Source organism: Streptomyces sp. NPDC110618 (assembly GCF_055657065.1).
In genome coordinates, this window is sequence record NZ_JBVKBN010000005.1 from 284461 (window position 1) to 338956 (window position 54496).

The window sequence follows — 54496 nt, forward strand, 5'->3', positions numbered from 1 at the left end:
CCGGGCGGGACGCGATCTTCCTGATCGTGGTGGCGTTGCTGGTGGTGCCGGTGCAGGTGGGTCTGCTGCCGGTGGCCAAACTCTTCGGTCAGCTGGGGCTGTTCGGGACGATTCCGGGTGTCGTGCTCTTCCATGTCGCCTACGGGCTGCCCTTCGCGGTGTTCCTGTTGCGGAACTACTTCGCGGAGATGCCGAAGGAGATGCTGGAGGCGGCGCGGATGGACGGGGGTGGGGAGTGGCGGATCTTCACGCGGCTGGTGTTGCCGGTGGGGCGTCCTGCGATCGCGAGCCTCGCCATCTTCCAGTTCCTGTGGGTGTGGAACGACATGCTGGTCGCGCTGCTGTTCGCCGACAGCTCGTCGCAGCCGCTGACCGTTGAACTCCAGTCCCAGATCCGGCAGTTCGGTAGCAACATCGATGTTCTGGCGCCGGGGGCGTTCCTGTCGCTGGTGGTGCCGGTCGTCGTGTTCTTCGCCTTCCAGAAGCACTTCGTGCAGGGGGTGATGGCGGGTTCGGTGAAGTAGGGGGTGCGGTGCGCGGGGGTGTTTTCCTCGCCCCCGCCGCCCCTACCCGTCCCATCCCCAGGGGCTTCGCCCCTTCGACCCCGAGGGGTTGTTCTTCGGGTGCGGGTGGGTGGGGGCTGGTCGCGCAGTTCCCCGCGCCCCTTGGGGACGACCGGTTGTTCTTCGGATGCGGGCCGGTGGGGGCTGGTCGCGCAGTTCCCCGCGCCCCTTTTGCGGGGGCTTCGCCCCCGCTTGCAGCCCGTCCGGCGTTTGAGGACGAGGCCGTTCAGGCCGATCGGGGGTCTGGGGGCGGAGCCCCCAGGGGACGGGAAGGGGAAGGGGCGGCGGGGGCGAGAACAATCGCCTCCCGCCGCCCCCTTCCGTCACGGTGACGCCGGTGGGTACAGCGTTCGCGGTAGCTGGGACGCTGCCGCCGCGTCCAGGAGCCACAGGGTGCGTTGGCGGCCGCGCGCCCCGGCCGCCGGGGCCTGGATCTCGCCGGCGCCCGACAACGCGATCGCCGCCGCCTGGGCCTTGTCCTCGCCCGCCGCCAGCAGCCAGACCTCGCGGGCCGCCCGGATCGCCGGGAGGGTCAGGGAGATCCGAGTCGGCGGCGGCTTCGGGGCGCCGTGCACGCCCACCACCATCCGCTCCGTCTCGCGGACCGCGGGCAGCTCCGGGAACAGCGACGCCACATGCGTATCCGGGCCCACGCCCAGCATCAGGACGTCGAACACGGGGACCGTCCCGTGGTTCTCGGGGCCCGCCGCCCGCGCCAACTCCTCCGCGTACCCGGCCGCCGCCGCGTCCGCGTCCGGGCCGTACGGACCGTCCGACGCGGGCATGGCGTGCACGCGCTTCGGGTCCAGCGGCACGGAGTCCAGCAGGGCCTCCCGCGCCTGGGTGACATTGCGGTCCGGATCGCCCTCCGGCAGGAACCGCTCGTCACCCCACCACAGGTCCAGCCGCCCCCAGTCGATGGCGTCCCGCGCCGGCGCGGCGGCCAGCGCGGCCAGCAGGCCGTTGCCGTTGCGCCCACCCGTGAGGACCACCGACGCGCTGCCGCGTGACGCCTGGGCGTCCACGATCCGCGTGATGAGGCGAGCCGCGGCGGCCTGCGCCATCAGCTCCTTGTCGCGGTGCACGACCAGCTGCGGAGTACTCACTGCGCCGCCGCCTTCTTCGCAGGGCCCTTCTTCGCCGCCAGCGCGGCAGGCGACGCCTCCGCGACAGGCTTCGGCCCGGGTTCGGGCTCCACCGACGGCGCCGGCTCGTCCGCCGCCGTCTTCAGCCGCGACACCCCGTACCGCAGCGCCGACGCGTACGTGTCGTCCGGGTCCAGCCGCCGCAGCTCCTCCGCGATCAGCTCGGCCGTGTCCCGCCGCTTGAGCGCCACGGCACGGTCCGGCTGGCCCTGGATGGACAGCGTCGCCAGCGAGCCGTCCGCCCGGTCCAGCACGATCGGACCGCAGTCGGTGGCCATCCGTACCGCCGTCAGACCGGGGCCCGACGACAGCGACCGCTTCACGGGCACGTCCAGCCGGTCCGCGAGCCACATCGCCAGCAGCTCACAGCTCGGGTTGAACTCCTCGCCCTCCACCTCGACGGCCTTGACCTGGCACACGACCTGGTCGAGGGCCGCCGCCAGCATCGAACGCCACGGCGTGATGCGGGTCCACGACAGGTCCGTGTCCCCGGGGGTGTAGGCACCGGCCCGCGCCTCCAGCTCGCGCACCGGCTGCTCGCAGGCGTAGGTGTCGGTGACCCGGCGCTGGGCCAGGGCGCCCAGCGGGTCGCTGGCCGGGTCCAGCGGCGCGTTCACCGGCCACCAGACCACGACCGGCGCGTCCGGCAGCAGCAGCGGCAGCACCACCGACTGGGCGTGGTCCACCACCTCGCCGTACAGGCGCAGCACGATCGTCTCGCCGGTGCCCGCGTCCGCGCCCACCCGCACCTCGGCGTCCAGGCGGGACTGCGTACGGTCGCGGGGCGAGCGCGAGACGCGCTTGATGACCACCAGCGTGCGCGAGGGATGCTCGCGCGAGGCGTCACCGGCGGCCTTGAGCGCGTCGTACGCGTTCTCCTCGTCCGTCACGATGACCAGCGTCAGCACCATGCCGACGGCAGGGGTGCCGATGGCGCGGCGGCCCTTCACGAGGGCCTTGTTTATCTTGCTGGCCGTGGTGTCCGTCAGATCGATCTTCATGGCCGGCGCCAGCTCCGTCCGTCTCGCTCCAGCATCTCGTCCGCCTCGACGGGACCCCAGGTGCCGGCCGGGTACTGGGCCGGCCTGCCGTGCTGGTCCCAGTACTCCTCGATCGGGTCGAGGATCTTCCAGGACAGCTCGACCTCCTCGGTGCGCGGGAACAGGTTGGCGTCGCCGAGCAGGACGTCCAGGATGAGACGCTCGTACGCCTCGGGGCTGGACTCGGTGAAGGACTCGCCGTAGGCGAAGTCCATGGACACGTCCCGGATCTCCATCGAGGTGCCGGGCACCTTGGACCCGAACCGGACCGTGACGCCCTCGTCCGGCTGGACGCGGATCACGATCGCGTTCTTGCCCAGCTCCTCCGTCGCCGTGTGGTCGAAGGGGGAGTGCGGCGCCCGCTGCAGTACGACCGCGATCTCGGTGACCCGGCGACCGAGGCGCTTTCCGGTGCGCAGATAGAAGGGGACGCCCGCCCAGCGGCGGTTGTCCACCTCCAGCTTGATCGCGGCGTAGGTGTCGGTCTTCGACTGCGGGTCGATGCCCTCCTCCTGGAGGTAGCCGACCGCCTTCTCGCCACCCTGCCAGCCGGCCGCGTACTGCCCGAACACGGTGTCCCGGCCCAGGTCCTTCGGCAGCCGGACGGCACCGAGCACCTTGGTCTTCTCCGCGGCCAGCGCGTCCGCGTCGAAGGACGCGGGCTCCTCCATGGCGGTGAGCGCCATCAGCTGCAGGAGGTGGTTCTGGATGACGTCACGGGCGGCGCCGATGCCGTCGTAGTAGCCGGCGCGGCCGCCGATGCCGATGTCCTCGGCCATGGTGATCTGGACGTGGTCCACGAAGGACCGGTTCCAGATCGGTTCGAACATGGTGTTGGCGAACCGCAGCGCCAGGATGTTCTGGACGGTCTCCTTGCCCAGGTAGTGGTCGATCCGGAAGACCTGCTCCGGGGAGAAGACCTCGTGGACGACCTTGTTCAGCTCCTCGGCGGACTTCAGGTCGTGGCCGAAGGGCTTCTCGATGACCGCGCGGCGCCAGGACCCGCCCGTCTGGTCGGCGAGGCCGTGCTTCTTCAGCTGCTGGATGACCACCGGGAAGGAGCGCGGCGGCACGGACAGGTAGAAGGCGAAGTTGCCGCCGGTGCCCTGCTGCTTGTCCAGCTCCTGGATGGTGTCGCGCAGCCTCTCGAACGCCTCGTCGTCGTCGAAGGTGCCCTGCACGAACCGCATGCCCTGGATGAGCTGGTGCCAGACCTCCTCACGGAAAGGGGTGCGGGCGTGCTCCTTGACCGCGTCGTGGACCTCCTGTGCGAAGTCCTCGTGCTGCCATTCCCGCCGGGCGAAGCCGACCAGCGAGAAGCCCGGCGGCAGCAGGCCCCGGTTCGCCAGGTCGTACACGGCGGGCATGAGCTTCTTTCGTGACAAATCGCCCGTGACGCCGAAGATCACCAGGCCCGACGGCCCCGCGATACGCGGGAGCCGTCGGTCGGCGGGGTCACGAAGCGGGTTCGCTCCGGAACCGGACATGGGGGACAAGGCGTCAGCCCTCCGACGGGGCGAGGCGTTCCAGCTCAGCCTCGGTCGACTTCAGCAGGTCGTTCCAGGACGCCTCGAACTTCTCGACGCCCTCGTCCTCCAGGAGCTGCACCACGTCGTCGTAGGAGATCCCGAGCTTCTCGACGGCGTCGAGCTCGGCGCGCGCCTGCTCGTAGGTGCCCGAGACCGCGTTGCCGCGGATCTCGCCGGACTCCTCGGTGGCCAGCAGGGTGGCCTCCGGCATGGTGTTGACGGTGTTGGGGGCGACCAGCTCGTCGACGTAGAGGGTCGGCTTGTAGGCCGGGTCCTTCACACCGGTGGAGGCCCACAGCGGACGCTGCTTGTTGGCGCCCGCCTTCTCCAGCGCGGCCCAGCGGTCCGTGCCGAAGACCTCCTCGTACGCCTGGTAGGCGAGGCGGGCGTTGGCGACACCGGCCTTGCCGCGGGCGGCCTTGGCCTCGTCGGTGCCGAGCGCGTCGATCCGCTTGTCGATCTCCGTGTCCACGCGGGAGACGAAGAAGGAGGCCACGGAGTGGATCAGGGACAGGTCCAGGCCCCTGGCCTTCGCCTTCTCCAGACCCGCCTGGTAGGCCTCCATGACCTCGCGGTAGCGCTCCAGGGAGAAGATGAGCGTGACATTGACGCTGATGCCGTGGCCGATGACCTCGGTGATGGCCGGCAGGCCCGCCTTGGTGGCCGGGATCTTGATCAGCGTGTTGGGGCGGTCCACCAGCCAGGCGAGCTGCTTGGCCTCGGCGACCGTCGCCCGGGTGTTGTGCGCGAGCCGCGGGTCGACCTCGATCGACACCCGGCCGTCCTGCCCGCCGGTCGCCTCGAAGACCGGGTGCAGGATGTCGGCGGCGTCCCGGACGTCCGCCGTGGTGATCATGCGGACCGCCTCGTCGACGGTGACCTTGCGGGCGGCGAGGTCGGCGAGCTGCTGCTCGTAGCCGTCGCCCGACGAGATCGCCTTCTGGAAGATGGTCGGGTTGGTGGTGACGCCCACGACGTGCTGCTGGTCGATCAGCTCGGCGAGGTTGCCGGACGTGATCCGCTTGCGCGACAGGTCGTCCAGCCAGATCGCCACGCCTTCCTCGGAGAGGCGCTTGAGTGCGTCTGTCATGGAATTACATCTCCTACGTGTCGTATATGGGCGTCAGCGCTGGGCGGCGGCGAGGGATTCCCGCGCCTTCGCGGCCACGTTCTCCGCGGTGAAGCCGTACTCCTGGAAAAGGACCTTGCCGTCGGCGGAGGCGCCGAAGTGCTCCAGGGAGACGATCCGGCCGGCGTCCCCGACGTACTTGTGCCAGGTGAGCCCGATACCGGCCTCCACCGCCACGCGCGCCTTGACCGCGGGCGGCAGGACGCTCTCCCGGTACCCCTGCTCCTGCTCCTCGAACCACTCCACGGACGGCATCGACACCACGCGGGTCGGCACGCCGTCGGCCTCCAGCTGCTCCCGCGCCGCGACCGCGACGTGGACCTCGGAGCCGGTGGCGATCAGGATCACCTCGGGGGAGCCGTTGGACGCCTCGAACAGGACGTAACCGCCCTTGGCGGCGTCCTCGTTCGGCTCGTACGTCGGCACGCCCTGGCGGGTGAGGGCGAGACCGTGCGGGGTGCCCTTGCCGAACTCCTTCGTCCAGCGCTTGAGGATCTCGCGCCAGGCGATCGCGGTCTCGTTGGCGTCGGCCGGGCGGACCACGTTCAGGCCCGGGATGGCGCGCAGCGAGGCCAGGTGCTCGATGGGCTGGTGGGTGGGGCCGTCCTCGCCCAGACCGATGGAGTCGTGGGTCCAGACATAGGTGACCGGCAGGTGCATCAGCGCCGAGAGGCGGACGGCGTTGCGCATGTAGTCGGAGAACACCAGGAAGGTGCCGCCGTAGACGCGGGTGTTGCCGTGCAGGGTGATGCCGTTCATCTCCGCGGCCATGGAGTGCTCGCGGATACCGAAGTGGATGGTGCGCCCGTACGGGTTGGCCTCCGGCAGCGGGTTGTCGGCCGGGAGGAAGGAGCTGGTCTTGTCGATCGTGGTGTTGTTCGACCCCGCGAGGTCGGCCGAGCCGCCCCACAGCTCCGGGATCACCGGGCCGAGCGCCTGGAGGACCTTGCCGGAGGCGGCGCGGGTGGCGACACCCTTGCCGGGCTCGAACACCGGGATCGCGTGCTCCCAGTCCTTGGGCAGCTCACCGGCGCTGATGCGGTCGAACTCGGCCGCGCGCTCGGGGTTGTTGCTGCGCCACTCCTGGAACGACTTCTCCCACTCGGCCTTGAACTGACGGCCGCGCTCCAGGGCCTGGCGGGTGTGGTTGATGACCTCGTCGGAGACCTCGAAGCTCTTCTCCGGGTCGAAGCCCAGGACCCGCTTGGTGGCCGCGACCTCCTCGTCACCCAGCGCCGAGCCGTGCGCGGCCTCGGTGTTCTGGGCGTTCGGGGCGGGCCAGGCGATGATCGAGCGCATCGCGATGAAGGAGGGCCGGTCCGTGACGGCCTTCGCCTTCTGGACGGCCTCGTAGATCGCCTTCGGGTCGAGGTCGCCGTTGGCCTGCGGCTCCACGCGCTGCACGTGCCAGCCGTAGGCCTCGTACCGCTTGGTGACGTCCTCGGAGACGGCCGTCTCGGTGTCGCCCTCGATCGAGATGTGGTTGTCGTCCCACAGCAGGATCAGGTTGCCGAGCCTCTGGTGGCCGGCCAGCGAGGAGGCCTCCCCGGAGATGCCCTCCTGGAGGCAGCCGTCACCGGCGATGCAGAAGACGAAGTGGTCGAACGGCGACTCACCGGCCGGAGCCTCCGGGTCGAACAGACCGCGCTCGTAGCGGGCGGCCATCGCCATGCCCACCGCGTTCGCGACACCCTGGCCCAGCGGGCCGGTCGTGGTCTCCACACCCACCGTGTGGCCGTACTCCGGGTGACCCGGAGTCTTCGAGCCCCAGGTGCGGAACGACTTCAGATCGTCCAGCTCCAGGCCGAAACCGGCCAGGTACAGCTGGGTGTACAGCGTCAGGGACGAGTGGCCCGCGGACAGTACGAAACGGTCCCGCGCGACCCAGTCGGCATCGGCCGGGTCATGGCGCATCACCTTCTGGAAGAGGGTGTACGCGGCGGGCGCGAGGCTCATGGCCGTGCCGGGATGGCCGTTGCCGACCTTCTGTACGGCGTCGGCGGCCAGGACTCGGGCGGTGTCCACGGCCCGCTGGTCCAGCTCGGTCCACTCAAGGTCTGTGGTGGTCGGCTTGGTGCTCACCCTGGGTCAGGGCTCCTCTCCACATGTCACGCATGTCGAATGCCGGTGCACGGAGCGCCCCGGCCGTTGTCGAGCCTACCCCCGTATGTACGTGCGTTTTTTCGAGTCATTCCAGACTGCCGGGACTCGTCGGGATCCGCCTCCCGACTGGGTCGTACGGTCTTCGGCAACTGAATACGAAGCCGCTCGAACGAGTGCTCAATCGAGTCCCGATCAGCTCTTCCAGCGGTGCTCGCCAACACGAGGCCACCCCCGCGAATGTCCGGGTCTGGGCAACGTCTACAGTGGCGTGGTACGCGCGAGCCTTTACCGGGACTTCACAGGGAACGGGCTCGCTGGGATGTCTCTGTCAGGGGTGTGCGTGACGGCCGTTGAATCCCGTCCAGCGGGGATTGTCGGGGCGAGCCAGAGCCCGAGTCGGCGGCCGATCGGCGCCCGGACGATGGCGTTTGTCGCGCTGACCAAGCCACGGATCATCGAGCTGCTGCTCATCACCACCGTTCCGGTGATGTTCCTGGCGCAGCAGGGCGTACCCGATCTGAAGCTGGTCCTGCTGACCTGCCTCGGCGGCTACCTCTCCGCGGGCGGCGCCAACGCGCTCAACATGTACATCGACCGCGACATCGACGCGCTGATGGACCGCACCTCGCAGCGGCCGCTGGTCACCGGAATGGTGAGCCCGCGCGAGTGCCTCGCCTTCGGAATCACCCTCGCGGTGGTGTCCACACTCCTGTTCGGCCTCACCGTCAACTGGCTGTCGGCGTGGCTCGCCCTCGGAGCGCTCCTTTTCTACGTCGTCGTCTACACGATGATCCTCAAGCGGCGTACGTCGCAGAACATCGTGTGGGGCGGCATCGCCGGCTGCATGCCGGTACTGATCGGCTGGTCCTCGGTGACCAACTCGATGTCGTGGGCGCCGGTCGTCCTCTTCATGGTGATGTTCTTCTGGACGCCGCCGCACTACTGGCCGCTGTCCATGAAGGTGAAGGACGACTACGCGCGCGTGGGCGTGCCGATGCTCCCGGTCGTCGCCTCCAACAAGGTCGTCGCCCGGCAGATCGTCCTCTACAGCTGGGTCATGGTCGGCGTCTCGCTGCTGCTGACCCCGCTCGGCTACACCGGCTGGTTCTACACGCTGGTCGCGCTGGTGGCGGGCGGCTGGTGGCTGTGGGAGGCGCACGCGCTGCAGAACCGGGCGAAGGCCGAGGTGACGGGCGCGAAGCTGAAGGAGATGCGGCTGTTCCACTGGTCCATCACCTACGTCTCGCTGCTGTTCGTGGCCGTCGCGGTGGACCCCTTCCTGCGCTAGCGCTCGCCGTGCGGGCCTGCCCGGTGGCGGCGAGGACTCCCTGCGCGGGACGGCAAGAGCGCGCAGGGCCGCAAGAACGCGCAGGGCCGCAAGAGCGCGCAGGGCCTTAAGAACGCGCGGGGACCGTGCCGTCGCACTGCCCGGCAGGGCAACGCGGCGGGGCCGACGCAGCCGCCGCGTGACCGGCCCGGCCGCCGGGACGGCGGCCGGGGACAGCCTCAGGGGGAGCGCGGTCGAGCCGTCGGCGGCAGGCCGCGGGGACCGCTGAGGCACGGGTCACTCCGCCCCGGCATCGCCCTTTGATCTACCCGTCGGTAGCATCCTGGCCATGGCAGACACGCAAGAGGTTGACGCGAAGGCCGAGCGCCGGGCGGCCAAGCTGGCCAAGCAGATCAACGCCTTCTCCAAGGCACACGGCGGCGCCGAGGCCCAGGTGGCCTACCTCGGGCAGCGCGGCGCCCGCATCGCCCTCGTCGGCGAGGACGGCAACTGGGGCAACCTGGTCGCCCCGACCCAGGAGATCGCCGAGCAGGCCGTGAAGAAGGCCGGCATCACCGTCCACGAGGACTTCGACGGCGAGTTCGCGGCGAAGGTGAAGACCGGCCCGTACGAGTGGACCCGGATGGCCGGGATCCAGGTCGGCGGCCCGAAGAACGACTGAGGAACGACTGCGGCATTCCGCCCGCACCCCCGACGCCGGTTCACCCGTTAAGCCCCATAAAGGCGAGCACGGGGAGCCCGGATGATCGAAACGCCGTCCCTCGTGGACCAGTACTGCCACGGAGTGCTGCGCACCGAGCTGGGCCTCGGCACCTTCGAGGCCCGGCTCGCCCGCACCGAGGGCCCGCCGGCCCCCGGCACCACGCTCTTCGACACGCAGACCGGGTTCGCGGTACGGCGCTGGTGCCCGCCGCTGCTCGGCCTGGAACCGCACTGCCCGCCCGCCCGCTATCTCGCCCGGCGCCGTGAACTCGGCGTCCTGGAGGCGGGGCGCCGACTGCTGCGCGGCAGCGGCATCACCACGTACCTGGTCGACACCGGGCTGCCCGGCGACCTCACCGGCCCGGACGAGCTGGCCTCCACCGGGGCCGCCGACGCGCGCGAGATCGTCCGCCTGGAACTCCTCGCCGAACAGGTCGCCGACACCTCCGGCACCGTCGAGTCCTTCCTCGCCAACCTCGCCGAGTCCGTCCACGGCGCCGCCGCGCACGCGGTCGCCTTCACCTCGGTCGCGGGCGTACGGCACGGCTTCGCCCTGGCACCGGAACCGCCGGGGCCGGGGGAGGTACGGGGCGCGGCGGGGCGCTGGATGGCCGGCCGCCGAGTGGGCGGCGCCCTGACCGACCCGGTCCTCCTGCGCCACCTGCTGTGGAGCGCGGTCGCCTCGGGCCTGCCCCTGCAACTGCACGCGGGCCTCGGCGAACCGGGCCTGCGCATCGACCGTACGGACCCGGTCCTGCTCACCGGCTTCGTCCGCGCGACAGCGGGCCTGGGCACCGACCTGATCCTGCTGCACAGCTACCCGTACCACCGCCACGCCGCCCACCTCGCGGGCGTCTTCCCCCACGTCTACGCCGACTCGGGCGCCGCCCTGGCCCGCACCGGCGCCCGCGCGGCGACGATCCTCGCGGAGATCCTGGAACTGGCCCCCTTCGGCAAGATCCTCTTCTCCAGCGGCGGCCAGGAACTCCCCGAACTCCACGTCGTGGGCGCCCGCCTCTTCCGCGAGTCCCTCAGCCGGGTGCTCGGCACCTGGGTGGCCGAGGGCGCGTGGTCCCTGACGGACGCACAGCGGGTGGCCGGGCTGATCGCGGCGGGGAACGCGCGGCGGGTGTACGGACTGGAGTGAGGTGTACAGGCCCCCGGCGGGCCGCCCAGACTGGGCGGATGCAGACCGAGAAGTTACTCGACCGCTTCGTCCACGACCTGACGCCCCTCGACCCCATGGCGGTCTGGGCGCACGGCTCCCTCGGCGGGGGCGACTACCAGGAGGGCCGCAGCGACCTGGACCTGATCGCGGTGCTGCCCGGCCCGGTGACGCCGGGCGTGGTGTGGCGGCTCGCCCTCCTGCACGCCCGGCTGCGCACCGAGCCCCTCGCCCCCAAGCTGCACTGCACCTATCTGACCCCGGACACCCTGGACGACGCGGCCCGCCGGCACCTGACCCGGGCGCACGAGCGGCTGTTCAAGCGCACGGTGACCCCGGTGACCCGCCGCGAACTGCACACCTTCGGGCGCGTCCTGCACGGGCACCCGCCCGCCGGACTGCTGCCGCCGGTGGCGGACCGGGAGCTGGGGGAGTTCGTCCTGCGCGAGCAGCGGGAGTTCTGGCGGCCCGCCGTGGACAGGCACTCACTGTGGACGCAGGACGTCTGGGTCGACCTGGGCCTGCTCACCTTCGCCCGCGCCACCGTGACCGCCCGCGACGGCCGCCTGATCTCCAAGCGCGAGGCGCTGGAGCTGCTGCCCTCGCTCAGGGCTCCCGGCGAGGTCGTGGACGACATCCGCCGTCGTCGCTACGGCGATCCCGCGCCGGTCACCGAGGAGTGGGCCCGGCGCCGGGCCCACCTGGCCCGGACCTACCTGGGCCCCGCCATCGACGGGCTCGTCGCGTCGGGCTGCTGAGCCGGGAGGCCCGGGGGCTCCGTCTCCGGGCGTTCCCGCAGGGACAGCAGGACCCGCAGGGTGGCGATCCAGACCAGGCAGGAGCCGAACATGTGGGCGCCGACCAGGATCTCGGGCAGCTCGGTGAAGTACTGGATGTAGCCGAGGGCGCCCTGCGCCAGGAGAACCAGGAACAGCTCGCGCGTGCGTGCCAGGGGGCCCTGCGGGGCGTCGACCGCCTTCAGGACAAACCACAGCGCGAAGGTCAGCGTCACCACGATCCACGCCAGGACCGCGTGCAGCTTGCTGACGTTCTCCCAGTCCAGCGGCATCCGCTCGACCTCGCTGGAGTCGCCCGCGTGCGGTCCCGCGCCGGTGACGACCGTACCCACCGCGATCAGCAGCACCGTGGCCGCGACCAGGAACCAGACCAGTTGCTGCACCGACTTGCCGACCAGCGGGCGGGGCGCGCCGTCGCCCTCGCGGGTGCGCTGCCACATCAGCGTGGCCACCGCGATCAGCACCGTGGAGAGCAGGAAGTGCGCCGCGACCGTGTAGGGGTTCAGGCCCACGAGGACGACGATGCCGCCCAGGACCGCGTTGCTCATGACCACCCAGAACTGGGCCCAGCCCAGCCGGACCACGTCCCGCCGGTACGGCTTCTGCGCGCGCGCGGCGACGATCGCCCAGCCGACGGCCGCGCACAGCACGTACGTCAGCATGCGGTTGCCGAACTCGATGTAGCCGTGGATGCCCATCTCGGCGGTGTTGTGGAGCGAGTCCTCGGTGCACTTGGGCCAGGTCGGGCAGCCGAGCCCGGACCCGGTCAGCCGCACCGCGCCGCCGGTGACCACGATGACCACCGACATGACGAGCGCGGCGAGGGCCGCCCGCTGAACCGTCCTCGGGTCGGGGGTCCAGCGTGCGGCGATGAAGGCGAGCGGGTTGCGCACGGCCGCTGTGGCGTCGGCGCGGGTCAGATTTGGCACGGGCCCTATCGTAGGCCCGCGCTTGTGCACGCTTTCACGAGGGGCCCGGGTCAGGCTGTGGACCCGCTCACTCCCAGCGGAAGAACCTGCCCGCCGCGGCCAGCCCCACGACCGCCCACACCGCGAGGATCCCCAGGTCGCCCCAGGGCATCCCGGCACCGTCCTGGAGGACGTCCCGCAGGCCGTCGGAGAGGGCGGCGATGGGCAGCAGGCCCAGCACGTCCTGTGCCGCGTCCGGGAACTTGTCCAGCGGCACGATCACCCCGCCGCCCAGGAGCAGCAGCAGGAAGACCAGGTTGGCGGCGGCGAGGGTGGCCTCCGCCTTGAGAGTGCCCGCCATGAGCAGGCCGAGCCCGGAGAAGGCGGCCGTGCCGAGGACCAGGAGCAGGGCCACGGCGAGGGGGTTGCCCTGCGGGTCCCAGCCGAGCGTGAAGGCGATCACCGTCACCAGCAGGACCTGGAGCACCTCGGTGACCAGCACCGACAGGGTCTTCGCCGTCATCAGGCCCCAGCGCGGGAGCGGGGAGGAGCCGAGCCGCTTGAGCACGCCGTAGCGGCGCTCGAAGCCGGTGGCGATGGCCTGGCCGGTGAACGCCGTGGACATGACCGCGAGCGCGAGGATGCCGGGGGCGAGGAAGTCGACGGCCTCGCCCTTGCCGGTGTCCACGATGTCCACGGTGCTGAACAGCACCAGCAGCAGCGTCGGGATCACCACGGTGAGCAGCAACTGCTCGCCGTTGCGCAGGAGCATCTTCGTCTCCAGCGCGGCCTGCGCCATGATCATGCGGGGCAGCGGGGCGGCCCCGGGCTTCGGGGCGTAGGTACCCACGGTCACGAGCGCAGCTCCTTGCCGGTCAGTTCCAGGAACACGTCTTCGAGGGTGTGCCGCTCCACCGAGATCTTCTCCGGCATCACCCCGTGCTGCGCGCACCAGGAGGTGACCGTGGCGAGCAGTTGCGGATCGACCTTGCCGGACACCCGGTACGAGCCCGGCGTCAGCTCGGCGGCCAGGCAGTCGGCGGGCAGCGCCTTGAGCAGCGAGCCCACGTCGAGGCCGGGGCGCCCGATGAAGCGCAGGGTGTTCTCGGCGCCGCCGCGGCACAGCTCCTCGGGGGAGCCCTGGGCGATGACCCGGCCCGCGTCGATGATCGCCACGTCGTCCGCGAGCTGCTCGGCCTCGTCCATGTAGTGGGTGGTGAGGATGACCGAAACCCCGTCGGCGCGCAGGTCGCGGACGAGGTCCCAGGTGGCGCGCCGGGCCTGCGGGTCCAGGCCCGCGGTCGGCTCGTCCAGGAACACCAGCTCCGGGCGGCCCACGACGGCCATGGCGAGCGCGAGCCGCTGCTGCTGGCCGCCGGACAGGCGGCGGTAGGTGGTCCGGCCGCAGCTGCCGAGGCCGAGGCGCTCGATCAGGGCGTCCACGTCGAGGGGGTGGGCATGCAGCTTGGCCACGTGGCGCAGCATCTCGTCGGCGCGGGCACCGGAGTACACCCCGCCGGACTGGAGCATCACGCCGATCCGGGGCCGCAGCTCGCGGGACTGCCGTACCGGGTCCAGGCCCAGCACCCGCACCGTCCCGGAGTCCGGCCTCCGGTACCCCTCGCAGGTCTCCACGGTCGTGGTCTTGCCCGCGCCGTTGGGTCCGAGTACGGCGGTCACGCCCGCCCGGGCCACCAGGTCGAGGCCGTCCACGGCGGTCTTCGTGCCGTACCGCTTCACCAGGGCCTGCACCTGGACCACGGGCTCAGTTCGCATGGGTCCAGAGTCTAGGGAGACGTCGGCCCGCCCGGACCGGGGGGTTCAGATCTCCTCCGCACGGGGACGGTGGATTTCCAGCCACCGCCGCGCGTAGGCCACGGCCTCCGCCACCGGGAACAGCCGCGCGTCGGCGGCCCCCACCTTGCCCCGTACGACGGGACGGTCCCGTTCGAAGTCGTGGCCCAGCTCGTCGAAGCGGTCGGAGGTGATGGACACCTCGGTGACGGTCTCCCAGCCCGCCGGGCCGGGGCGGCCGACCTTCACCAGCGGGGACGGTATGCGGTACTCGGCCAGGTGGAAGCTGGTGCAGGCGTCGTACCCGGTGCCGAGCAGCAGCACGCGCGCGTGCAGCGCCTCCAGCCGGGCCAGCGGACTGTGCTCGCCGAGCCGGCAGTCGGTGGCGTGTCCGTCGAGCACTTCGGCCGCGCGCGGGCCGACGGCGGCGAAGGAGGTCTGCGGGTGGGCGCTGCGCAGGGCGCCGGGCCAGGTGCGTACGGTCTCCGGGATCACGCCGACCCCGCGCGTGGGCGTGATCAGGGGGTCGTAGGCGGGCATCGTGGCCCGGATCGGCTCCCACCACTCCTGGGGCACCGGCGGATTGCTCCACACCGCCGGGTCGGACAGGTCGCCGGACTGGGTGGGGACGACGAGTGTGCCCTCGGGGCCGAGCGCGTCCAGGAGTCCTTGGACGACCGCCACCGCCCCTCCGCAGACCCAGCCGAGGGAGCTGAGCGAGGAGTGCACCAGGAGGATTTCGCCGGGTTTGACGCCCAGCCCGCCGAGGGCCTCGGCGAGGGTGGTCCGAGTGACAAGTGGGCCGGTGGGAGGGGGTGTCGACATGGCCGGGAGTCTCCTGGACAGGCCCTGGCGGCGCCACGGAATTGTGGCCGCGTTTGATCGATCAAAGATCATTTTCGCAGGTCAGATTAGGTAAACCTAAGTGACGCAGGGCACCGCTCACGGGTTCGGGCGGCGCTTGCCCGAGTCTGAGGAATTACGCAACAATGGCGTTGTGAAAAACGTCGGCGAGGCCCATGAGGAGCTCGCGACCGGTGAGCGGTCCACCCGCAACCGGGTCGCGCGGTCCATCCTGGATCACGGCCCGTCGACCGTCGCCGAGCTGGCCGGACGGCTGGGGCTCACCCAGGCGGCCGTACGACGGCATCTGGACGCGCTCGTCGCCGACGACGTGGTGGAGGCCCGCGAACAGCGGGTGTACGGCGCCCGGACCCGGGGCCGCCCCGCCAAGGTCTTCGCGCTCACGGACTGCGGCCGCGACGCCTTCGACCAGTCCTATGACAAGCTCGCCGCGGACGCCCTGCGCTACATCCAGGAGCGGTTCGGCGGGGACGAGGCCGTGGTGGCCTTCGCCCGCGCCCGGATCGCCGAGCAGGCCGCCGCGTACCGCGAGGCCGTCGAGGCCGCGGACCCCGAGCAGCGCACCGAAGCCCTCGCGAAGGCGCTGAGTGCCGACGGGTACGCTGCTACGGCGCGCAGCGCACCGGTCGGCGAGCAGCTCTGTCAGCACCACTGCCCGGTGGCTCATGTCGCGGAACAGTTCCCGCAGCTCTGCGAGGCGGAGACCGAGATCTTCTCCCAACTGCTCGGAACGCACGTCCAGCGGCTGGCAACCATCGCGCACGGCGACGGCGTCTGCACGACGTTCATCCCCAAGATTTCCCACAACGCATCTGCAAGCACGGCCGGGAGGAACCCCGCATGACTCTCCCCACGGAGACTGCCCACCCCGAACTTGAGGGCCTGGGCAAGTACGAGTACGGCTGGGCCGACTCCGACGAGGCCGGTGCGGCTGCCAAGCGCGGCCTCAACGAGGACGTCGTCACCGACATCTCCTCGAAGAAGTCCGAGCCGGAGTGGATGACCAAGCTCCGCCTCAAGGGCCTGAAGCTCTTCGAGAAGAAGCCCATGCCGAACTGGGGCTCCGACCTGTCCGGCATCGACTTCGACAACATCAAGTACTTCGTGCGCTCCACGGAGAAGCAGGCGGAGTCCTGGGAGGACCTGCCCGAGGACATCAAGAACACCTACGACAAGCTGGGCATCCCGGAGGCCGAGAAGCAGCGCCTGGTCGCCGGTGTCGCCGCCCAGTACGAGTCCGAGGTCGTCTACCACCAGATCCGCGAGGACCTGGAGGAGCAGGGCGTCATCTTCCTCGACACCGACACCGCCCTGAAGGAGCACCCGGAGCTCTTCAAGGAGTACTTCGGCACCGTCATCCCGGCCGGTGACAACAAGTTCGCCGCGCTGAACACCGCCGTGTGGTCGGGCGGCTCCTTCATCTACGTGCCGAAGGGCGTGCACGTCGAGATCCCGCTGCAGGCCTACTTCCGGATCAACACCGAGAACATGGGCCAGTTCGAGCGGACCCTGATCATCGTCGACGAGGGTGCCTACGTGCACTACGTCGAGGGCTGCACCGCCCCGATCTACAAGTCGGACTCGCTGCACTCCGCGGTCGTCGAGATCATCGTCAAGAAGAACGCCCGCTGCCGCTACACGACCATCCAGAACTGGTCGAACAACGTCTACAACCTGGTCACCAAGCGCGCCGTCGCCTACGAGGGCGCCACCATGGAGTGGATCGACGGCAACATCGGCTCCAAGGTGACGATGAAGTACCCGGCCGTCTACCTGATGGGCGAGCACGCCAAGGGCGAGACCCTGTCCATCGCCTTCGCCGGCGAGGGCCAGCACCAGGACGCGGGCGCCAAGATGGTCCACATGGCCCCGAACACGTCGTCCAACATCGTCTCCAAGTCGGTGGCGCGCGGCGGCGGCCGTACCTCCTACCGCGGTCTGATCGAGATCGGCGAGGGCGCCCCCGGCGCCAAGTCCAACGTGCTGTGCGACGCGCTGCTCGTGGACACGATCTCCCGCTCCGACACGTACCCGTACGTCGACGTCCGCGAGGACGACGTGTCCATGGGCCACGAGGCGACCGTCTCCAAGGTCTCCGAGGACCAGCTCTTCTACCTGATGAGCCGCGGTCTGTCCGAGGACGAGGCGATGGCGATGATCGTGCGCGGCTTCGTCGAGCCGATCGCCAAGGAGCTGCCCATGGAGTACGCCCTTGAGCTCAACCGGCTGATCGAGCTCCAGATGGAAGGCGCGGTCGGCTAAAGCCTCCGCCGCCCGAACTCCATCAAGCCACTTACCGCAAGAAAGCGAGCAGACCGCAGCCATGGCTGAGGCTCAGAACACCCCGGTGGGCTCCACCACCGCCGGCGCCATCGCGGTGGCCGCCGAGTCCACCGTCGCGACCCGCATGAGCGCGCCCCCCTCCTTCGACGTCGCGGACTTCCCGGTCCCGCACGGCCGCGAGGAGGAATGGCGGTTCACCCCGCTGGAGCGCCTGCGCGGGCTGCACGACGGCACCGCCGTCGCCACCGGTGACGGTGTCCAGGTCACCGTGGAGGCCCCCGAGGGCGTCACCGTCGAGACCGTCGGCCGCGACGACGCCCGGCTCGGCAAGGCGGGCACCCCCGTGGACCGCATCGCCGCCCAGGCGTACTCCGCCTTCGAGAAGGCCTCGGTGGTGAGCGTGCCCAAGGAGGCGGTGCTCACCGAGCCGATCCGCATCGCCGTGCACGGCGAGGGCGGCACCGCCTACGGCCACCAGGTCATCGAGCTCGGCGCGTTCGCCGAGGCCGTCGTGGTCATCGACCACACCGGTGACGCGGTGCTCGCCGCCAACGTCGACTACCTCCTCGGCGACGGCGCCAAGCTGACGGTCGTCTCCGTCCAGGACTGGGACGACAAGGCCGTCCACGTCGCCCAGCACAACGCCCTGGTCGGCCGCGACGCGAGCTTCAAGTCGGTCGTCGTCACCTTCGGCGGCGACGTCGTCCGCCTGCACCCGCGCGTCACCTACGCGGGCCCCGGCGGCGAGGCCGAGCTGTTCGGCCTGTACTTCACCGACGCCGGCCAGCACCAGGAGCACCGCCTGCTGGTCGACCACAACGTCCCGCACTGCAAGTCCAACGTCGTCTACAAGGGCGCCCTGCAGGGTGACGACGCGCACGCCGTGTGGATCGGTGACGTGCTCATCGAGGCCAAGGCCGAGGGCACCGACACCTACGAGATGAACCGCAACCTGGTCCTCACCGACGGCGCCCGCGTCGACTCGGTGCCGAACCTGGAGATCGAGACCGGCGAGATCGTCGGCGCCGGACACGCCTCCGCGACCGGCCGCTTCGACGACGAGCAGCTCTTCTACCTGATGGCCCGCGGCATCCCGGAGTACGAGGCCCGCCGCCTGGTGGTCCGCGGCTTCTTCGCCGAACTGGTCCAGCAGATCGGTGTCGCGGACATCGAGGAGCGCCTCCTCGCGAAGATCGAAGAGGAGCTGGAGGCGTCGGTCGCATGACCACCTTCGTACGCGTCTGTGGGCTGAGCGAGCTGGAGGAGGACACCCCGAAGCGGGTGGAACTCGACGGCACGCCGGTCTCGGTCGTCCGTACCGAGGGGGAGGTGTTCGCCATTCACGACATCTGCTCCCACGCGAACGTCTCGCTCTCCGAGGGCGAGGTGGAGGACTGCCAGATCGAGTGCTGGCTGCACGGCTCCGCGTTCGACCTCCGCACCGGCAAGCCGTCCGGCCTTCCCGCGACGCGCCCCGTCCCCGTATACCCCGTAAAGATCGAAGGGGACGACGTGCTCGTCTCCCTCACCCAGGAGTCCTGAGGCACCCATGGCTACGCTTGAAATCCGAGACCTGCACGTCACCGTCGAGGCCGACAACGCCGAGAAGGAGATCCTCAAGGGCGTCGACCTCACCGTGAAGCAGGGCGAGACGCACGCCATCATGGGCCCCAACGGCTCCGGCAAGTCGACCCTCGCCTACTCCCTCGCGGGTCACCCGAAGTACACCGTCACCGGCGGCAGCGTCACCCTCGACGGCGAGGACGTCCTGGAGATGTCCGTCGACGAGCGCGCCCGCGCCGGCCTGTTCCTCGCCATGCAGTACCCGGTCGAGGTCCCCGGCGTCTCGGTCTCCAACTTCCTGCGCACCTCCGCCACCGCCGTCCGCGGCGAGGCCCCCAAGCTGCGCACCTGGGTCAAGGAGGTCAAGGAGGCCATGGAGCGCCTCAACATGGACCCCTCCTTCGCCGAGCGCAACGTCAACGAGGGCTTCTCCGGCGGTGAGAAGAAGCGGCACGAGATCCTTCAGCTGGAGCTGCTCAAGCCGAAGGTCGCCATCCTCGACGAGACCGACTCCGGCCTCGACGTCGACGCCCTGCGCGTCGTCTCCGAGGGCGTCAACCGGGTCCGCGAGACCGGCGAGGTCGGCACCCTGCTGATCACGCACTACACGCGCATCCTGCGCTACATCAAGCCCGACCACGTCCACGTGTTCGCCAACGGCCGCATCGTCGAGTCCGGCGGCGCCGAGCTGGCGGACCAGCTGGAGGCCGAGGGCTACGACAAGTACGTGAAGGGTGGCGCATCCGCGTGACACAGCTGCCGGGCCTCCTCGACACAGAGGCGCTCCGCAAGGACTTCCCGATCCTGGACCGCGTCCTGCACGACGGCAAGAAGCTCGTCTACCTGGACAACGCGGCGACCTCGCAGACGCCGCGCCAGGTGCTCGACGTGCTCTCCGAGTACTACGAGCAGCACAACGCCAACGTCCACCGCGGCGTGCACGTCCTCGCCGAGGAGGCCACGGCGCTCTACGAGGGCGCGCGGGACAAGGTCGCCGAGTTCATCAACGCGCCCAGCCGCGACGAGGTGATCTTCACCAAGAACGCCTCCGAGTCCCTCAACCTCGTGGCCAACATGCTCGGTTGGGCCGACGAGCCCTACCGCGTGGACCACGAGACCGAGATCGTCATCACGGAGATGGAGCACCACTCCAACATCGTGCCGTGGCAGCTGCTCGCGCAGCGCACGGGCGCGAAGCTCAAGTGGTTCGGTCTCACCGACGACGGCCGCCTCGACCTGTCCAACATCGACGAGATCATCACCGAGAAGACGAAGATCGTCTCCTTCGTGCTGGTCTCCAACATCCTGGGCACGGTCAACCCCGTCGAGGCCATCGTGCGCCGCGCCCAGGAGGTCGGCGCGCTGGTCTGCATCGACGCCTCCCAGGCCGCGCCGCACATGCCGCTGGACGTGCAGGCGCTCCAGGCCGACTTCGTGGCCTTCACCGGCCACAAGATGTGCGGCCCGACCGGCATCGGCGTGCTGTGGGGCCGCCAGGAGCTGCTGGAGGACCTGCCTCCGTTCCTCGGCGGCGGCGAGATGATCGAGACGGTGTCCATGCACTCCTCGACCTACGCCCCCGCGCCGCACAAGTTCGAGGCGGGCACCCCGCCGATCTCCCAGGCCATCGGTCTGGGCGCGGCGATCGACTACCTCAACTCCATCGGCATGGACAAGATCCTCGCCCATGAGCACGCCCTCACCGAGTACGCGGTGAAGCGGCTCGTGGAGGTCCCGGACCTCAGGATCATCGGCCCCAGCACGGCCGAGGACCGGGGCGCGGCGATCTCCTTCACGCTCGGGGACATCCACCCGCACGACGTGGGTCAGGTCCTGGACGAGCAGGGCATCGCGGTCCGGGTGGGCCACCACTGCGCCCGGCCCGTCTGCCTGCGGTACGGAATTCCCGCGACCACGCGAGCGTCGTTCTATCTGTACTCCACGCCTGCCGAGATCGACGCTCTGGTGGACGGCCTGGAGCACGTGCGGAACTTCTTCGGCTGAGGGGATGGCGAGCGCTCGCATGAAGCTCGACTCGATGTACCAGGAAGTCATCCTGGACCACTACAAGAACCCGCACGGGCGGGGCTTGCGGGACGGCGACGCCGAGGTGCACCACGTCAACCCGACGTGCGGTGACGAGATCACCCTCCGCGTGAAGTACGACGGCACGACCATCCAGGACGTCTCGTACGAGGGCCAGGGCTGCTCCATCAGCCAGGCCTCGGCCTCCGTGCTGAACGAACTGCTGGTCGGCAAGGAACTGGCCGACGCGCAGCGGATCCAGGAGACCTTCCTGGAGCTGATGCAGTCCAAGGGCCGCATCGAGCCCGACGACGCGATGGAGGAGGTCCTGGAGGACGCGGTCGCGTTCGCCGGTGTCTCCAAGTACCCGGCACGGGTCAAGTGCGCCCTCCTGAGCTGGATGGCGTGGAAGGACGCGACGGCCCAGGCCCTGGACGGAGCCGACGCCGAAAGGAAGACGGCATGAGCGAGACCGTTGAGATGAAGCCGGCCTCGGAGGAAGAGCTCCGTGAGGCCCTGATGGACGTCGTCGACCCCGAGCTGGGCATCGACGTCGTCAACCTCGGGCTGATCTACGGCATCCACGTCGACGACTCCAATGTGGCGACCGTCGACATGACCCTGACCTCGGCGGCCTGTCCGCTGACCGATGTCATCGAGGACCAGGCCAAGTCCGCCACGGACGGCCTGGTCAACGAGCTGCGCATCAACTGGGTCTGGATGCCGCCGTGGGGCCCGGACAAGATCACGGACGACGGCCGCGAGCAGCTTCGGGCGCTCGGGTTCAACGTCTGAGACCTGCCTGTACGGCCATTGAAGAAGCGGCGGCGCCTCGCGGGGCGTCGCCGCTTCTTTCGTGTCCGGTCTCAGCTCAGCCGGAACGCCGAGTCCGCGAGGTACAGCTCGCTGGACTGGTGGGGGTCCAGCCGGAGTTGGAAGTTCTTGTGGCGCAGGAAGCGGCCCGGGTAGTTCACCGACTCCAGCATGACCGCGCCCGCGTGGGCGGCGTCGCGGGCGCAGAAGGTGGCGTCCTGGGCGAACAGCCCGGAGCCGTCGTTCCGTTCGGCGCGCAGCACGAAGTCGCGGTGGCGCAGATAGCGTCCGTCCGCCGTCGTGAAGGAGTAACAGGACGGCTTCGCCAGGCCCTTGCGCAGGGTGTACGTGTCCGGGGACCCGGTGAGCCGGACGAGGCCGTCGCTCACCTGCCAGCCGCGGTCGGGGAAGTTGACGGAGCGGACCGAGCGCTCGGTGGCGGTCGGTCTGGGGGCCGGGGCGGGGGAGGACGCGGAGGCCGTGGCCGAGGGCTTGGGGGCGGCGCTCGGCTTCTTGGCGTGCTTCGGCCTGCTCTCCGTGGGGGAGGGGGACGCTGTACGCGCCGACTCGGACGCCGGTCCCGACGGCGAGGGCGAGTCGCTGGCGTAGGAGATCAGGCCGGGCGGGGCGGCGGTGGTGGAGGCGGACGACGAGCGGGCCGGGTCGTCGCCGGGGCTGCGGGTGACGACGATCGCCGTCACGCAGGTGGCGACGGTGGCCAGCGCCAGGGCACCGGCCAGCCACAGGCGGCGGGTGCCCGGTATGCGGGAGGTGTCCGCAGCCCAGCCGCCCTCCCAGGGACGGTCCTGAGGGGGCCGGGACGTGTTGTGTGGCATGCGCTTCCTTCGCGGCCCAGGGGATGAACGGGGAAACAGTAGTGGAGAGTTGGGGCCGCCGAGCACCCGTGTGACCAAATTGAGGCGAGCGCTTTCTACGGGGGTGCGGGCTTCGATATGTACACGCGTACACAACGTTGTGTACGCTCGTACGCATGGGATACGTGACGCTGGCCGGCGCCATCGCCGCCGAGGTGGCCGCGACCACCGCGATGAAGTACAGCGACGGCTTCAGCAGGCTCTGGCCCTCGCTGCTGACCGGGCTCGGGTACGTGATCTCTTTTGCCCTGCTCGCCCAGACCCTGAAGACCGTCGGCATCGGCGCCGCGTACGCGATCTGGGCCGGAGTCGGGACCGCGAGCATCGCCGTGATCGGACTGCTGGCCTTCGGTGAGGCGCTGACCCTGGCGAAGGTCAGCGGGATCCTGCTGATCGTCGCCGGAGTGGTGGTCCTCAACCTCGGCGGGGCGGCGCACTGATGGCCCGGCGCTACGACCCCGCGCGGCGGCAGCGGATCATCGACGCCGCGATCCGCGTGGTGGGCAGCAAGGGGCTCGCGGGCCTGACCCACCGCTCGGTCGCGGCCGAGGCGGATGTCCCGCTCGGTTCGACGACGTACCACTTCGCGACCCTCGACGAGCTGATGGTGGCCGCGCTGCGGCAGGCCAACGAGGGCTTCGCCAAGGTTGTCGCCGCGCGCGGCGGCCTCACCGACCCGTCCGTCGACCTGGCCGGCGAACTCGCGGGCTTGATGGGCGAATGGCTCGCCGGTGACCGCACCGGTGTGGAACTGGAGTGCGAGCTGTACCTCGCCGCGCTCCGCCGCCCCGCCCTGCGCCCGGTCGCAGCCGAGTGGGCGGCGGAACTCGCGGAGCTGATCGGCCGCCGCACGGACCCGGTCACCGCGCGGGCGCTGGTGGCGCTGATGGACGGGATCTGCCTCCAGGTCCTGCTCACGGGCACGCCGTACGAGGAGGAGTACGCGCGCGAGATCCTCGGCCGGGTCATCACCGGAGCCGCGCCCGGCACGTGAGATGCCGGGTACACCGGTTCGCCCCGGTGGCCCCCGCCAAGTTAGGTTGCCCTCATGACCGACACGACTGCACCCAGCACCACCGGCGCCGTTGCCGCCGGCCTCGCCACGATCGCCGCCGACGGCACCGTCCTCGACACCTGGTTCCCCGCGCCCGAGCTCGCCGCCGAGCCCGGCCCGTCCGGCACGGAGCGGCTGTCCGCCGAGCGCGCCGTGGAACTGCTCGGTGAGGGCGCGGCCAAGGCGATCGGCCCGGACGCCCGCCGCGGTGTCGAGGTGGTCGCGGTCCGTACGGTCATCTCGGCGCTGGACGCCAAGCCGATCGACGCCCACGACGTCTACCTGCGGCTGCACCTGCTCTCCCACCGCCTGGTCAAGCCGCACGGCCAGAGCCTGGACGGCATGTTCGGCTTCCTCGCCAACGTCGCCTGGACCTCGCTCGGCCCGGTCGCGGTCGACGACATCGAGAAGGTCCGCCTCAACGCGCGCGCCGAGGGCCTGCACCTCCAGGTGACCTCGATCGACAAGTTCCCGCGCATGACGGACTACGTGGCCCCCAAGGGCGTCCGTATCGCCGACGCCGACCGCGTCCGCCTCGGCGCGCACCTCGCCGAGGGCACGACGGTCATGCACGAGGGCTTCGTCAACTTCAACGCCGGCACCCTCGGTACGTCGATGGTGGAGGGCCGTATCTCCGCGGGCGTCGTCATCGGCGACGGCTCCGACATCGGCGGCGGCGCCTCCACGATGGGCACCCTCTCCGGCGGCGGCAACGTCATCATCTCCATCGGCGAGCGCTGCCTGATCGGCGCGGAGGCCGGTGTGGGCATCGCGCTGGGCGACGAGTGCGTCGTCGAGGCGGGCCTGTACGTCACCGCCGGTACCCGCGTCACCATGCCCGACGGCCAGATCGTCAAGGCCCGCGAGCTGTCGGGCGCGTCGAACATCCTGTTCCGCCGCAACTCGGTGACGGGCACCGTCGAGGCCCGGCCGAACAACGCGGTGTGGGGCGGCCTGAACGAGATCCTGCACAGCCACAACTAGCCTCACCGGCTGCAGACCGACAGGGGAGCCCCGCGGCACCGGCGCCGCGGGGCTCCCTTTGACGTGTCACAGGCCCGCCGCGAACTCCTTGAGCACCGCGAAGTCCGGGTCGCGCAGGCCGATTCTCGGGTTGACGTGGTGCAGGAGGGCCGGGGCGGGGTGGTGGGTGGTGGCGTACTCGCTGTCCGGGGCGGTCTGTTCGTCGTCGATCCAGGCGAAGGGGCGGCCCTGGGCGTACTCCACGAGGGCGGGTGTCTTCCAGTGGACGCCGTCCGGGCGCTGCGCGAACAGGTTCTCGCCGAAGTCGACGTAGGGGAGTTCGGGGAGACCGAGGACCGGGGCGATCCACTGGTTGGCGGCGGCCATCCATGTCGTCGCCCAGCACAGCTCGTAGTCGAGGGCCTGCAGGGACGGGCCGTGGGTGGGGTTGAGCCAGACGCGCAGGGGGCGGCGGCGGTCGGGCTGGGGGACCCGGATCGTGGTGTAGCCCTCGGGGCGGCGTTCGGGCTGGGCCGCCCAGGGGTTCAGGGGGCCGTCGACGTCCAGGAACAGGAGGGGGCGGGGCATGGGGGCACCGTAGGGGAGGGGTGGTCCTGGGGGCCCGGGATTTTTTGGGGTGGTGGCATAGCTGGGGGTGGTGGGGCGCGTCAGTGGGGGTGGAGGGGCGGGCGTGGGGCTCGGCCGGGGAAGTGAAGGTGACGATGGATGGCGAGGCGCAGGAGCGTTTCCGGGAGTTCGTGGAGAGCCGTTCGTCCGCGCTGCTGAGGACCGCCGTGCTGCTCAGCGGCGGCGACCGGCACGCCGCGGAGGATTTGTTGCAGAACGCGCTGATCAAGGTGGCCGGGCGCTGGAACCGGATCGACGAACCCGAGGCCTATGTACGGCAGATCCTGTACCGGCAGCAGGTCAGCCGCTGGCGGCTGAAGTGGCGGCGGCGGGAGGTGACGGTCGCCGAGCCGCCCGACACCGGCGCCACGGCCGACGACTCCGCCGCCGAGCTGCGGCTCGTCATGCGCGGCGCGCTCGCCCGGCTCACCGCGCGGCAGCGGTCGGTGCTGGTGCTGCGCTACTTCGAGGACCTGCCCGAGGCCGAGGTGGCCCGGATCCTCGGCTGCTCCGTGGGGACCGTGCGGTCCACCACTCACCGTTCCCTGGCCCGGCTGCGCACCCTCGCGCCCGAGCTCGCCGGGCTGACGGCGCCGGAGCCGATGCCCGGCCTGTCCCCCTTGGAGGTACGTCCGTGAATGTCGAGGAACTCGTCCAGGGCACCCTGCGGGACCTGGCCGACGAGCAGCCCCCGGCGCGCCCCGGGCTTGCCGACCGCGTACTGGTCGCGCGCCGGCGCAGGCGTACGCGCCGGGTCGCCGCAGTGGCGGTGGCCACCGCCGCCGTGGTCGCGGTGACGGTGGCCGTGCCGCAGTTGGTGGAGGGCAGCGGCCGGGACGACGACCGGCGTGCCGCTCAGGTGGGGAGTCAGCGGGATCCGTCGGCGCCCAGGAAGGGGATCGCCGTCGGGCAGACCGTGCTCGCCACCTACTACACGCAGAAGCTGGTGGCGAAGGGCAAGGACGAGGGGGTCGTCGAGCGGACGTACTGGCTGCTCGATCCCCGCACCAACACCTATCGCGAGGACGGCCGTTGGTCCTACGTCGCCGTCGCTCCGGGTGCCGGGACCGCCGCCGTCCTCGAACGGGACCTCCCCGCGAACCGGATCGGACTGCTCGACCTCGCGACGGGGGAGGTCGAGCGGTGGATCCCGGTCGAGCGGGGGATCGGCGGGCTGGCGTACTCCAGCGACGGGAGCCAACTGGTCGCGACGACCTACGACGAGCATCCCGACCTCGGGGAGCGCGTCCAGGCCGAAGGCGAGAAGGACTCCCCCCTCACGCTGGTTCAGCGGAACGGCACGACCCGGACCGGGTTCTTCCTCGTGGACGTCGCCGGGGGCACGGTCGTCGGGCCCTGGCGGAAGGTCGAGGCCGGACGTGATGTCTGGGGGCGCGCGGACTTCGCCTTCACCCGGGACGACGCCCGCCTGTACGCGCGTGTGGTCGGGGGTCAGGACGGCATGGAGAAGTTCTACGACCTGTCCGACGGTGACCAGGTCGAGCCGCCCGCCGACGAGAAGCACCTGCGCTGGGACGTACCCGCCAGGCTCTCCCCGAACGGCGAACTCGCCGCCCTGGGGCTGACGAAGGAGGTCGACGGCAAGAACAGTGAGCCCGCGAAGTCGTACTCCTCGATCCGTGATCCCCGTACCGGTGAGGAGATCACCAAGGTGCGGGGTGGTCACCTGCTCGCCTGGGTGGACGATCAGCGGTTGCTCGCCTGGGAGCGGACCACGGGGCTGCACGACGGCGATGGGTACAAGGACCGGCTGGTGCTGGTCACCCTCGGGAGCGACAGGATCGTGCCGCTCAGCGGGGAGCGGGACCCGGACGACGGGTTCGAGCGGACGTGGGAGCCGGTGTTCGTGACGCGCTGATCAGGCGCCGGTGATCAGTTCCTCGTACGTCCCCCTCAGCCCGTCGGCCGTCTCCCGGTCGGCGGGCCGCAGGGGTGGGCGTACCGGGCCCGCGGGGAGGCCGAGTCCGTTGAGGAGGGCCTTGGCGGTGACCGTGCCGGGCAGGCCCGCGGACATCATCGACTCGATGAGCGGGGTCGCCCGGTGCTGGAGGGCGGCGGCCTCCGCGGTGCGGCCCGCGTCGAAGGCGTCCAGCACGGCGCGCAGGTGGGCCGGGGCCGCGTTCGCGACGGTGCTGATGTACCCCGCGCCGCCGACCGCGTACAGGGCGAGGATGTGTTCGTCGCAGCCCGCGTAGTAGGCCAGGTCGGTTCGGGAGATGACCTTCTGGGCGGCGAGGAAGTCGTAGGAGCAGTCCTTCACGGCGACGATCCTCGGGTGCTCGGCGAGGCGGAGCATGGTGTCGGGTTCGATGCGGACGCCGGTGCGGCCGGGGATGTCGTACAGCGTGAGGGGGAGGCCGGAGGCGTCGGCGATGTCGCGGAAGTGGGCCTCCAGGGCGTCCTGCGGGGGCCTGCTGTAGTAGGGCGCCACCACCAACAGGCCGTCGGCGCCCGCCTTTTCGGCCGCCCTTGCCAGTTCGACGGTGTGGTGGGTGTCGGAGGTGCCGACGCCCGCGACGACCGATGCGCGGCTTCCCACGGCCTCCCGTACGGCGTGGACGAGCGTGCTCTTCTCCTCGTCCGCGGTGGTGGGGGACTCGCCCGTGGTGCCGGAGAGGACGAGGCCGTCGCAGCCCTTCGACACCAGGTGTTCCGCGAGGCGTTGGGCGCCGGGCAGGTCCAGGGCGCCGTCGGTGGTGAAGGGAGTGATCATGGCGCAGAGGGCGCGGCCGAAGGGGGTGGTGGTGGGCGTCATGGGTTGTAGTCTCGGGCGGGTGACGGTGTAGCTCCACTTAAATTTTGTGAGAGGTATTGTTAAGCGTGTGGGGGTGGATGGGTGGCTCGGCCGTCGCCTGCCCTATGTGGCCCACGATGTCCACGCCCTCCCGTGCCGTCGCGGCGATCTGAGCCGTCCCCCGGGCGCTGGCGATCATTGACTGGTACCAGACGTCGTCGTCCTTGTCAGCGACGCCGTCGAGTCGAACCGCTCCAGCAACTCGGCCGCCACGGCGCGCCCTTCGCGCTTGCCGAGATGGTGCAGGTCGGCCATGAGGAGGATGTTCCGTGTCGTCCTCGTCGGCGCGGTCGCCGTGGCCATCGGGTTCCGTTCCCATGGCGCGGGGCCCCTGGAGTGGCTCGCTGCCTTCGGCTGCTCGTGCTGTTCGCCACCGCGCTCACCTGGATCGCCGTCGGCATGGGCCTGATCAGCCCGAACGCGGAGGCTGCCAGCAACAACGCGGTCCCGCTGATCCTGCTGCCGCTGCTGTCCAGCGCCTTCGTTCCGCTCGACGCGATGCCGGGCTGGTTCCGGCCCGTCGCCGAGTACCAGCCCTTCACCCCGGCCATCGAGACCCTGCGCGGACTCCTGCTCGGCACGGAGATCGGGCACGACGGGTGGCTCGCCCTCGCCTGGTGCCTCGGGCTCACGGTGCTCGGGTACTTCTGGGCCACCTCGAAGTTCGACGGCGATCCCACGTAGGGTCCCGGTCACCTCAACCCGGCCCGCGCATCCCCCACTTGACCTCAACCAAGCTTGAGGGCCGAGGGTGATCCACGTAAGCGCGAACGACGTCCGATCACCCCGTGCAGGAGGCCACGCCATGACCCGTCGTACCCACACCCATCCCGACCTCACCCGGCCCGGTGTCGACGCCCCCTTCTTCAGTCACTGGCAGGTGGGTACCCCCGAGCGGCAGGCGGCCACGGTCGAGGCCGTCGCCCGTGCCTGGGAGCGGCGGCCCTGGGGGAGCCCCGAGTTGCTGAGCTACCACCTCTACACCGGGCTCGACGGCAGCTCGCTGATGCACCACTCCCAGTGGCGGTCGGAGCAGGGGTACGAGGCGTTCGTCCGGACGCATCGGCAGGAGCGCAACGACGAGATCGACACCGCCGTGCCGGGGATCGAGCGGGTGCGGCTCGACCGGTACCGGCGCTATCGCAGCCATGCGCGCGCCGGCGGCGACCGGCGCGTGGCCGGGCTCGTCGTCACCGTGCGGATCGACTTCGACGCGGACGCCGACGGGAAGCGGGCCGACTTCGTGGACCTGGTGTTGGACGCGCTCGCCGGGCCCGACGCCGATGCCGGGCTGATCGCCGCGCACTTCCACCTCAGTACCGATGGCACGCACGTGCTGAATTACGCCGAGTGGGAGAGCGGCCGTGCCTACGACGCGGCCATCGCCGGGCCCGAGTCGCCCGAATGGGGGCGCGTACGGACCTTCCCCGGCGTCAAGGGGTTCACCGGCAGCCGGTACCGGCACGCGCTCGGGCTTGAGCCGTAGGAGATGATCCTGGCTCGCCGAAAAATCTGCTCGCCTGGACAAAAAAAGTTTTCGGTGAGACGGTGGAGTCATGTTGGACGTGACCGTGATCGAGGACCCCGAGGCGGCGGCCGTCACCCTGGACCCCGTCCGGGCCCGGCTGCTGGCCGAACTGGCCGCCGGCCCCGCGTCGGCCGCCATGCTCGCCGGGAAGGTCGGGCTGCCCCGGCAGAAGGTGAACTACCACCTGAAGACGCTGGAGCGGCACGGCCTGGTCGAGCTGGCCGGGGAGCGCCGCAAGGGCAATGTCACCGAGCGGCTGATGCGGGCGACCGCGGCGTCGTACGTCATCTCGCCGCTCGCCCTGGCCGCCGTGCAGCCGGACCCGGAGCGCTTCAGGGACCAGCTCTCGGCGCGCTGGCTGCTGGCGCTCGGCGCCCGGCTCGTGCGCGACGTGGGCTCGCTGATCACCGGCGCCGCCAAGGCGCGCAAGCGGCTGGCGACCTACGCCCTGGACGGCGAGGTGCGCTTCGCCTCGGCAGCCGAACGGGCCGCGTTCATCCAGGAGTTGACGGCCGGGGTCACCGCGCTGATCCAGAAGTACGACGCCCCGGACGCCGAGGGCGGCCGGGACCACCGGATCGTCGTGGCCGTCCACCCCACCCTCAAGACGCCACCCGAGACGACACCGCCGGAGACCGTCGGCGAGATCTCGGCATAGTTCAGGAGCACGCCATGCCCAAGGACGACAACGCCCGGGAATTCGAGATCGCCCGCGAGTTCGAGGTCGACGCCACGCCGGAGGAGGTGTTCCGGGCCGTCACCTCCGGGACCGACGGCTATCTGTGGCCCATGGAGCCGCCGGAGCCCCGCGTCGGCGGCAGCGGACCCTTCGGTTCCACGGTCACCGCCTGGGACCCGCCGCACCGCTACACCAACCTCGTCGAGAACGTCGAGGACATCGCCGTACAGACCCGCAACCAGCTCGACTACACCATCGAGGCCCGCGACGGCGGCAAGCGGGCCTGGGTGCGGTACGTGCACAGCGGGATCTTCGTCGACGACTGGGACAACCAGTACGACGGCGCCGCCAAGCACACCGACTTCTATCTGCACACCCTGCGCGAGTACCTCGCCCACTTCGCGCCCCGTCCGGCCGCCTTCGCCACCTTCGACGGACCCGAGGCCGCAGGCGGCGCCGACGCCCTCGAAGTCGTCGCACGGGCGCTGGGCATCGACGCGGACACCGCCGTCGGTACGGAGCTGAAGGTGCACGGGCCCGACGAGTTCGACGCCGTGCTCGACTACCGCGACCCCTACTTCATCGGGCTGCGCACCGACCGGGGCCTCACCCGGATCTTCGGGCGCAACCACTGGGGCCACCGGGTCGGCATCTCCCTGCACGACTTCACGCCCGGCACCGATATCGAGGAGTGCGAGGCGGAATGGCAGGGCTGGCTGAACAAGGTGTTCAACCAGCCCTGATCCCGGCCGTGTTACGGCTTGAAGCGCAGCACCTGCGGGTCGTGGTCGCTGATCTGGTCGTTGAACTCCGCGTTGATGTGCACGCTGTCGTACTCCAGGTCGCAGCCGCGCCGGATCGACGGGCTGACCAGGATCTGGTCCAGGACCTGGCTGTTGCCCTGGTAGACGTACGAGTAACGCTCGCTCTTCGGCAGCGACTTGACCGCCGACCACAGGGCGCCGCCGCTCTCCAGGATCTTGGCGGTGCCGGAGAACTCGAAGTCGTTGATGTCGCCGAGGGCGATGACGCGCGCGTTCTTCTCGGTGGCCAGGACGTCCTTGACGAACGAGTTCACCAGCGTCGCCTGCTGGTGGCGCTGGGTCTCGGAGCTGCGCGCCACCGGCTGGTACTGCGAGGTCAGCGAGTGGTCGCCGCCCTTGGAGTTGAAGTGGTTGGCGATCACGAAGACCGTGCGGCCCCGGAAGACGAACTCGCCGACCAGCGGCTTGCGGCTGCTGGCGAACGCCTCGTTCGTGGGGTCGATACGACCCGGGGAGACCGTCAGCGCGGCCTTGCCGCGGACCTTCTTTACGCCGACGGCCGTGGTGGCGTCGCCGCCCGCGCGGTCGGTGAAGGAGACCCGTTCCGGGTTGAACAGGAACACCTGGCGGATGTTGCCGCCCGGCTCACCGCCGTCGGTGCCGTCCGCCGGGTCGACCCCGCGCCAGTCGTAGCGCGGGCCGCCCGCGGCGACGATCGCGTCGATCAGCTTGCCCACCGTCTGGTCGGCGGCGACCACACCGTCGTTCTTCGCGCCCGTGTTGTCCTGGATCTCCTCCAGGGACACGATGTCGGGCGAGCGGAGGTTGGTGACGATCGCGGCGGCGTGCTCGTCGAAGGTGGCGTCGGACGGGTCGAGGTTCTCGACGTTGTACGTCGCGACCGCCAGCTCGCCGCCGCGCTGCTTCTCGGTGGTCTCCCGCTTCAGCCCACCGCTCCTGAGGGTGCCGAGCTGCGAGGCGACCAGGGTGTAGCCGCCGAACTGGTTGTAGTCCAGCGGCCCCGAGGTGGTGCCGGTGAGGGTGTCACCGACGTTGGCCTTGGGGAAGTCGGCGGTCGCGCCCAGCGACTGGATCTGCAGCCGGCCGGTGTTCTGCGCGTCGTAGGAGCCGTAGACCGTGCCGCCGCGGCGGTTGTCGTGCTCGCGCGGCTTCACCGTGACCCACAGCTCGGTGTACGGGTCGGTGGCGCCGACCACGCGGGTGTCGGAGACCTGGACGTTCATGCCCTCCAGGGACTCGTAGCGGTCCAGGGCGTACTTCGACGGCCGCAGCGGCAGGGCGTTGATGGAGTTGCCGGCGGCGGTGTCACCGTCCGGGACATAGGCGTTCGGGACCGACTTGGCGTCGATGACCGTCGCGGCCGGGACCGGGTTGCCGCTGGAGACGACGGTGAACGTCGGCTTGGTGATCTCGGTCAGCGACTGGTTGCCGGACGAGGTGCCGCCGGGCACGAACTCCGAGACCGTGCCGGAGACCGACACCAGGTCGCCGACCGCCACGCCCTTGGGGGTGGAGCTGGTGAAGACGAAGACGCCCTCACTGGTGGCCGGGTCGGCGTCCGGGTTCGGGTCCTGGATCCAGAAGCCGCGGGACGAGCCGTAGGTGCGGATCCCGGTGACGACGCCGGTCACATCGGTGACCTGCTGTCCGGCGTACGGGGATATTCGCGTGGTGCCCTGGATGTCGTGGATACGCACCGACTCGGCGTGCGCGGGCGAGGTCAGGGCGACGATGGACGTCGCGGAACAGACGGCGGCGACGGTGAGCGCGGCGAGACGCGCGGACGACTTGCTCGGCAAGGGATCCCTCCGGGGACGTACGTGGGGCGCCGGGACGAGGGTGGAGCGTGGTGGACGTGGGAGCCGCGCCCGGTGGGGCGGCTGCGACGCGCGTAGAGATTCGGTGAACAGCTGTCCTATGAATTTCTACGCGCGTAATCTCCTGCCTGGTCAGGCCACTTGTCAAGGTTTCGGCCATGTACACCGGCCAACGGGGAGATGAACCGGGCGGCATGGGGCCAAAGCGGTCTAGGCTGAGCGGCTGAGTGGCACGACGCGTCCGAGGAGAACCAGCCGATGTCAGACAGCTCCCCCCTGCCGCCGGTACGGCTGCACCCCGAAGCGGAGCTGGCGCGGGACGCGCTGTCCACGCCCCTGCTGTCCCGGGCCGCCCGGCTGGCCCGCTGGGCCGGTCCCGACACCCGCGTCGACGCGGGCGGCGGCCTCGTCGAGGAGCAACTGCCCGCCGCCGCCGAGCTCCTGGGCCTCACCGGCGACGACGCCGCCGCCTACGCGAGCGAGGCCTGGCGCGTCGCTCTCGACGCCGGGCTCGTGGAGATCGTCGACGAGGAGGAGGGCACCGTCGCGCCGGGCGCGGACCTGGCCCTGCTCACCGGGGGCACCCCGCACGACGTGCTCGCCGTCTGGCTGTCCGCGCTGGAGACGGTGCTCGCGGACGCCTCGGTACCCGACCTCGACGACCTCCTGGACGCGGTGGACCTGCAAGAGGGCGGCGAGATCGACTTCTCCCGGCTGGAGTGGGATCCCGAGGCCGAGGCGGAGTTCCTCGACGGCGTCCTCGGCAACCTCTACCTGCTCACCGCCAGCGAGGACGGCCCCGTCGACGCCGCCGTACCGCTGCCCGCGCTGGCCGCCTCGGTCATCGTCCCCAGCGACATGGGCGAGCCCACCAACGACGTACTGGAACAGGTCTCCGACGCGATGATGCGCCTCGACGACCAGTTCCGGATGCTGGAACCGGCCGGTCTGGTGGCCTACCAGCCCGTCGACGAGGCGCTCATGGCCGACGCCGACGAGGAACCCGCCGCCCCCGTCGACGACACCGACATCACCCGCTACGGCATGGTCCGACTCACCCCGCTCGGCCTCTACGGCCTGCGGGCCCGGCTGCTGGAGGCCGGGTTCACCGCGCCGGCCGTCGGCGAACTCGCCGACAAGGGAGCCGACGTCCTGCTCGACGGCACCGCCGCCTTCCCGCCCGGCGCCGCACAGGCGGAGACCGAGCAGTGGCTCACCCGGCGTGAAGTACTGCCCGCCGCACGGGAGTTGCTGGCCGCCGCCCGGGGCGCCGACGCGGGCGCCCCACTGCGCAGACTGCGCTGCCAGCAGGCGCTGTCCCTGGTGGGCGCCGAGGCGGAACCCGCGCTGCGGGAAGTGCTGGACGACCCCGAGCTGGGCGGCCTCGCCCGGGTCTGGCTCACCGAACGGGGCGCGCCGGACGTGCCCGCGCCGTCCGAGGCGATGGTGTACTGGCTGACCATCGACACGGTCGCCGCCCAACTCGCCGCCGAGGGCAACTCCGAGGAACTGCGCGCCCTGGTCGAAGGCCTCGCCCAGCAGCACAGCGGGTTCTTCGCGGCCGTGTGGCGGGTGGACCACCCCGCGACCGCCGAGGTCCTGGAGGCGATGGGACGGCTGCACCCCGACAAGCGGATCGCGAAGGAGGCACGCAAGGCCGCCTTCAAGGCGCGTTCGCAGTCCTGAGGACGGAGCGGAGCGTGGGCCCGCACGGGCCCGCGGCTTCCTCGGCGGGCTGAGCCCGGACAGCGCCCCGGCGATCAAAACTCCAGGTGTGAGTCGTGATCAGCCGTCAGCCGTCAGCCGTCAGCCGTCAGCCGTCAGCCGTCAGCCGTCAGCCGTCAGCCGTCAGCCGTCAGCCGTCCGCCGTCATCCGTCCGCTGTCAGCTGTCAGTCGTCAGTCGTCAGTCGTCCGCCGTCAGGCGTCGAAGCGGTGGCGGGCGGCCTCGATGCGTGCGAAGTAGCGGTGCGTCCAGGCGCACATTCCGTCGACGGTTGCGCGGAGACCCTGGCCCGGCTCGGTGAGGGTGTACTCGACCCGCGGCGGGACGGTGGGGTGCACCTCTCTCTCGACCAGGCCGTTGCGCTCCAGCATGCGTAGGTTCTGGGTGAGCATCTTGTGGCTGATGCCCTCGATCTCGTTCCGCAGTTCGCTGAAGCGCAGGGTGCGGTCACCGAGAGTCTCGATGATCAGGAACGCCCACTTGTTGGCGACGTCGGAGAAGATCTCTCGCGCCAATGAGTCCGCGCGCCTGAGGTCCGCGTCCTCGGCCGCGCCCTTGAGCTGCTTGGTCACCATGAGGTTCCCCAGTCACTGAAAAGTGCGTTCTTCCATGTCAGCGTCCACTCTCCTACGGTTCCTGAGTAACCACAAGAGACCGAAGCGCGCCTTGGGTGGGTGGACCCGCCCACCGGCGCTCGGGACAAGGAGGCAGACAGCATGGCCATCAACCTGGTGAACCCGAGTGGATTGCCCAAGATCGATGTCTACCGGCAGGTGTCGATCGCAACGGGGTCGAAGCTGGTTTTCGTCGCCGGCCAGGTCGCCTGGGACGCCGAGGGGGCCACGGTCGGCGAAGGCGACCTCGCCGCGCAGGTCGAGCAGTGCTACCTCAATATCGGCACCGCTCTGGCCGGGGCCGGCGGCTCCTTCGACGACGTGGCGAAACTGACCGTCCACGTCGTCGACTGGACCCCCGACAAGATGCCCGCACTCCTGGAGGGCATCTCCCGGGCGTCCGAGAAGCTGGGCGTCACCCCGGTCCCGCCGGCCACGCTGCTGGGCGTCGCGGCCCTGGACATCCCCGACCATCTGGTCGAGATCGAAGCCACCGCGATCCTGGACTGAACAGACGCCCATCCGCTGTCCAGCGACGGCCGAACCTGTCCCCGCACCCGCCCTGGCCAGCACGATCACGACGTGCAGCCGGAGTATTAAATCGATCGCGCGCCGAATACCCCACCTCCTACAGTGAGATCACGACAGCACGCACCTCCCGGTGCGAGGGCAGCGGCTACTTCTCTGTAAAAGAAATCAACGCCGCCGCCGAATTGATCTCGGGAGGCGCAGCTCATGGTGGGTGCCCGGTGCGCAGGCAACGGTTACTTCATTGGATCGGACGGTTGCGGGTTCGAATCCCGTCATCGACTTCGGGTCGGTGTAGCTCAATCGGATAGAGCATCTGACTTGTTCCGTCGCCGACTCCTGATCTCGGGCATCCTCCATTTGCTGTGCCTCCCTCCGTAACCACTCTGAATTCGGGGGGAATTCAGCATGTCCCGCTTCAACGTCCGTACCGCGAAGGCGCGGTTCGCCTCCCGCGTCACCTCGACCGGCCGGGTGCTGCGCACCTTCGAGGGCGGCCGGGGCCACGAGCGCGACGCGCGCTCGGAGCTCTTCCTGCTCGCGGTCGCCAACTTCGTCTCCCAGCAGACCTTCTACGAGTCCGGCGCCGACCGCGACGACCGGTTCCGCACCCTGGTGCGCGAGCTGGCCGTCAGCGACCCGGAGTGGACCGCCGGTCTGCTCGGCTGGCTGCGCGGCGAGGGCAACCTGCGCACCGCGGCCGTCGTGGGCGCCGCCGAGTACGTCCAGGCACGCCTGGACGCGGGCGCCACCGAGGGCCCGTCGAACCGGCGGGTCGTGGACTCGGTGCTCCAGCGGCCCGACGAGCCGGGCGAGCTGCTCGCGTACTGGACCGCGACTTACGGCCGCAACGTCCCCAAGCCCGTCAAGCGGGGCATCGCCGACGCCGTACAGCGGCTCTACACCGGCAAGGCGCTGCTGAAGTACGACACCGCCTCCAAGGGCTACCGCTTCGGCGACATCCTCAACCTGGTGCACGCCGCGCCCGACCCGGCCAAGCCGTGGCAGGGCGAGCTGTTCGCGTACGCCCTCGACCGGCGCCACAACCCCGACACCGCCGTGCCGCCCGCGTCCAGCCGGACGCTGGTCGCCCACCGCGAGCTGATGGAACTGCCCGTCGAGCAGCGGCGCGAGGTCGTCACCTCGGACGGCGGCGCCGAGCGGCTCGCGGCGGCCGGGATGACCTGGGAGGCACTGGCGGGCTGGCTGCAGGGCCCGATGGACCGGGCGGCCTGGGAGGCCGTGATCCCGTCGATGGGCCCGATGGCACTGCTGCGCAACCTCCGCAACTTCGACGAGGCCGGCGTCTCGGACGAGGTCGCGGCGCGGGTCGCCGCCCGGATCAGCGACCCGGCGGAGGTCGCGCGCTCCCGCCAGTTCCCGTTCCGGTACCTGGCCGCCTACCAGCACGCGCCGTCGCTGCGCTGGGCGTACCCGCTGGAGCAGGCGCTCGGCCACTCGCTGGGCAACGTGCCCGCGCTGCCCGGCCGGACGCTCGTCCTCGTGGACCGCTCGGGCTCGATGTTCTACTCGCGGCTGTCGGACCGCTCGCGGCTCAACCGGGCCGACGCGGCGGCGATCTTCGGTACGGCGCTCGCGCTGCGGGCGGCGGACGCGGACCTCGTCGAGTTCGGCACCACCAGTCGGCGGATCGACTTCGGCCGCGGCGAGTCGGTGCTCAAGGTCCTGGAGCGCTTCGGCGACCTGGGCGGCACCGACACCACCTCGGCGGTGCGGGCCCACTACCGGGGCCAGGACCGGGTGCTGATCGTCACCGACGAGCAGTACGCGTACAACCGGCACGGCGGCCCGACCGAGCAGGTCCCGGCCCATGTCCCGGTCTACACCTGGAACCTCGCCGGTTACCGCGCGGGCCACGGCCCGTCCGGCGGTGCCAACCGGCACACCTTCGGCGGTCTGTCCGACGCGGCGTTCCGGATGGTGCCGCTGCTGGAGTCCGCCCGGGACGCCGACTGGCCCTGGGCAGGCTGAGCCCCGGCCACCGAGCCCCGGGTTCCCTTGAGCGTGGCCCGCACTTCACGGGGGTGCGGGCCACACCCCTGCCCGCGCGCCCTTGTCCGGCCGGGGACTGACATCTAACATTTCAATTCATGGAGGCCATCCGACCCGTCGGCCGCACCCTGCTCAGGGACCGCGCCTACACAGCCATCCGGGACGCCATCGTGGCCGGGGAGATCGAGCCCGGCGCGGTGGTCAGGGACGCCGATCTCGCCGAGCGGCTCGGACTGTCCCGGGCACCGGTGCGCGAGGCGTTCGCCCGGCTGGTGGACGAGGGCCTGCTGGAGAGCAAGCCGCAGAGCTACACCCGGGTGACCCCTGTCGTCGCCGCTGACGTCCGGGACGCGGCGGCGGTCGTCGGGGCCATGCACGAGCTGGCCACCCGCGTGGCCGTGCCCAGGCTGGGCGCCCAGGACCTCGCGATCATGCGCGAGGCCAACACCCGGTTCGCCGAAGCGGTCGGCAGCGGCGACGTCGACGCCGCGCTGCGCGCCGACGACGAACTGCACGAGGTGCTGATCCTGGCCTGCGGCAACCGCGCGGCGGCGGCCACCGTCGCCCGCTACACCCCGCTCATCCGGCGCCTGGAGCGACGGCGCTTCGGCGAGGGCGGCGCCTGCCGTTCGCCGGGGCTGCACGAGCGGCTGATCGCGGCGTGCGCGGACGGTGACACGGACGAGGCGGTCCGGGTCACCGCGGAGATCTGGCGGGGGCTGGAGGAGCTGGCCGCCGACTGAGTCGATCACGGAGGACCGTATGTCCCTTGATTCCTTCGAGCGTTACCCGCTCCTCTTCGGCCCCTCGCCGGTGCACCGGCTGGAACGGCTGACCGCCCACCTCGGCGGTGCCTCCGTGTGGGCCAAGCGGGAGGACTGCAACTCCGGGATCGCCTACGGCGGCAACAAGACCCGCAAGCTGGAGTACTTGGTCGCCGACGCGCTCGCCCAGGGCTGCGACACGCTGGTGTCGATCGGCGGGGTGCAGTCCAACCACACCCGCCAGGTCGCCGCGGTCGCCGCCCGCGCCGGGCTCAAGTGCGTGCTGGTGCAGGAGAGCTGGGTGGACTGGCCGGACGCGGTGTACGACAAGGTCGGCAACATCCTGGTCAGCAGGCTCGCCGGGGCCGATGTCCGCCTGGTGCGGGCCGGGTTCGGGATCGGGTTCAAGGAGAGCTGGGAACAGGCGCTGAGGGAGGTCGAGGAGTCGGGCGGCAAGCCGTACGCCATCCCGGCCGGGGCCTCCGACCATCCGCTCGGCGGGCTGGGCTTCGCGAACTGGGCGTACGAAGTCGCCGAGCAGGAACGCGAGTCGGGCGTCTTCTTCGACACCGTGATCGTCTGCTCGGTGACCGGGTCGACGCAGGCCGGGATGGTCGCCGGGTTCCGGGCGCTGGAGGAGGCCGGGGGCCGTAAGCGGCGCGTCATCGGGGTGGACGCCTCGGCCGAGCCCACGCGGACCCGGGAGCAGATCGCGCGGATCGCCCGGAACACCGGGCAGCTGATCGGCGTACGCGAGGAGCTGACCGTCGAGGACATCGAACTGGACGAGCGGTACCACGCGGGGACGTACGGGATACCCGACGAGTCGACCCTGGACGCGATGAAGCTCGCCGCGCGGACCGAGGGGATGGTCACGGACCCGGTGTACGAGGGGAAGTCGATGGCCGGGCTGATCGACCTGGTGTCGCGCGGGGAGATCGGGCGGGACTCGACGGTGCTGTACGCGCACCTGGGCGGGCAGCCCGCGTTGAACGCCTACAGCGCGCTGTTCTGAGCCCTGGGTCCGGGGCACGGGGCGCCCCCCTGGAGGGGGCGCCCCGTTGCGTCGTTACAGTGCCTGGGCCGCGGGCTTGACCATGCCGCGGACCGTGCGGGACTTCACGAAGTCGCCCATCGCCGTCATCTCCCACTCGCCGGAGAACTGGCGGATCAGCTTCGCCATCAGCACGCCGGTCTGGGGCTCGGCGCCGGTGAGGTCGAAGCGGACCAGTTCCTCGCCGGTGGCGCCGTCCAGCAGACGGCAGTAGGCCTTCGCGACCTCGGTGAACTTCTGGCCGGAGAAGGAGTTCACGGTGAAGACCAGGCCGGTGACGTCCTGGGGCAGACGGCCGAGGTCGACGGTGATGACCTCGTCGTCGCCCGCGCCCTCGCCCGTGAGGTTGTCGCCGGAGTGACGGATCGCGCCGTTGACGATCTGCAGCTTGCCGAAGTAACAGCTGTCGATGTGGTTGCGCTGCGGGCCGTAGGCGATCACCGAGGCGTCGAGGTCGATGTCCTTGCCGCGGAACGCGGGCTCCCAGCCGAGGCCCATCTTGACCTGGGAGAGCAGGGGGCGGCCGCCCTTGATGAGGGAGACGGTCTGGTTCTTCTGGAGGCTGACGCGGCCCTTGTCGAGGTTGATCCTTCCGGTGCCGGGGGCGGCCGGTGCCGGAGCGGGGGGTGCGGCCGGGGGCGGCGGGGTCTGGGCCTGGGGGGCGGGCGGTGCCGCCGGGGGCGGAGGTGTGGTGACGGGGGCCGCCGCCGGGGTCGGGGCCGGTTCCTCGACGGAGACGCCGAAGTCCGTGGCGATACCGGCCAGGCCGTTGGCGTAGCCCTGGCCCACGGCGCGGGCCTTCCAGGCGCCGTTGCGGAGGTAGACCTCGACGATGACCAGCGCGGTCTCGGTGCCGAGCTGCGGGGGTGTGAAGGTGGCCAGGACGGAGTTGTCGTCGGCGTTGCGGATGGTGGCCGTGGGCTCGATGCCCTGGAAGGTCTGGCCCGCGGCGTCCGGGCTGGCCGTGACCACGATCTTCTCGATGCCCGCGGGGACGGCGGCGGTGTCGATGGTGATCGCGTCGGGGGCGGTGCCGCCGCCGGAGCGGTACGTCACGCCGGGGCCCGTGGGCTGGTTGTAGAAGATGAAGTCGTCGTCGGAGCGCACCTTGCCGTCGGCGGTGAGCAGCAGGCTCGATACGTCGAGCCGCACCGGGGCGGTGACGTCCACCGTGACGCGGGCGGCGGAGAGAGGGATGTTCGAGCCGGGGGTCATAGCTGTCATGACCCATTGAACGACCGAGGCCGCTTTACCGTTCCCTTACCAGGGGACCGATCGGGTCAGTGGCGGTTGCGGGGGTGGTTTCTTGCGGTTCGTTCGTTTCCGCGCTTGTAGTTTCCGGTCCAGCGGGCCATGACGAGTTGGGGGTCGGTGGTGGTGACCTCCGCGAGGAACTTCTCCGCGCGGGGGCCTCTGAGGGTGGTGGCGGGGTGGCCGGCGTGGGTGATGCGGACGGTTCCGTCGTCGGTGACGGTGTATTCGAAGCCGTGGGGTCTTGGCATGCCCCGGATGGTATGCGCGGGGCGCGTCCGCGCCGAAGCGTTTTTCGCCCCCGCCGCCCCTTCCCTCCCCCAGAGGGGGACCCCCCACCGTCCCCTGGGGGCTCCGCCCCCAGACCCCCTATCGGCCCCGGACGGGCCTCGTCCTCAAACGCCGGACGGGCTGAACAGGGCCGCGGGGTTCCAAGGGGCGAAGCCCCTGGAGACAGGGGCGCGGGGAACTGCTCGACGGCCCTCATTTGACGGCTCCCAACGACAGGCCCTGGACCAGTTTGTCCTGGGCGGCGAACCCTGCGGCGAGCACCGGCAGGGAGATGACGAGCGAGGCGGCGCACACCTTCGCCAGGAACAGGCCCTGGCTGGTGATGAAGCCGGTCAGGAAGACGGGGGCCGTCTCGGCCACCACCCCGGTCAGCACCCTCGCGAACAGCAGCTCGTTCCAGCTGAAGATGAAGCAGATCAGGGCCGTCGCGGCGATGCCGGGGAGGGCGATCGGGGCCACCACCCGGGTCAGGACGGTCGGGAGACGCGCGCCGTCCACCTTCGCCGCCTCGATCACCGCCACCGGTACTTCCGACAGGAACGACTGCAGCATCCACACCGCGATCGGCAGGTTCATCGACGTGTAGAGGACGACCAGCAGCCAGATGTTGTCCAGCAGGCCCGTGTTCCTGGCGAAGAGGTAGATCGGCAGCAGGCCCGCCACCACCGGCAGCATCTTCGTCGACAGGAAGAAGAACAGGACGTCCGTCCACTTCTTCACCGGGCGGATCGACAGGGCGTAGGCCGCGGGGAGGGCCAGGACGAGGACCAGCAGGGTGGAGGAAACCGAGGCGACCGTTGAGTTGATCAGTGACGGCCACGGGCTCGCCCCGCCGTCCGTGCCGAAGAACTCCCGGTAGCCGTCCAGGGTGAACGCGGCCCCGAAGGACGGCGGGTTCGTCGCCGCGTCCTCCTCCGAGTGGAAGGAGGTCAGTGCCATCCAGACGATGGGCAGGAAGAACACGATCCCCGCCAGCCAGGCCACCAGGCCGAGCCCTCCTCGGCGTACGGCGTTCATGCGCGAGACACCTCCTCGCGGAACAGGGACGACACGACCCGCAGCGCGAAGGTCGCGATGATGATCGAGCCGATGACGACCAGGACGCCGGCCGCCGAGGCGAGGCCGTTCTCATGGGCCTGGTAGAAGCTCTGGTAGACGGTGTAGGGCAGGTTCGCCGTGCCCAGGCCGCCGGAGGTGATGGTGAAGACCGCGTCGAAGTTCTGGACGATGTGGATCGAGCCGAGCAGCGCGCCGAGTTCGATGTAGCGGCGCAGATGCGGCAGCGTCAGATGGCGGAAGATCTGCCAGTCGCCGGCGCCGTCCACCCGGGCCGCCTCGATCTGCTGCTGGTCCCGGCTCTGCAGTCCCGCCAGCAGGATCAGCATCATGAACGGCGTCCACTGCCAGACCAGCGCGGCCTCCACCGCCAGCAGCGGGGTGTTCGAGATCCAGTCCGGCTGCGGGCCGCCCACGTAGTGCAGCAGGCCGTTGAGCAGGCCGTACTCCGGGTTGTACAGGACGTGTTTCCAGAGCAGGGCCGCCGCCACCGGGACCACCAGGAACGGGGCGATCAGCAGGGTGCGGACCACCCCGCGCCCCTTGAACCTCCGGTCCAGGAGCAGGGCCAGGACCAGGCCCAGGACCAGGCTGGCCAGCACGACCCCCACGGTCAGCAGGATGGTCGTCCACACCGAGTGGCGCAGGTCGGGGTCGGTGAGAACCTCCGCGTAGTTGGACAGGCCGGTGAAGCGGCGGGCGTCGGGGTAGAGGGAGTTCCAGTCGAAGAAGGAGATCACCAGCGTCGCCACGAACGGCAGCTGGGTCACCGCGATCATGAAGATCAGCGCGGGCAGGAGCGGGGCACGGGTCGCCCAGGCGCGCAGCCGGTCCGGGCGGGGCCGGTGCTCGACGCGGCGCACGGGGGGCGGTGCGATCGGTGCGGTGGTCGTGGCGGTCATCGTCCCTCGTACTCCTCGGAGATCTTCTCGGCGAGCGACTGCGACTTCCTCAGGGCCGACTCCACGGACTGCCGTCCGGCGATGGCCGCGCTGATCTCCTGGGAGACCTTGGTGCCGAGATCGGTGAACTCGGGGATGCCGACGAACTGGATGCCGGGCGCGGGGCGCGGCTGTACGCCGGGATCGTTGGGGCGGGCGCCCTCGATGGCTTCCTTCGTCATGTCCTGGAAGGCGGCGGCCTCGGCGCGGTAGGCGGGGTTGGCGTAGGTGGAGGCCCGCTTGCCGGCCGGGACGTTCGACCAGCCGAACTCGTCGCCGACCAGTTCCTCGTACTGCTTGCCGGACGCCCAGGAGACGAACTTCCACGCCTTGTCGGGGTTGCGGGACGCGTCCTGGATGGCCCAGGCCCAGGTGTAGAGCCAGCCGGAGGAGTCCGTCTTCTCGACGGGCGCGGGCGCGTAGCCGATCTTGCCCTTGACGGGGGAGTCGTCGGATTCGAGGGAGCCCGCGGCGGAGGTGGCGTCGTACCACATGGCGACCTTGCCCTGGGTCATGTTGTTCAGGCACTCGGCGAAGCCGGACTGGGCGGCGCCCGCCTCGCCGTGCTCCCGGACCAGGTCGACATAGAACTTTGTCGCCCGTTTCCACTCGGGGGAGTCCAGCCGGGCCGTCCAGTCCTTGTCGAACCAGGTGCCGCCGAAGGTGTTCACGACCGTGGTGAGCGGTGCCATGACCTCGCCCCAGCCGGGCAGACCGCGCAGGCAGATGCCCTTCATGTCCGGCTCGGCGCCGTCCAGGCGGGCGGCGAGGTCGGCCACCTGCTGCCAGGTGGGGTGCTCGGGCATGGTCAGGCCCTCCTTGGCGAAGACGTCCTTGCGGTACATCAGGAAGGACGACTCGCCGTAGAAGGGCTGGCCGTAGAGCTTGCCGTCGTCCCCGGTCAGGGACGCGCGCATGGGTTCGAGGATGTCCCGCTGGTCGTACTCCGGGTCGTCCGCGACGTAGGGGTCCAGCTCCTTGAGCCAGTCGTTGCGGGCGTAGATCGGTATCTCGTAGTTGGAGAGGGTGGCGACGTCGTACTGCCCGGCCTGGTTGGCGAAGTCCTGGCTGATCTTGTCGCGGACATCGTTCTCCGGCAGGACGGTGAAGTTGACCTTGATGCCGGTCTCTTCGGTGAAGCGGGGGGCGAGCTTCTGCAACTCCAGCATCTGCGGGTTGTTGACCATGAGGACATTGATCGAGTCGCCGCCCGATCCGGCGCCGCCGGCTCCCACCCAGCAGCCGGTGAGCAGTGGGGCGAGCAGCGTCCCTGCGGCGGCCGCTGCGCGTGCGGCTCGCGGCCTCCGTCGGCTCTGGGTTCGCATGGATCGCTCCTGGACGTATGGGGAGGTGACGTACGGGGAGATAACGGGCGTGGACGGGTGTGGTTGTTCCTGGTGGGGACGGGGCGGGAGGTCAGACGCGGATGATCTGCGGTCCCAGGAGTGAGTAGCGGTGCGCCTCGGCCGCCGGGAGGAGGGTGCTGGTCACGATCGCCTCCAGCGCGCCCACGTCCGCGAACCGGCAGAAGCTGACCGCGCCGAACTTGGTGTGCACGCCCACGAACACGATGCGCCGGGAGGCCCGCACGGCCTGCGCCTTGACCTCGCTGACCGCGGGGTCGGGCGTGGTCAGTCCGTGCTCCCGGGAGATGCCGTTGGCGCCGATGAAGGCGAGGTCGATGACGAACCCGGCCAGCATCCTGGTGGTCCAGTGGTCGACCGTGGCCAGGGTGCCGGCCCGGACCCGGCCGCCGAGCAGCAGCACCGAGACGTTCTCCGCCTCCGCGAGCGCGCCCGCGACCGGCAGCGACGCGGTGACCACGGTCAGCGGCCGGTCACGGGGGAGCGCCTCGGCGATGAGCTGGGGAGTGAAGCCCTCGTCGACGAAGACGGTCTCGGCGTCCCCGAGCAGCTCGGCCGCCGCGGCCGCGATCCGGCGCTTCTCGGGGACGTGGCTGGTGGCGCGGAAGGCGAGCGTGGTCTCGAAACCGGCGCTCTCCACCGGGTAGGCGCCGCCGTGGGTACGGCGGACCAGGCCGTGGTCCTCCAGCGCGCGCAGGTCGCGGCGGACGGTCTCCTTGGCCACACCGAGCTGGACGGCCAGGTCGTTCACGTCGACCGAGCCGCTGGCGCGGGCCACACGGATGATCTCCCGCTGGCGTTCTTCCGCGGTTCTGTTCATCCCCGTCACCCGCCTCTCCGTCGAGGTGCCCGTTCGGGCGTATGAGGGAATTTCTACAGCGGCAAAGTGGCGGTGACCAGGTTTGTTATCGGGGTGATGCTGACCGTTGTCCGCCCGTTCGGGCGCGCGGGCGATCGGAGGGTGTCCGTGGGCGGGCGAGGGCTGCCGGTAGCCGGGTGTGGGTGTGTCGTGGCTGGTCACCCGGCTTTCCGCGGCCGCCGGGCGGTGCCGCCGCGGTGCCTCGCGGAGCGCTCGGGGCGGCTAGGTGCCGCGCCCGAATGGGCGGGTGGGCGTGCCCGATCCGTGCCCGCCGGCTCACGCCCGGAGGCGACTGAACGGTCAGTACGGCCAGATCGGCGGGTCGTTCACGAAGTGGCCGCCCAGGCAGGCGTGCGCCTCGTTCGCGGGGTCCAGCTCGCCCAGTTCGGCGATCAGCTTCTCGGCGTACGGCTCGGAGTCGTCCTGGGGTTCGTAGCCGAGGGCGCGGGCGCTGGTGAGGTCCCACCACAGGCGGGTGTTGGCGGAGGAGCCGTACACCACCGTGTGGCCGACGTGCTCGGCGGTCAGGGCCGCGTGCAGCAGCCGGGCGCCGTCGGCCGGGCTCATCCAGACCGACAGCATGCGCACATTGGTCGGCTCCGGGAAGCAGGAGCCGATGCGCACCGACACGGTCTCCAGGCCGTACTTGTCCCAGTAGAACTGGGCGAGGTCCTCACCGAAGGACTTGGACAGGCCGTAGAAGGTGTCCGGGCGCCGCGGGGTGTCGACGGGGATCAGCGGGTCGTCGCCCTGCGGGCGCGGGGTGAAGCCGACGGCGTGGTTGGAGGAGGCGAAGACGATACGGGCGACGCCCTCCTCGCGGGCGGCCTCGTAGAGGTTGTAGGTGCCCTCGATGTTCGCCTTGAGGATCTTCTCGAAGGGGGCCTCCAGGGAGATCCCCGCGAGGTGGATGATCGCGTCGACTCCTCGGACGGCCTCGTGCAGGGCCTCCCGGTCGGCGAGGTCGGCGACGATCGCGTCCGGTGCGCCCTCGATGGGCCGCAGGTCGAGCAGGCGCAGCTCGTAGCCGTACGCAGGCAGCAGCTCCCGCATCAGAGTGCCGAGTCCGCCGGCGGCGCCGGTGAGCAGAACGGTGCGGGGCGCTGGCATCCTCGGGTCTCCTCGGGTCGCGGCGGCCGTATGAGTCCAGGGACCGGCCTCATGTCTGCACGGTATTCACATCCGTGGACAAGCTATGGATCATCGCCTGGGGTCGTCAAGAGTAGCGGAGTGGGTGTTCATAAACATAAACTTCGATCAGAAGTCTGAAACCTCGGTCTCGGACCCACGGAAACCCCGGTCTGAAACCTCACCATCCATGTGACCGCACCCGTTCTAGGGAGAGCCTGTGACGCCAGCCGATCTCGCCGCTCGACTCGGCATCCCCAGCGGTCCGCTGTTCTTCCCGGTCACCGCCTACGGGCCGGACGGCGCCCTCGCCCCCGACGTCTACCGGGCGCATGTGCGCCGCGGGGTGGACGCCGGTGCCGCCGCCGTCTTCGCCTGCTGCGGCACCGGGGAGTTCCACGCGCTGACGCCCGAGGAGTACCAGGAGTGCGTACGGGCGGCCGTGGCGCAGACGGCGGGCCGGGTGCCGGTCGTCGCGGGCACCGGGTACGGCACCGCGCTCGCCGTGCGCTACGCGCGCCTCGCGGAGGAGGCCGGCGCCGACGGGCTGCTCGCCATGCCGCCGTACCTCGTGCACGCCGGACAGGAGGGGCTGTCGCGGCACTACCGCGAGATCGCCGCCGCCACCGCCCTCCCGGTGATCGTCTACCAGCGGGACAACGCCGTGTTCACCCCGCCGACGGTCGTCGAACTGGCCCGCGCGGAGGGGATCGTCGGGTTCAAGGACGGACTCGGCGACCTGGACCTGATGCAGCGGATCGTCAGCGCCGTACGCACCGAAGTCCCCGGCGACTTCCTGTACTTCAACGGACTGCCCACCGCCGAGCAGACCCAGCTCGCCTACCGCGCCCTCGGTATCACCCTGTACTCCTCGGCCGTGTTCTGCTTCGCCCCCGAGATCGCCCTCGCCTTCCACACCGCGCTGCGCACCGGCGACGACGCCACCGTGCGGCGCCTGTTGGACGGCTTCTACCGGCCGTTCGTCGAACTGCGCGCCCAGGGCGCCGGATACGCCGTCGCGCTGGTCAAGGCCGGGGTGCGGTTGCGGGGTCTGGACGTCGGGGAGGTCCGGCCGCCGCTGCACGAGCCGGCCGAGGACCATGTCAAGCAGCTCGCGGTACTGATCGAGCGCGGGTACGCGCTCCTTGAGGAGGACGGCCAGTGACGGTATCGGCGTTCGTCTACCCCTGGGACGTCAACGGCGACCCGCAGGCGGCGGGGCGCATCGCCGCGCTCGGGGTGGGGCAGGTGACGCTCGCCGCCGCGTACCACTCGACGCGCGCGCTGACCCCCCGCCATCCGCGCCACCGCATCGTCACGGCGGAGCACGCGGCGGTGCTGTATCCGGTGGGCGATCGCTGGGAGGGCCGGGACCTGCGCCCCTACCCGGCCGGTGACTGGGCCCCGGGTGATGCCTTCGGAGAGGCGGCGCAGGCCCTCTCCGGGGCCGGCCTCGACGTGCACAGCTGGGTCGTGCTGGCGCACAACTCCCGCCTGGGCGCGGAACATCCGGACACATCCGTCGTGAACGCCTACGGCGACCGCTACCCCTGGGCGCCGTGCATCGCGCAGCCCGCCACGCGCGCGTACCTGACCGACCTGGCGGTCGAGGCGGCGGTACGGCCGGGCGCGAAGGGCACGGAACTGGAGTCCCTCGGCTGGTACGGCCTGGCCCACCTGCACGCCCACGACAAGACCGGCGGGGTCGGGCTCGGCGAGGCCGGGCAGTACCTGATGTCCCTCTGCTTCTGCCCGACATGCCGCGAGGGCTACGGCGCCCAGGGCCTCGACCCCGACGAACTGGCCGCCCTCGTCCGCACCGCGCTGGAGCCGCTGTGGCGGGGCGGGGGCGCCGACGAGGGCTGGGCGGACGTGGAGAAGCCGCTCGGCGAGTCGACCGCGGCGGCCACGCGCGCGTGGCGCGACGGAACGGCCCGTACGCTCCAGGAGTCCGTCGTCACGGCGGTACGCGCCGCCGCGCCGCCCGGCTTCCGGATCCTGCTCCACGCCGACCCGGTGCCGTACCACTGCGGCGCCAACGCCGGGGTGGACCCGGCGCACATTCTGACCGTGGCCGACGGCGTGGTCGTGCCCTGCACGGGCGGGGCGGGTCTGCTGACGCCGTTCGCGCAGCAGGCGCGCGGTGTCCTCGCCGCCAACTTCACCGTGGTTTCCGGGATGGGGGGAAGCCCGGGGACGCTGGCGGCGGACATTGTGCGGGTGCGGGAGCTGGGGGCCACGGAAGTGCGGCTGTACCACGCGGGGTTGGCGTCGGACGGGGACTTGGAACTGGTGCGGGGGGCGTTGGCCGGGGGGTGAGGGGGTGGGCTTGCGTTCCCGGACGGGCCGTGGAGGTGTGGGGGTCGCGGGGAGCGGCCGTGTCACGTCGGGCCTTCGTCGGAGGGGGACTTGGCGTTGGCCGGGGGCTGAGGCGGTGGGCCTGGGCTCCCGGACGGGCCGTGGAGCGCTGCCGTGTCACGTCGGGCCCGCGTCGGTGGGGGACAGCGCGCCGGAGCGGTCGGCCCTGGCCGGAGTCCGCAGCAGCGGTACGGCGGTCAGTACGGGCACCAGGCCCGTGAGGATCAGCAGCGGGCGGTGATCCATCCCTTCGACCAGCGCCGCGCCCGCCGCCAGCCCGAGCACGTTCGGCGTGAACACCAGCGTCTGGGCGGTGGCCGTGACCCGGCCCAGCAGCGGGCCCGGGGTCTCGTGCTGGAGTCGGGTGAGCGTGGCGATCAGTACGGCGGGCAGTCCCGCGCCGATCGCCGCGCCGCACACCAGGGCCACCGCGTCGGAGGGGACGGCCCGCAGTGCCACGGCGGCCCCGAACAGGGCGACTCCGCACGCCGCGAACCGAGGGGCGCCCAGGTGGCGCAGGGCGGGTCCGGAGACCAGGCCCACCGCCACCGACCCGGCGCCCTGGGCGGCGTAGAGCACGCCCGCGTACGCGGGGGAGTGGCCGAGCGCCTCGACGACCGGATAGATCAGCGCACCACTGACCCCCGCGCAGAGCATGGTGATGCCGCCCGCCAGGGTCAGCCGCCGGAGTACCGGGCGCGACCACAGGTGGCGGGCGCCCTCGGCGGTCCTGGTCCGCCAGCCGGTGGCGGGCGGTTGCGGCCGGGGCTCGCGGAGCCGGAGCCGGGCGTACACACCGGCCGCCAGCAGGAACGTCAGCGCGTCCAGGAGGGCCACGCCCGGGCCGCCGTACAGCGTGTACAGGGCGGCCCCGGCGGGTGGGGCGAGGATCTTCATGCCCTCGTTCGCCGTCATGCGCAGTCCGTTGAAGTCGCCGAGCAGGTCCTTGGGGACGGCGGATCCGACCAGGGCGGACTCGGCGGCGTCCTGGACGACTCCGGTGGCGCCGTAGACGAACAGGACCGTGAACAGGAGCCAGACGGTGGCCGGGGAGTCCACCGTGAGCAGGGTCAGCAGCAGGGCGGCCAGCAGGGCGTTCGTGGCGATCAGAAGGGGCACCCGGCGGGTGCGGTCGACCAGGGTGCCGAGCAGGGGGCCCGCCAGGGTGGGCGTCCACATCGCCAGCAGACACAGCGCGGCGAGTCCGTCGGAGCCGGTGAGGTCCTTCACCCACACCCCGGACACCAGCCAGAGCGCGGAGGTGCCGAAGCCGGAGACCACGACTCCGGTCAGACAGAGAGCGGCGGTACGGTCGCGGGCCACCCGCAGCAACGTCCATTTCGTCGTCATGCCTGGTCAGCGTGGGGCTAAGGACCCCGCGCAGGGATCGGGCAGGTTCCTTAGAGGCCGGATCGGCGGGGGATGCGGCGATGAGTTCTCGGCGTCCCGAGGGTCAACCCTTCACCATCGAACCCACGGGAGCGCTGAGCAGCCATGACGGAATCCACCATCGACTTCGGGCCCCAGACCAGGGTCCTCGCCCGCCTCGTCGAGGGCGTGACCGACGAGCAGCTGACGGACCCGACACCCTGCCCGGAGCTGCGGGTCCGCAATCTGCTGGGGCACCTGCTGGGCCTGACCGTCGCCTTCCGTGACGCCGGCCGCAAGAGCCTGGGCGCTACAACCGACACCAACCCCTTCGGCACCGTTCCCGACATCGGGCCCGGCTGGCGCGAGGAGTTCCCGAAGGTCCTCGACGAACTCGCCGAGGCCTGGCGGGATCCGCAGGCGTGGACCGGGATGACGCGGGCGGGCGGGTTCGACCTGCCCGGCGAGGTCGCGGGTGCCGTCGCCATCGACGAACTCGTCATCCACGGCTGGGACCTGGCCCGCGCCACGGGTCAGCCGTACACCCCGGACCCGGCCGCCCTGAACGCCTGCCACGCCTTCCAGCTCGCCTCCGAGCACGACCCGGGCCGCGACCGGATCTTCGGGCCGGTCGTCCCGGTCCCGGACACCGCCCCCGTACTGGACCACGCGGTGGGCCTGAGCGGGCGGGACCCGGGGTGGAGCCGGTCGTGAACGCGGAGGTCAGTGGCCCAACGGCCGGCCGTTGAGGCTGAGGTCAGTGGCCCAACGGCCGGCCGTTGAGGCTGAGGTCAGCGGCCCCACGGCCGACCGCCGAAGCTGAGGTCAGCGGCCCAACGGCCGTTCGCGGACGCTGGATCGGTGTCACCGGGCCCTGACTGCAACCTCAACTTCCTTTGTCAGAAGCATTGACGAAACACACGCGCGCTCCTACCTTCATCGCGTCGTACTTCGTACGTCATATATGAGACGCGATATGTGAGATCCGAGAGGCGCGCATGACCTCTGTGCCCACGCCGATCCCCTCCCGCACGCAGTATGTGCTGGAGGAGATCAAACGCCGTATCCTCACTGGCCGGCTGACGCCCGGCCAGGCCCTGGTGGAGACCGAGTTGGCCGCGCAGTTCGGGGTGTCCAAGACCCCCGTGCGCGAGGCGCTCAAGACACTCGCCGGGACCGGGCTCGTGGTGATGAGCCAGTACAAGGGCGTCACGGTGCGCATGGTGGACGCGGACATGGCGCGCGAGGTCTACGACGTGCGGCTGCTCCTCGAACCCGAGGCGCTGCGTCGGGCGGTGCGCCGGGGCGCCTCGCTGGACGCCGCCAAGGACGCGCTGACCCGCGCCGACCACGCCACCGACGCCGCCGAACGCTCCCTGGCCAACCGGGAGTTCCACCGCGCCCTGTACCTGCCCTGCGGCAACCCGCTGCTCGGGAGGATGCTCGACGAGGTCCGTGACCAGGCCGCCCTCGTCTCCGCCGTCGCCTGGGCCGCCTCCCCCTCCTGGGAGCGGGAGGCCGGTGAGCACCGGGAGATCCTGCGGCTCGCCCTGGAGGGCGACGCGGACGGCGCCGCCCGCGCCCTGCACTCCCACATCGCGTCGTTCGTCGAGCGGGCGTTCCCCGACGCCTCGGACCAGGAAGGCCAGGAATGAGCAGCGAGACGTTCGAGACCCAGCGGGCGGCCCTGGCCGACGTGGTGTCGATCCCGGTGACCCCCTTCGCCGAGGACGGCACCATCGACCAGGACGCCCACCGGGCCCTGCTGCGTCGGCTGCTCGACGGAGGCATCCGCACCCTCACCCCCAACGGCAACACCGGCGAGTTCTACGCCCTCACCCCGCAGGAGCGCCGGCTCGTCACCGAGATCACCCTCGACGAGGCCGGTGACCGCGCCGTGGTCATCGTCGGCGTCGGCCACGACGTGCCCACCGCCGTCGCCTCCGCCCGGCACGCCCGGGAGCGGGGCGCTGCGATGGTGATGGTGCACCAGCCCGTGCACCCCTACGTGTCGCAGAGCGGCTGGGTCGACTACCACCGCGCCATCGCCGAGGCCGTGCCCGAGCTGGGTGTGGTGCCGTACATCCGCAACGAGCGGCTGGAGGGGCGGCGGCTGGCCGAACTCGCCGACCACTGCCCGAACGTGATCGGTGTGAAGTACGCCGTCCCGGACGCCGCCCGGTTCGCCTCCTTCGCGCGGGACGCGGGCCTGGACCGCTTCGTGTGGGTGGCCGGGCTCGCCGAGCCGTACGCCCCCTCCTACTTCTCCGCGGGTGCCACCGGCTTCACCTCGGGGCTGGTGAACGTCGCCCCTGCCGTTTCGCTGAACATGATCGAAGCGCTTCGATCCGGTGACTACCCGGCCGCCATGAAGGTCTGGGAGCAGATCCGCCGCTTCGAGGAGCTGCGCGCCGCCAATGGCTCCGCCAACAACGTCACCGTCGTCAAGGAGGCCCTCGCCTCCCTCGGCCTGTGCCGCCGCGAGGTCCGCCCGCCGAGCCGCCCGCTGCCGGAGAGCGAGCGCGCCGAGGTCGCCGCGATAGCCGCGGGGTGGTCGGTATGACCGGCCGCCGCAGATCCCCGGAGGAGCTTCGGAGCCACCAGTGGTACGGCACCGAGGGCCAGTTGCGCACCTGGTCGCACAACGCCCGGATGCGGCAGCTCGGTTACGAGGACGAGGAGTACCGGGGCCGCCCGGTGATCGCCGTCCTCAACACCTGGTCCGACATCAACCCCTGCCACGTGCATCTGCGCGAGCGCGCCCAGGCGGTCAAGCGGGGTGTGTGGCAGGCGGGCGGTTTCCCGCTGGAGTTCCCGGTCTCCACCCTCTCGGAGACGTACCAGAAGCCGACCCCCATGCTCTACCGCAACCTCCTCGCCCTGGAGACGGAGGAGCTGCTGCGCTCCTACCCCGTGGACGCGGCGGTCCTGCTCGGCGGCTGCGACAAGTCGACCCCGGCCCTGCTGATGGGCGCGGCCTCCGCCGACATCCCGTCGATCTTCGTGCCCGCGGGACCGATGCTGCCGGGCCACTGGCGCGGGGAGACCCTCGGCTCCGGCACCGACATGTGGAAGTACTGGGACGAGCACCGCGCGGGCAACCTCACCGACTGCGAACTGCGCGAACTTCAGGGCGGCCTGGCCCGTTCCCCCGGCCACTGCATGACCATGGGCACCGCCTCCACGATGACCGCGGCGGCCGAGGCGCTCGGCATGACCCTGGCCGGCGCCTCCTCGATCCCCGCCGTCGACTCCGGGCACGAGCGGATGGCCGCCGCCTCCGGGCGCCGCGCCGTGGAACTGGCCTGGACCGGGCTCGCCCCCTCGCGGATCCTCACCCGGGAGGCCTTCGAGGACGCCGTCACCACCGTGCTCGGCCTCGGCGGCTCCACCAACGCCGTCATCCACCTGATCGCCCTCGCCCGCCGCTGCCAAGTCCCCCTCAGCCTCGACGACTTCGACCGCATCGCACGGACCGTGCCGGTGCTGGCCAACGTCCGGCCGGGCGGCGAGACGTACCTGATGGAGGACTTCCACTTCGCCGGGGGACTGCCCGCCTTCCTCTCCCGCATCCCCGACCTGCTGCACCTGGACCGCCCCACCGTGAGCGGCACCCTCGGCGAGCACATCGCCAGCGCCCAGGTGCACAACGACGACGTCATCCGCCCCCGCGACAACCCCGTCGCGGCCGAGGGAGGGGTCGCCGTACTGCGCGGCAACCTCTGCCCCGACGGCGCCGTCATCAAGCACATCTCCGCCGAACCGCACCTGCTCAAGCACACCGGTCCCGCCGTCGTCTTCGACGACTACAAGGCCATGCAGCGCACCATCAACGACCCGGACCTCGGCATCACTGCCGACAGCGTGCTGGTGCTGCGCAACTCCGGCCCCAAGGGCGGCCCCGGCATGCCCGAGTACGGCATGCTCCCCATCCCCGACCACCTCCTGAAGCAGGGGGTACGGGACATGGTCCGGATCTCCGACGCCCGGATGAGCGGCACCAGTTACGGCGCCTGCGCACTGCACGTCGCGCCGGAGTCGTACGTCGGCGGACCCCTCGCCCTGGTCCGCACCGGGGACCTCATCACCCTGGACGTCGAGGCGCGGGCCCTCCAACTGAACGTGGACGACGAGGAGTTGGAGCGGCGCCGGGCCGCCTGGACACCCCCGCCCACCCGCTACGAACGGGGATACGGCGCGCTCTACAACGACCAGGTCGGCCAGGCCGACACCGGCTGCGACTTCGAGTTCCTGGCCCGGCCGGGCGAGGTGCGGGACCCGTACGCCGGCTGAACCCCCCCTCGACCGCCGCCCTTCTTGGTCGAGATC

At 70.9% G+C, this 54496-nt stretch carries 55 protein-coding genes and 3 pseudogenes (1 of these 58 cut by a window edge); 34 read left to right on the top strand and 24 right to left on the bottom strand.

What is annotated here, in order from left to right:
* On the top strand, positions 1-524 hold the 3' portion of the coding sequence (locus ACZ7L7_RS12370) for a carbohydrate ABC transporter permease (RefSeq protein ID WP_285513295.1). Its footprint begins 316 nt before the window's first position; 524 of the gene's 840 nt are visible here — the last part of the coding sequence; the start codon falls outside the window, past its left edge; its stop codon occupies positions 522-524.
* A 362-nt stretch (positions 525-886) separates the two neighbouring features.
* Here ACZ7L7_RS12370 and pgl read toward each other — a convergent pair whose 3' ends face one another.
* Genes pgl through tkt form a run of 5 tightly spaced genes read right to left on the bottom strand, consistent with a single transcriptional unit; the run spans position 887 to position 7488 of the window.
* Complete coding sequence (gene pgl, locus ACZ7L7_RS12375) at positions 887-1669, bottom strand: 6-phosphogluconolactonase (protein ID WP_471428324.1); 783 nt, start codon at positions 1667-1669, stop codon at positions 887-889.
* Complete coding sequence (gene opcA, locus ACZ7L7_RS12380; protein ID WP_472075753.1) at positions 1666-2709, bottom strand: glucose-6-phosphate dehydrogenase assembly protein OpcA; 1044 nt, start codon at positions 2707-2709, stop codon at positions 1666-1668. The genes pgl and opcA overlap by 4 nt, the downstream gene beginning before the upstream one ends.
* A complete protein-coding gene (zwf, locus tag ACZ7L7_RS12385) occupies positions 2706-4235 on the bottom strand; it encodes a glucose-6-phosphate dehydrogenase (protein ID WP_285513298.1) in 1530 nt (509 codons plus the stop codon). The genes opcA and zwf overlap by 4 nt, the downstream gene beginning before the upstream one ends.
* 13 nt (positions 4236-4248) lie before the next feature.
* Positions 4249-5367, bottom strand: a complete 1119-nt coding sequence (gene tal / locus ACZ7L7_RS12390) for a transaldolase (protein ID WP_093720313.1) — start codon at positions 5365-5367, stop codon at positions 4249-4251.
* Between the two features lie 33 nt (positions 5368-5400).
* Positions 5401-7488, bottom strand: a complete 2088-nt coding sequence (gene tkt / locus ACZ7L7_RS12395) for a transketolase (RefSeq protein WP_285513299.1) — start codon at positions 7486-7488, stop codon at positions 5401-5403.
* A 340-nt stretch (positions 7489-7828) separates the two neighbouring features.
* Here tkt and ACZ7L7_RS12400 point away from each other — a divergent pair, with 340 nt between their 5' ends.
* The 4 genes from ACZ7L7_RS12400 (at position 7829) to ACZ7L7_RS12415 (ending at position 11422) form a co-directional block, all read left to right on the top strand.
* Positions 7829-8797 (top strand): heme o synthase, encoded by a 969-nt coding sequence (locus tag ACZ7L7_RS12400; RefSeq protein WP_453609183.1) that lies wholly within the window; start codon positions 7829-7831, stop codon positions 8795-8797.
* A gap of 328 nt (positions 8798-9125) precedes the next feature.
* Positions 9126-9458: a hypothetical protein gene (locus ACZ7L7_RS12405; protein WP_453607332.1), complete on the top strand. Its 333-nt coding sequence runs from the start codon at positions 9126-9128 to the stop codon at positions 9456-9458.
* Between the two features lie 81 nt (positions 9459-9539).
* Complete coding sequence (locus ACZ7L7_RS12410) at positions 9540-10646, top strand: amidohydrolase family protein (protein WP_471428329.1); 1107 nt, start codon at positions 9540-9542, stop codon at positions 10644-10646.
* A gap of 38 nt (positions 10647-10684) precedes the next feature.
* Entirely contained in the window at positions 10685-11422 is a 738-nt protein-coding gene (locus ACZ7L7_RS12415; protein ID WP_285513303.1) for a nucleotidyltransferase, read from the top strand.
* Here ACZ7L7_RS12415 and ACZ7L7_RS12420 read toward each other — a convergent pair.
* The 3 genes from ACZ7L7_RS12420 to ACZ7L7_RS12430 all read right to left on the bottom strand — a co-directional run bounded on the left by ACZ7L7_RS12420 (position 11377) and on the right by ACZ7L7_RS12430 (position 14145).
* Complete coding sequence (locus tag ACZ7L7_RS12420) at positions 11377-12381, bottom strand: COX15/CtaA family protein (RefSeq protein ID WP_453607369.1); 1005 nt, start codon at positions 12379-12381, stop codon at positions 11377-11379. The genes ACZ7L7_RS12415 and ACZ7L7_RS12420 overlap by 46 nt on opposite strands.
* A 76-nt stretch (positions 12382-12457) precedes the next feature.
* The gene (locus ACZ7L7_RS12425) at positions 12458-13174 is read right to left on the bottom strand and encodes an ABC transporter permease (protein ID WP_453607372.1); all 717 of its coding nucleotides are present in this window, start codon (positions 13172-13174) and stop codon (positions 12458-12460) included.
* A gap of 47 nt (positions 13175-13221) precedes the next feature.
* Positions 13222-14145: an ABC transporter ATP-binding protein gene (locus tag ACZ7L7_RS12430; RefSeq protein WP_250746829.1), complete on the bottom strand. Its 924-nt coding sequence runs from the start codon at positions 14143-14145 to the stop codon at positions 13222-13224.
* On the opposite strand from ACZ7L7_RS12430, the gene ACZ7L7_RS12435 reads away from it, so the two are divergent.
* Complete coding sequence (locus ACZ7L7_RS12435; RefSeq protein WP_352230215.1) at positions 14093-14242, top strand: DUF995 domain-containing protein; 150 nt, start codon at positions 14093-14095, stop codon at positions 14240-14242. The genes ACZ7L7_RS12430 and ACZ7L7_RS12435 overlap by 53 nt on opposite strands.
* Here ACZ7L7_RS12435 and ACZ7L7_RS12440 read toward each other — a convergent pair.
* Positions 14191-14988 (bottom strand): AAC(3) family N-acetyltransferase, encoded by a 798-nt coding sequence (locus ACZ7L7_RS12440; protein ID WP_285513304.1) that lies wholly within the window; start codon positions 14986-14988, stop codon positions 14191-14193. The genes ACZ7L7_RS12435 and ACZ7L7_RS12440 overlap by 52 nt on opposite strands.
* 172 nt (positions 14989-15160) lie before the next feature.
* On the opposite strand from ACZ7L7_RS12440, the gene ACZ7L7_RS12445 reads away from it, so the two are divergent.
* The 8 genes from ACZ7L7_RS12445 to ACZ7L7_RS12480 all read left to right on the top strand — a co-directional run bounded on the left by ACZ7L7_RS12445 (position 15161) and on the right by ACZ7L7_RS12480 (position 21693).
* On the top strand, positions 15161-15871 hold the full coding sequence (locus ACZ7L7_RS12445) for a helix-turn-helix transcriptional regulator (protein ID WP_285513305.1): 711 nt from the start codon (positions 15161-15163) through the stop codon (positions 15869-15871).
* A complete protein-coding gene (gene sufB / locus ACZ7L7_RS12450) occupies positions 15868-17289 on the top strand; it encodes a Fe-S cluster assembly protein SufB (protein ID WP_285513306.1) in 1422 nt (473 codons plus the stop codon). Before ACZ7L7_RS12445 ends, sufB begins: the two co-directional genes overlap by 4 nt.
* A 61-nt stretch (positions 17290-17350) precedes the next feature.
* Entirely contained in the window at positions 17351-18535 is a 1185-nt protein-coding gene (sufD, locus tag ACZ7L7_RS12455; RefSeq protein WP_285513307.1) for a Fe-S cluster assembly protein SufD, read from the top strand.
* Positions 18532-18852, top strand: coding sequence for a non-heme iron oxygenase ferredoxin subunit (locus tag ACZ7L7_RS12460; RefSeq protein WP_285513308.1), 321 nt, complete (start codon positions 18532-18534; stop codon positions 18850-18852). The genes sufD and ACZ7L7_RS12460 overlap by 4 nt, the downstream gene beginning before the upstream one ends.
* 7 nt (positions 18853-18859) lie before the next feature.
* Positions 18860-19624, top strand: coding sequence for a Fe-S cluster assembly ATPase SufC (sufC, locus tag ACZ7L7_RS12465; protein WP_285513309.1), 765 nt, complete (start codon positions 18860-18862; stop codon positions 19622-19624).
* Positions 19621-20877: a cysteine desulfurase gene (locus ACZ7L7_RS12470; RefSeq protein WP_472075757.1), complete on the top strand. Its 1257-nt coding sequence runs from the start codon at positions 19621-19623 to the stop codon at positions 20875-20877. Before sufC ends, ACZ7L7_RS12470 begins: the two co-directional genes overlap by 4 nt.
* A 19-nt stretch (positions 20878-20896) precedes the next feature.
* Positions 20897-21364, top strand: a complete 468-nt coding sequence (gene sufU, locus ACZ7L7_RS12475; RefSeq protein WP_285513347.1) for a Fe-S cluster assembly sulfur transfer protein SufU — start codon at positions 20897-20899, stop codon at positions 21362-21364.
* On the top strand, positions 21361-21693 hold the full coding sequence (locus tag ACZ7L7_RS12480) for a metal-sulfur cluster assembly factor (protein WP_129309783.1): 333 nt from the start codon (positions 21361-21363) through the stop codon (positions 21691-21693). Before sufU ends, ACZ7L7_RS12480 begins: the two co-directional genes overlap by 4 nt.
* Positions 21694-21764: 71 nt before the next feature.
* On the opposite strand, the gene ACZ7L7_RS12485 is transcribed toward ACZ7L7_RS12480, so the two are convergent.
* Positions 21765-22547, bottom strand: a complete 783-nt coding sequence (locus ACZ7L7_RS12485) for an AbfB domain-containing protein (protein WP_471592417.1) — start codon at positions 22545-22547, stop codon at positions 21765-21767.
* A 155-nt stretch (positions 22548-22702) separates the two neighbouring features.
* On the opposite strand from ACZ7L7_RS12485, the gene ACZ7L7_RS12490 reads away from it, so the two are divergent.
* From ACZ7L7_RS12490 to dapD, 3 genes are read left to right on the top strand one after another with little or no spacing between them, the layout of a single operon-like run.
* Complete coding sequence (locus tag ACZ7L7_RS12490; RefSeq protein WP_453607347.1) at positions 22703-23026, top strand: DMT family transporter; 324 nt, start codon at positions 22703-22705, stop codon at positions 23024-23026.
* On the top strand, positions 23026-23580 hold the full coding sequence (locus ACZ7L7_RS12495; RefSeq protein WP_453607350.1) for a TetR/AcrR family transcriptional regulator: 555 nt from the start codon (positions 23026-23028) through the stop codon (positions 23578-23580). The genes ACZ7L7_RS12490 and ACZ7L7_RS12495 overlap by 1 nt, the downstream gene beginning before the upstream one ends.
* Positions 23581-23634: 54 nt before the next feature.
* On the top strand, positions 23635-24624 hold the full coding sequence (gene dapD / locus ACZ7L7_RS12500) for a 2,3,4,5-tetrahydropyridine-2,6-dicarboxylate N-succinyltransferase (RefSeq protein WP_093720332.1): 990 nt from the start codon (positions 23635-23637) through the stop codon (positions 24622-24624).
* A 66-nt stretch (positions 24625-24690) separates the two neighbouring features.
* On the opposite strand, the gene ACZ7L7_RS12505 is transcribed toward dapD, so the two are convergent.
* The gene (locus ACZ7L7_RS12505) at positions 24691-25191 is read right to left on the bottom strand and encodes an HAD domain-containing protein (protein ID WP_285513313.1); all 501 of its coding nucleotides are present in this window, start codon (positions 25189-25191) and stop codon (positions 24691-24693) included.
* Between the two features lie 134 nt (positions 25192-25325).
* Here ACZ7L7_RS12505 and ACZ7L7_RS12510 point away from each other — a divergent pair, with 134 nt between their 5' ends.
* A complete protein-coding gene (locus ACZ7L7_RS12510; RefSeq protein ID WP_285513348.1) occupies positions 25326-25868 on the top strand; it encodes a SigE family RNA polymerase sigma factor in 543 nt (180 codons plus the stop codon).
* Entirely contained in the window at positions 25865-27109 is a 1245-nt protein-coding gene (locus tag ACZ7L7_RS12515; protein ID WP_285513314.1) for a WD40 repeat domain-containing protein, read from the top strand. Before ACZ7L7_RS12510 ends, ACZ7L7_RS12515 begins: the two co-directional genes overlap by 4 nt.
* On the opposite strand, the gene dapA is transcribed toward ACZ7L7_RS12515, so the two are convergent.
* The 3 genes and pseudogenes from dapA to ACZ7L7_RS12530 all read right to left on the bottom strand — a co-directional run.
* Complete coding sequence (gene dapA, locus ACZ7L7_RS12520) at positions 27110-28006, bottom strand: 4-hydroxy-tetrahydrodipicolinate synthase (RefSeq protein WP_472075760.1); 897 nt, start codon at positions 28004-28006, stop codon at positions 27110-27112.
* Between the two features lie 109 nt (positions 28007-28115).
* Positions 28116-28208: pseudogene (locus ACZ7L7_RS12525) on the bottom strand (MarR family transcriptional regulator); the annotation flags it as partial.
* Positions 28193-28312, bottom strand: a pseudogene (locus ACZ7L7_RS12530) (ABC transporter); the annotation flags it as partial. The pseudogenes ACZ7L7_RS12525 and ACZ7L7_RS12530, both read right to left, overlap by 16 nt.
* A gap of 1 nt (position 28313) precedes the next feature.
* Here ACZ7L7_RS12530 and ACZ7L7_RS12535 point away from each other — a divergent pair.
* The 4 genes and pseudogenes from ACZ7L7_RS12535 to ACZ7L7_RS12550 form a co-directional block, all read left to right on the top strand.
* Positions 28314-28729, top strand: a pseudogene (locus ACZ7L7_RS12535) (ABC transporter permease); the annotation flags it as partial.
* A gap of 121 nt (positions 28730-28850) precedes the next feature.
* Entirely contained in the window at positions 28851-29531 is a 681-nt protein-coding gene (locus ACZ7L7_RS12540) for an antibiotic biosynthesis monooxygenase family protein (RefSeq protein WP_472075762.1), read from the top strand.
* A gap of 70 nt (positions 29532-29601) precedes the next feature.
* On the top strand, positions 29602-30231 hold the full coding sequence (locus ACZ7L7_RS12545; RefSeq protein ID WP_285513317.1) for an ArsR/SmtB family transcription factor: 630 nt from the start codon (positions 29602-29604) through the stop codon (positions 30229-30231).
* 14 nt (positions 30232-30245) lie between these two features.
* Complete coding sequence (locus ACZ7L7_RS12550; RefSeq protein ID WP_285513318.1) at positions 30246-30995, top strand: SRPBCC family protein; 750 nt, start codon at positions 30246-30248, stop codon at positions 30993-30995.
* An 11-nt stretch (positions 30996-31006) separates the two neighbouring features.
* Here the strand turns inward: ACZ7L7_RS12550 and ACZ7L7_RS12555 are convergent, their stop codons facing one another.
* Entirely contained in the window at positions 31007-32836 is a 1830-nt protein-coding gene (locus ACZ7L7_RS12555; RefSeq protein WP_472075764.1) for an endonuclease/exonuclease/phosphatase family protein, read from the bottom strand.
* Positions 32837-33112: 276 nt separating this feature from the next.
* Between ACZ7L7_RS12555 and ACZ7L7_RS12560 the strand changes: the two genes are divergently transcribed.
* Positions 33113-34540: a hypothetical protein gene (locus ACZ7L7_RS12560; protein ID WP_285513320.1), complete on the top strand. Its 1428-nt coding sequence runs from the start codon at positions 33113-33115 to the stop codon at positions 34538-34540.
* Between the two features lie 232 nt (positions 34541-34772).
* Here ACZ7L7_RS12560 and ACZ7L7_RS12565 read toward each other — a convergent pair whose 3' ends face one another.
* Positions 34773-35153, bottom strand: a complete 381-nt coding sequence (locus ACZ7L7_RS12565) for a winged helix-turn-helix transcriptional regulator (RefSeq protein WP_285513321.1) — start codon at positions 35151-35153, stop codon at positions 34773-34775.
* Between the two features lie 141 nt (positions 35154-35294).
* On the opposite strand from ACZ7L7_RS12565, the gene ACZ7L7_RS12570 reads away from it, so the two are divergent.
* From ACZ7L7_RS12570 to ACZ7L7_RS12585, 4 genes are all read left to right on the top strand, one after another.
* Complete coding sequence (locus ACZ7L7_RS12570; RefSeq protein ID WP_472075766.1) at positions 35295-35702, top strand: RidA family protein; 408 nt, start codon at positions 35295-35297, stop codon at positions 35700-35702.
* 426 nt (positions 35703-36128) lie between these two features.
* Positions 36129-37712: a TROVE domain-containing protein gene (locus ACZ7L7_RS12575; RefSeq protein WP_285513323.1), complete on the top strand. Its 1584-nt coding sequence runs from the start codon at positions 36129-36131 to the stop codon at positions 37710-37712.
* A gap of 119 nt (positions 37713-37831) precedes the next feature.
* Complete coding sequence (locus ACZ7L7_RS12580) at positions 37832-38476, top strand: GntR family transcriptional regulator (protein ID WP_285513324.1); 645 nt, start codon at positions 37832-37834, stop codon at positions 38474-38476.
* Between the two features lie 19 nt (positions 38477-38495).
* Positions 38496-39512, top strand: coding sequence for a 1-aminocyclopropane-1-carboxylate deaminase (locus tag ACZ7L7_RS12585; RefSeq protein ID WP_285513325.1), 1017 nt, complete (start codon positions 38496-38498; stop codon positions 39510-39512).
* Between the two features lie 54 nt (positions 39513-39566).
* Here ACZ7L7_RS12585 and ACZ7L7_RS12590 read toward each other — a convergent pair whose 3' ends face one another.
* From ACZ7L7_RS12590 to ACZ7L7_RS12620, 7 genes are all read right to left on the bottom strand, one after another.
* Positions 39567-40766, bottom strand: a complete 1200-nt coding sequence (locus ACZ7L7_RS12590) for a TerD family protein (RefSeq protein WP_472075811.1) — start codon at positions 40764-40766, stop codon at positions 39567-39569.
* 65 nt (positions 40767-40831) lie between these two features.
* A complete protein-coding gene (locus tag ACZ7L7_RS12595; RefSeq protein WP_472075768.1) occupies positions 40832-41053 on the bottom strand; it encodes a hypothetical protein in 222 nt (73 codons plus the stop codon).
* Positions 41054-41285: 232 nt separating this feature from the next.
* A complete protein-coding gene (locus tag ACZ7L7_RS12600) occupies positions 41286-42110 on the bottom strand; it encodes a carbohydrate ABC transporter permease (protein ID WP_453607834.1) in 825 nt (274 codons plus the stop codon).
* The gene (locus ACZ7L7_RS12605; protein WP_285513328.1) at positions 42107-43051 is read right to left on the bottom strand and encodes a carbohydrate ABC transporter permease; all 945 of its coding nucleotides are present in this window, start codon (positions 43049-43051) and stop codon (positions 42107-42109) included. Before ACZ7L7_RS12605 ends, ACZ7L7_RS12600 begins: the two co-directional genes overlap by 4 nt.
* Positions 43048-44415 carry an ABC transporter substrate-binding protein gene (locus tag ACZ7L7_RS12610; protein ID WP_472075770.1) on the bottom strand — a complete coding sequence of 456 codons (1368 nt, stop codon included), beginning with the start codon at positions 44413-44415 and terminating at the stop codon, positions 43048-43050. Before ACZ7L7_RS12610 ends, ACZ7L7_RS12605 begins: the two co-directional genes overlap by 4 nt.
* A gap of 91 nt (positions 44416-44506) precedes the next feature.
* On the bottom strand, positions 44507-45274 hold the full coding sequence (locus ACZ7L7_RS12615; protein WP_285513330.1) for a DeoR/GlpR family DNA-binding transcription regulator: 768 nt from the start codon (positions 45272-45274) through the stop codon (positions 44507-44509).
* 339 nt (positions 45275-45613) lie between these two features.
* The gene (locus ACZ7L7_RS12620; RefSeq protein WP_285513331.1) at positions 45614-46423 is read right to left on the bottom strand and encodes an NAD-dependent epimerase/dehydratase family protein; all 810 of its coding nucleotides are present in this window, start codon (positions 46421-46423) and stop codon (positions 45614-45616) included.
* Positions 46424-46661: 238 nt separating this feature from the next.
* Here ACZ7L7_RS12620 and ACZ7L7_RS12625 point away from each other — a divergent pair, with 238 nt between their 5' ends.
* Together ACZ7L7_RS12625 and ACZ7L7_RS12630 are read left to right on the top strand one after the other, a co-directional pair.
* Positions 46662-47606, top strand: coding sequence for a 5-dehydro-4-deoxyglucarate dehydratase (locus tag ACZ7L7_RS12625; protein ID WP_285513332.1), 945 nt, complete (start codon positions 46662-46664; stop codon positions 47604-47606).
* Complete coding sequence (locus ACZ7L7_RS12630) at positions 47603-48760, top strand: hypothetical protein (RefSeq protein WP_453607844.1); 1158 nt, start codon at positions 47603-47605, stop codon at positions 48758-48760. Before ACZ7L7_RS12625 ends, ACZ7L7_RS12630 begins: the two co-directional genes overlap by 4 nt.
* A 156-nt stretch (positions 48761-48916) precedes the next feature.
* On the opposite strand, the gene ACZ7L7_RS12635 is transcribed toward ACZ7L7_RS12630, so the two are convergent.
* Positions 48917-50149 (bottom strand): MFS transporter, encoded by a 1233-nt coding sequence (locus ACZ7L7_RS12635; RefSeq protein WP_472075773.1) that lies wholly within the window; start codon positions 50147-50149, stop codon positions 48917-48919.
* 144 nt (positions 50150-50293) lie between these two features.
* Here ACZ7L7_RS12635 and ACZ7L7_RS12640 point away from each other — a divergent pair, with 144 nt between their 5' ends.
* From ACZ7L7_RS12640 to araD, 4 genes are all read left to right on the top strand, one after another.
* Positions 50294-50881, top strand: a complete 588-nt coding sequence (locus tag ACZ7L7_RS12640; RefSeq protein ID WP_285515435.1) for a TIGR03086 family metal-binding protein — start codon at positions 50294-50296, stop codon at positions 50879-50881.
* A gap of 284 nt (positions 50882-51165) precedes the next feature.
* Positions 51166-51822: a GntR family transcriptional regulator gene (locus ACZ7L7_RS12645; protein ID WP_285515436.1), complete on the top strand. Its 657-nt coding sequence runs from the start codon at positions 51166-51168 to the stop codon at positions 51820-51822.
* On the top strand, positions 51819-52730 hold the full coding sequence (locus tag ACZ7L7_RS12650; RefSeq protein WP_285515437.1) for a dihydrodipicolinate synthase family protein: 912 nt from the start codon (positions 51819-51821) through the stop codon (positions 52728-52730). The genes ACZ7L7_RS12645 and ACZ7L7_RS12650 overlap by 4 nt, the downstream gene beginning before the upstream one ends.
* A complete protein-coding gene (araD, locus tag ACZ7L7_RS12655; RefSeq protein ID WP_472075775.1) occupies positions 52727-54460 on the top strand; it encodes an L-arabinonate dehydratase in 1734 nt (577 codons plus the stop codon). The genes ACZ7L7_RS12650 and araD overlap by 4 nt, the downstream gene beginning before the upstream one ends.
* Positions 54461-54496 lie beyond the last annotated feature (36 nt).

Bases quoted from the DNA above. Each gene is read 5' to 3' on its own strand.
- sufU (WP_285513347.1), top strand. From the start codon at position 20,897: ATGAAGCTCGACTCGATGTACCAGGAAGTCATCCTGGACCACTACAAG.
- ACZ7L7_RS12540 (WP_472075762.1), top strand. From the start codon at position 28,851: ATGACCCGTCGTACCCACACCCATCCCGACCTCACCCGGCCCGGTGTC.
- ACZ7L7_RS12550 (WP_285513318.1), top strand. From the start codon at position 30,246: ATGCCCAAGGACGACAACGCCCGGGAATTCGAGATCGCCCGCGAGTTC.
- sufD (WP_285513307.1), top strand. From the start codon at position 17,351: ATGGCTGAGGCTCAGAACACCCCGGTGGGCTCCACCACCGCCGGCGCC.
- zwf (WP_285513298.1), bottom strand. From the start codon at position 4,235: ATGTCCGGTTCCGGAGCGAACCCGCTTCGTGACCCCGCCGACCGACGG.
- ACZ7L7_RS12545 (WP_285513317.1), top strand. From the start codon at position 29,602: ATGTTGGACGTGACCGTGATCGAGGACCCCGAGGCGGCGGCCGTCACC.
- ACZ7L7_RS12585 (WP_285513325.1), top strand. From the start codon at position 38,496: ATGTCCCTTGATTCCTTCGAGCGTTACCCGCTCCTCTTCGGCCCCTCG.
- ACZ7L7_RS12405 (WP_453607332.1), top strand. From the start codon at position 9,126: ATGGCAGACACGCAAGAGGTTGACGCGAAGGCCGAGCGCCGGGCGGCC.
- ACZ7L7_RS12560 (WP_285513320.1), top strand. From the start codon at position 33,113: ATGTCAGACAGCTCCCCCCTGCCGCCGGTACGGCTGCACCCCGAAGCG.
- ACZ7L7_RS12595 (WP_472075768.1), bottom strand. From the start codon at position 41,053: ATGCCAAGACCCCACGGCTTCGAATACACCGTCACCGACGACGGAACC.
- ACZ7L7_RS12640 (WP_285515435.1), top strand. From the start codon at position 50,294: ATGACGGAATCCACCATCGACTTCGGGCCCCAGACCAGGGTCCTCGCC.
- ACZ7L7_RS12635 (WP_472075773.1), bottom strand. From the start codon at position 50,149: ATGACGACGAAATGGACGTTGCTGCGGGTGGCCCGCGACCGTACCGCC.
- ACZ7L7_RS12510 (WP_285513348.1), top strand. From the start codon at position 25,326: ATGGATGGCGAGGCGCAGGAGCGTTTCCGGGAGTTCGTGGAGAGCCGT.
- ACZ7L7_RS12650 (WP_285515437.1), top strand. From the start codon at position 51,819: ATGAGCAGCGAGACGTTCGAGACCCAGCGGGCGGCCCTGGCCGACGTG.
- sufB (WP_285513306.1), top strand. From the start codon at position 15,868: ATGACTCTCCCCACGGAGACTGCCCACCCCGAACTTGAGGGCCTGGGC.
- ACZ7L7_RS12430 (WP_250746829.1), bottom strand. From the start codon at position 14,145: ATGCGAACTGAGCCCGTGGTCCAGGTGCAGGCCCTGGTGAAGCGGTAC.
- sufC (WP_285513309.1), top strand. From the start codon at position 18,860: ATGGCTACGCTTGAAATCCGAGACCTGCACGTCACCGTCGAGGCCGAC.
- ACZ7L7_RS12580 (WP_285513324.1), top strand. From the start codon at position 37,832: ATGGAGGCCATCCGACCCGTCGGCCGCACCCTGCTCAGGGACCGCGCC.
- ACZ7L7_RS12610 (WP_472075770.1), bottom strand. From the start codon at position 44,415: ATGCGAACCCAGAGCCGACGGAGGCCGCGAGCCGCACGCGCAGCGGCC.
- ACZ7L7_RS12490 (WP_453607347.1), top strand. From the start codon at position 22,703: ATGGGATACGTGACGCTGGCCGGCGCCATCGCCGCCGAGGTGGCCGCG.
- ACZ7L7_RS12620 (WP_285513331.1), bottom strand. From the start codon at position 46,423: ATGCCAGCGCCCCGCACCGTTCTGCTCACCGGCGCCGCCGGCGGACTC.
- ACZ7L7_RS12615 (WP_285513330.1), bottom strand. From the start codon at position 45,274: ATGAACAGAACCGCGGAAGAACGCCAGCGGGAGATCATCCGTGTGGCC.
- ACZ7L7_RS12590 (WP_472075811.1), bottom strand. From the start codon at position 40,766: ATGACCCCCGGCTCGAACATCCCTCTCTCCGCCGCCCGCGTCACGGTG.
- dapD (WP_093720332.1), top strand. From the start codon at position 23,635: ATGACCGACACGACTGCACCCAGCACCACCGGCGCCGTTGCCGCCGGC.
- araD (WP_472075775.1), top strand. From the start codon at position 52,727: ATGACCGGCCGCCGCAGATCCCCGGAGGAGCTTCGGAGCCACCAGTGG.
- ACZ7L7_RS12400 (WP_453609183.1), top strand. From the start codon at position 7,829: ATGTCTCTGTCAGGGGTGTGCGTGACGGCCGTTGAATCCCGTCCAGCG.
- dapA (WP_472075760.1), bottom strand. From the start codon at position 28,006: ATGACGCCCACCACCACCCCCTTCGGCCGCGCCCTCTGCGCCATGATC.
- ACZ7L7_RS12570 (WP_472075766.1), top strand. From the start codon at position 35,295: ATGGCCATCAACCTGGTGAACCCGAGTGGATTGCCCAAGATCGATGTC.
- ACZ7L7_RS12460 (WP_285513308.1), top strand. From the start codon at position 18,532: ATGACCACCTTCGTACGCGTCTGTGGGCTGAGCGAGCTGGAGGAGGAC.
- ACZ7L7_RS12600 (WP_453607834.1), bottom strand. From the start codon at position 42,110: ATGAACGCCGTACGCCGAGGAGGGCTCGGCCTGGTGGCCTGGCTGGCG.
- ACZ7L7_RS12480 (WP_129309783.1), top strand. From the start codon at position 21,361: ATGAGCGAGACCGTTGAGATGAAGCCGGCCTCGGAGGAAGAGCTCCGT.
- ACZ7L7_RS12605 (WP_285513328.1), bottom strand. From the start codon at position 43,051: ATGACCGCCACGACCACCGCACCGATCGCACCGCCCCCCGTGCGCCGC.
- ACZ7L7_RS12440 (WP_285513304.1), bottom strand. From the start codon at position 14,988: ATGTCGACACCCCCTCCCACCGGCCCACTTGTCACTCGGACCACCCTC.
- ACZ7L7_RS12425 (WP_453607372.1), bottom strand. From the start codon at position 13,174: ATGATCATGGCGCAGGCCGCGCTGGAGACGAAGATGCTCCTGCGCAAC.
- ACZ7L7_RS12495 (WP_453607350.1), top strand. From the start codon at position 23,026: ATGGCCCGGCGCTACGACCCCGCGCGGCGGCAGCGGATCATCGACGCC.
- ACZ7L7_RS12575 (WP_285513323.1), top strand. From the start codon at position 36,129: ATGTCCCGCTTCAACGTCCGTACCGCGAAGGCGCGGTTCGCCTCCCGC.
- ACZ7L7_RS12505 (WP_285513313.1), bottom strand. From the start codon at position 25,191: ATGCCCCGCCCCCTCCTGTTCCTGGACGTCGACGGCCCCCTGAACCCC.
- ACZ7L7_RS12565 (WP_285513321.1), bottom strand. From the start codon at position 35,153: ATGGTGACCAAGCAGCTCAAGGGCGCGGCCGAGGACGCGGACCTCAGG.
- ACZ7L7_RS12485 (WP_471592417.1), bottom strand. From the start codon at position 22,547: ATGCCACACAACACGTCCCGGCCCCCTCAGGACCGTCCCTGGGAGGGC.
- opcA (WP_472075753.1), bottom strand. From the start codon at position 2,709: ATGAAGATCGATCTGACGGACACCACGGCCAGCAAGATAAACAAGGCC.
- ACZ7L7_RS12410 (WP_471428329.1), top strand. From the start codon at position 9,540: ATGATCGAAACGCCGTCCCTCGTGGACCAGTACTGCCACGGAGTGCTG.
- tal (WP_093720313.1), bottom strand. From the start codon at position 5,367: ATGACAGACGCACTCAAGCGCCTCTCCGAGGAAGGCGTGGCGATCTGG.
- ACZ7L7_RS12645 (WP_285515436.1), top strand. From the start codon at position 51,166: ATGACCTCTGTGCCCACGCCGATCCCCTCCCGCACGCAGTATGTGCTG.
- ACZ7L7_RS12415 (WP_285513303.1), top strand. From the start codon at position 10,685: ATGCAGACCGAGAAGTTACTCGACCGCTTCGTCCACGACCTGACGCCC.